General features: G+C 73.0%; 64 protein-coding genes and 1 riboswitch (2 of these 65 cut by a window edge). Of the genes, 44 read left to right on the top strand and 20 right to left on the bottom strand.

The features are described from left to right. The 3 genes in view from CCO04_RS20675 to CCO04_RS20665 are tightly spaced (at most 14 nt apart) and all read left to right on the top strand, a layout consistent with a single transcriptional unit that may run on beyond the window. Positions 1-1,074 carry the 3' portion of an NAD(P)/FAD-dependent oxidoreductase gene (locus tag CCO04_RS20675; protein WP_215816034.1) on the top strand. The gene continues 873 nt to the left of window position 1, outside the view, so 1,074 of the gene's 1,947 nt are visible here — the last part of the coding sequence; its start codon lies off the left edge, out of view; it ends in the stop codon at positions 1,072-1,074. 14 nt (positions 1,075-1,088) lie between these two features. Further along, positions 1,089-2,537, top strand: a complete 1,449-nt coding sequence (locus tag CCO04_RS20670) for an MFS transporter (RefSeq protein ID WP_215816033.1) — start codon at positions 1,089-1,091, stop codon at positions 2,535-2,537. Continuing rightward, positions 2,534-3,517 (top strand): alpha/beta fold hydrolase, encoded by a 984-nt coding sequence (locus CCO04_RS20665; RefSeq protein ID WP_215816032.1) that lies wholly within the window; start codon positions 2,534-2,536, stop codon positions 3,515-3,517. Before CCO04_RS20670 ends, CCO04_RS20665 begins: the two co-directional genes overlap by 4 nt. A gap of 2 nt (positions 3,518-3,519) precedes the next feature. Here the strand turns inward: CCO04_RS20665 and CCO04_RS20660 are convergent, their stop codons facing one another. Continuing rightward, positions 3,520-4,125, bottom strand: a complete 606-nt coding sequence (locus CCO04_RS20660) for a TetR/AcrR family transcriptional regulator (RefSeq protein ID WP_215816031.1) — start codon at positions 4,123-4,125, stop codon at positions 3,520-3,522. Positions 4,126-4,240: 115 nt separating this feature from the next. On the opposite strand from CCO04_RS20660, the gene CCO04_RS20655 reads away from it, so the two are divergent. Both CCO04_RS20655 and CCO04_RS20650 read left to right on the top strand, forming a co-directional pair. After that, positions 4,241-5,026 (top strand): SDR family NAD(P)-dependent oxidoreductase, encoded by a 786-nt coding sequence (locus tag CCO04_RS20655; RefSeq protein ID WP_215816030.1) that lies wholly within the window; start codon positions 4,241-4,243, stop codon positions 5,024-5,026. A 54-nt stretch (positions 5,027-5,080) separates the two neighbouring features. After that, complete coding sequence (locus CCO04_RS20650) at positions 5,081-6,064, top strand: diiron oxygenase (RefSeq protein ID WP_215816029.1); 984 nt, start codon at positions 5,081-5,083, stop codon at positions 6,062-6,064. A 161-nt stretch (positions 6,065-6,225) separates the two neighbouring features. Here the strand turns inward: CCO04_RS20650 and CCO04_RS20645 are convergent, their stop codons facing one another. Together CCO04_RS20645 and CCO04_RS20640 are read right to left on the bottom strand one after the other, a co-directional pair. Further along, a complete protein-coding gene (locus tag CCO04_RS20645; protein WP_215816028.1) occupies positions 6,226-7,227 on the bottom strand; it encodes a cation diffusion facilitator family transporter in 1,002 nt (333 codons plus the stop codon). After that, a complete protein-coding gene (locus CCO04_RS20640) occupies positions 7,224-7,952 on the bottom strand; it encodes a PaaX family transcriptional regulator C-terminal domain-containing protein (protein ID WP_215816027.1) in 729 nt (242 codons plus the stop codon). The genes CCO04_RS20645 and CCO04_RS20640 overlap by 4 nt, the downstream gene beginning before the upstream one ends. Before the next feature lie 102 nt (positions 7,953-8,054). Between CCO04_RS20640 and CCO04_RS20635 the strand changes: the two genes are divergently transcribed. Together CCO04_RS20635 and CCO04_RS20630 are read left to right on the top strand one after the other, a co-directional pair. Then, positions 8,055-8,888 carry an NAD(P)-dependent oxidoreductase gene (locus tag CCO04_RS20635; RefSeq protein WP_215816026.1) on the top strand — a complete coding sequence of 278 codons (834 nt, stop codon included), beginning with the start codon at positions 8,055-8,057 and terminating at the stop codon, positions 8,886-8,888. Next, complete coding sequence (locus tag CCO04_RS20630; RefSeq protein WP_215816025.1) at positions 8,885-9,259, top strand: hotdog fold thioesterase; 375 nt, start codon at positions 8,885-8,887, stop codon at positions 9,257-9,259. Before CCO04_RS20635 ends, CCO04_RS20630 begins: the two co-directional genes overlap by 4 nt. Before the next feature lie 18 nt (positions 9,260-9,277). Here the strand turns inward: CCO04_RS20630 and CCO04_RS20625 are convergent, their stop codons facing one another. Both CCO04_RS20625 and CCO04_RS20620 read right to left on the bottom strand, forming a co-directional pair. After that, a complete protein-coding gene (locus CCO04_RS20625; RefSeq protein ID WP_215816024.1) occupies positions 9,278-9,886 on the bottom strand; it encodes a hypothetical protein in 609 nt (202 codons plus the stop codon). A gap of 28 nt (positions 9,887-9,914) precedes the next feature. Further along, positions 9,915-11,120, bottom strand: a complete 1,206-nt coding sequence (locus CCO04_RS20620) for a cytochrome P450 (protein WP_215816023.1) — start codon at positions 11,118-11,120, stop codon at positions 9,915-9,917. A gap of 131 nt (positions 11,121-11,251) precedes the next feature. Between CCO04_RS20620 and CCO04_RS20615 the strand changes: the two genes are divergently transcribed. After that, positions 11,252-11,803, top strand: a complete 552-nt coding sequence (locus tag CCO04_RS20615; protein WP_215816022.1) for a TetR/AcrR family transcriptional regulator — start codon at positions 11,252-11,254, stop codon at positions 11,801-11,803. A 29-nt stretch (positions 11,804-11,832) separates the two neighbouring features. On the opposite strand, the gene CCO04_RS20610 is transcribed toward CCO04_RS20615, so the two are convergent. Further along, positions 11,833-13,173, bottom strand: a complete 1,341-nt coding sequence (locus tag CCO04_RS20610; RefSeq protein WP_215816021.1) for a TIGR04338 family metallohydrolase — start codon at positions 13,171-13,173, stop codon at positions 11,833-11,835. A gap of 120 nt (positions 13,174-13,293) precedes the next feature. Here CCO04_RS20610 and CCO04_RS20605 point away from each other — a divergent pair, with 120 nt between their 5' ends. Beyond that, positions 13,294-14,013, top strand: coding sequence for a hypothetical protein (locus CCO04_RS20605; RefSeq protein WP_215816020.1), 720 nt, complete (start codon positions 13,294-13,296; stop codon positions 14,011-14,013). A 36-nt stretch (positions 14,014-14,049) separates the two neighbouring features. On the opposite strand, the gene CCO04_RS29900 is transcribed toward CCO04_RS20605, so the two are convergent. Beyond that, a complete protein-coding gene (locus CCO04_RS29900; RefSeq protein ID WP_215816019.1) occupies positions 14,050-15,192 on the bottom strand; it encodes a CDP-glycerol glycerophosphotransferase family protein in 1,143 nt (380 codons plus the stop codon). A gap of 80 nt (positions 15,193-15,272) precedes the next feature. Between CCO04_RS29900 and CCO04_RS20595 the strand changes: the two genes are divergently transcribed. The 15 genes from CCO04_RS20595 to CCO04_RS20525 all read left to right on the top strand — a co-directional run bounded on the left by CCO04_RS20595 (position 15,273) and on the right by CCO04_RS20525 (position 29,239). Beyond that, positions 15,273-15,935, top strand: coding sequence for a DapH/DapD/GlmU-related protein (locus tag CCO04_RS20595; protein ID WP_257750788.1), 663 nt, complete (start codon positions 15,273-15,275; stop codon positions 15,933-15,935). A gap of 56 nt (positions 15,936-15,991) precedes the next feature. Further along, complete coding sequence (locus CCO04_RS20590) at positions 15,992-17,347, top strand: hemolysin family protein (RefSeq protein WP_215816018.1); 1,356 nt, start codon at positions 15,992-15,994, stop codon at positions 17,345-17,347. Beyond that, on the top strand, positions 17,340-18,395 hold the full coding sequence (locus CCO04_RS20585; RefSeq protein WP_215816017.1) for a hemolysin family protein: 1,056 nt from the start codon (positions 17,340-17,342) through the stop codon (positions 18,393-18,395). The genes CCO04_RS20590 and CCO04_RS20585 overlap by 8 nt, the downstream gene beginning before the upstream one ends. Before the next feature lie 22 nt (positions 18,396-18,417). Continuing rightward, positions 18,418-19,035: a CDP-alcohol phosphatidyltransferase family protein gene (locus tag CCO04_RS20580; protein WP_215816016.1), complete on the top strand. Its 618-nt coding sequence runs from the start codon at positions 18,418-18,420 to the stop codon at positions 19,033-19,035. Further along, positions 19,028-19,891, top strand: a complete 864-nt coding sequence (locus CCO04_RS20575) for a DUF881 domain-containing protein (RefSeq protein ID WP_215816015.1) — start codon at positions 19,028-19,030, stop codon at positions 19,889-19,891. Before CCO04_RS20580 ends, CCO04_RS20575 begins: the two co-directional genes overlap by 8 nt. Then, positions 19,888-20,220 carry a small basic family protein gene (locus CCO04_RS20570; RefSeq protein WP_038678772.1) on the top strand — a complete coding sequence of 111 codons (333 nt, stop codon included), beginning with the start codon at positions 19,888-19,890 and terminating at the stop codon, positions 20,218-20,220. The genes CCO04_RS20575 and CCO04_RS20570 overlap by 4 nt, the downstream gene beginning before the upstream one ends. 10 nt (positions 20,221-20,230) lie before the next feature. Continuing rightward, on the top strand, positions 20,231-21,061 hold the full coding sequence (locus CCO04_RS20565; RefSeq protein WP_215816014.1) for a DUF881 domain-containing protein: 831 nt from the start codon (positions 20,231-20,233) through the stop codon (positions 21,059-21,061). 10 nt (positions 21,062-21,071) lie between these two features. After that, on the top strand, positions 21,072-21,461 hold the full coding sequence (gcvH, locus tag CCO04_RS20560; RefSeq protein ID WP_215816013.1) for a glycine cleavage system protein GcvH: 390 nt from the start codon (positions 21,072-21,074) through the stop codon (positions 21,459-21,461). 76 nt (positions 21,462-21,537) lie between these two features. Then, a complete protein-coding gene (locus CCO04_RS20555) occupies positions 21,538-22,050 on the top strand; it encodes an FHA domain-containing protein (RefSeq protein ID WP_215816012.1) in 513 nt (170 codons plus the stop codon). 2 nt (positions 22,051-22,052) lie between these two features. Beyond that, the gene (locus tag CCO04_RS20550) at positions 22,053-22,784 is read left to right on the top strand and encodes a MerR family transcriptional regulator (protein ID WP_215816011.1); all 732 of its coding nucleotides are present in this window, start codon (positions 22,053-22,055) and stop codon (positions 22,782-22,784) included. Between the two features lie 43 nt (positions 22,785-22,827). Next, the gene (locus tag CCO04_RS20545; protein ID WP_215816010.1) at positions 22,828-23,301 is read left to right on the top strand and encodes a bifunctional nuclease family protein; all 474 of its coding nucleotides are present in this window, start codon (positions 22,828-22,830) and stop codon (positions 23,299-23,301) included. Between the two features lie 160 nt (positions 23,302-23,461). Then, a complete protein-coding gene (locus CCO04_RS20540; RefSeq protein WP_215816009.1) occupies positions 23,462-24,067 on the top strand; it encodes a MerR family transcriptional regulator in 606 nt (201 codons plus the stop codon). 16 nt (positions 24,068-24,083) lie between these two features. Continuing rightward, positions 24,084-24,181, top strand: a riboswitch (glycine riboswitch). Positions 24,182-24,257: 76 nt separating this feature from the next. Continuing rightward, positions 24,258-27,080, top strand: a complete 2,823-nt coding sequence (gene gcvP, locus CCO04_RS20535; RefSeq protein WP_215816008.1) for an aminomethyl-transferring glycine dehydrogenase — start codon at positions 24,258-24,260, stop codon at positions 27,078-27,080. A gap of 4 nt (positions 27,081-27,084) precedes the next feature. Beyond that, on the top strand, positions 27,085-28,389 hold the full coding sequence (locus CCO04_RS20530; RefSeq protein ID WP_215816007.1) for a serine hydrolase: 1,305 nt from the start codon (positions 27,085-27,087) through the stop codon (positions 28,387-28,389). A 7-nt stretch (positions 28,390-28,396) separates the two neighbouring features. Further along, positions 28,397-29,239: an acyl-CoA thioesterase domain-containing protein gene (locus tag CCO04_RS20525; protein WP_308281404.1), complete on the top strand. Its 843-nt coding sequence runs from the start codon at positions 28,397-28,399 to the stop codon at positions 29,237-29,239. Between the two features lie 3 nt (positions 29,240-29,242). Here CCO04_RS20525 and CCO04_RS20520 read toward each other — a convergent pair whose 3' ends face one another. Further along, entirely contained in the window at positions 29,243-29,452 is a 210-nt protein-coding gene (locus CCO04_RS20520; protein WP_215816006.1) for an acetone carboxylase, read from the bottom strand. Continuing rightward, positions 29,445-29,777, bottom strand: a complete 333-nt coding sequence (locus tag CCO04_RS20515) for a DUF3099 domain-containing protein (protein ID WP_215816005.1) — start codon at positions 29,775-29,777, stop codon at positions 29,445-29,447. The genes CCO04_RS20520 and CCO04_RS20515 overlap by 8 nt, the downstream gene beginning before the upstream one ends. 38 nt (positions 29,778-29,815) lie before the next feature. On the opposite strand from CCO04_RS20515, the gene CCO04_RS20510 reads away from it, so the two are divergent. From CCO04_RS20510 to fabI, 3 genes are all read left to right on the top strand, one after another. After that, positions 29,816-30,031, top strand: coding sequence for a dodecin (locus CCO04_RS20510; RefSeq protein ID WP_215816004.1), 216 nt, complete (start codon positions 29,816-29,818; stop codon positions 30,029-30,031). Positions 30,032-30,284: 253 nt separating this feature from the next. Beyond that, the gene (locus CCO04_RS20505; RefSeq protein ID WP_215816003.1) at positions 30,285-30,995 is read left to right on the top strand and encodes a beta-ketoacyl-ACP reductase; all 711 of its coding nucleotides are present in this window, start codon (positions 30,285-30,287) and stop codon (positions 30,993-30,995) included. A gap of 2 nt (positions 30,996-30,997) precedes the next feature. Next, on the top strand, positions 30,998-31,780 hold the full coding sequence (gene fabI, locus CCO04_RS20500) for an enoyl-ACP reductase FabI (RefSeq protein ID WP_215816002.1): 783 nt from the start codon (positions 30,998-31,000) through the stop codon (positions 31,778-31,780). Between the two features lies 1 nt (position 31,781). Here the strand turns inward: fabI and CCO04_RS20495 are convergent, their stop codons facing one another. Continuing rightward, positions 31,782-32,456 (bottom strand): TIGR02206 family membrane protein, encoded by a 675-nt coding sequence (locus tag CCO04_RS20495; RefSeq protein WP_215816001.1) that lies wholly within the window; start codon positions 32,454-32,456, stop codon positions 31,782-31,784. 17 nt (positions 32,457-32,473) lie between these two features. Between CCO04_RS20495 and CCO04_RS20490 the strand changes: the two genes are divergently transcribed. After that, complete coding sequence (locus CCO04_RS20490; protein WP_215816000.1) at positions 32,474-32,992, top strand: histidine phosphatase family protein; 519 nt, start codon at positions 32,474-32,476, stop codon at positions 32,990-32,992. A gap of 12 nt (positions 32,993-33,004) precedes the next feature. Here CCO04_RS20490 and serB read toward each other — a convergent pair whose 3' ends face one another. Continuing rightward, entirely contained in the window at positions 33,005-34,231 is a 1,227-nt protein-coding gene (gene serB, locus CCO04_RS20485) for a phosphoserine phosphatase SerB (protein ID WP_215815999.1), read from the bottom strand. A 12-nt stretch (positions 34,232-34,243) separates the two neighbouring features. Continuing rightward, a complete protein-coding gene (locus CCO04_RS20480) occupies positions 34,244-34,987 on the bottom strand; it encodes a hypothetical protein (protein ID WP_308281401.1) in 744 nt (247 codons plus the stop codon). Positions 34,988-35,018: 31 nt separating this feature from the next. Between CCO04_RS20480 and CCO04_RS20475 the strand changes: the two genes are divergently transcribed. The 5 genes from CCO04_RS20475 to CCO04_RS20455 are packed head-to-tail and all read left to right on the top strand — an operon-like array spanning position 35,019 to position 38,819. Next, positions 35,019-35,816, top strand: coding sequence for an ABC transporter ATP-binding protein (locus CCO04_RS20475; protein ID WP_215815997.1), 798 nt, complete (start codon positions 35,019-35,021; stop codon positions 35,814-35,816). 45 nt (positions 35,817-35,861) lie between these two features. Next, a complete protein-coding gene (locus CCO04_RS20470; protein WP_215815996.1) occupies positions 35,862-36,335 on the top strand; it encodes an NfeD family protein in 474 nt (157 codons plus the stop codon). Beyond that, a complete protein-coding gene (locus CCO04_RS20465; RefSeq protein ID WP_215815995.1) occupies positions 36,332-37,471 on the top strand; it encodes an SPFH domain-containing protein in 1,140 nt (379 codons plus the stop codon). The genes CCO04_RS20470 and CCO04_RS20465 overlap by 4 nt, the downstream gene beginning before the upstream one ends. Then, positions 37,468-38,268, top strand: coding sequence for a sulfite exporter TauE/SafE family protein (locus tag CCO04_RS20460; RefSeq protein ID WP_215815994.1), 801 nt, complete (start codon positions 37,468-37,470; stop codon positions 38,266-38,268). Before CCO04_RS20465 ends, CCO04_RS20460 begins: the two co-directional genes overlap by 4 nt. Before the next feature lie 17 nt (positions 38,269-38,285). Further along, the gene (locus tag CCO04_RS20455) at positions 38,286-38,819 is read left to right on the top strand and encodes a DUF4190 domain-containing protein (protein WP_215815993.1); all 534 of its coding nucleotides are present in this window, start codon (positions 38,286-38,288) and stop codon (positions 38,817-38,819) included. 9 nt (positions 38,820-38,828) lie between these two features. On the opposite strand, the gene CCO04_RS20450 is transcribed toward CCO04_RS20455, so the two are convergent. Beyond that, the gene (locus CCO04_RS20450; protein WP_215815992.1) at positions 38,829-39,224 is read right to left on the bottom strand and encodes a hypothetical protein; all 396 of its coding nucleotides are present in this window, start codon (positions 39,222-39,224) and stop codon (positions 38,829-38,831) included. 76 nt (positions 39,225-39,300) lie between these two features. Between CCO04_RS20450 and CCO04_RS20445 the strand changes: the two genes are divergently transcribed. Continuing rightward, the gene (locus CCO04_RS20445; protein ID WP_215815991.1) at positions 39,301-39,717 is read left to right on the top strand and encodes a DUF4190 domain-containing protein; all 417 of its coding nucleotides are present in this window, start codon (positions 39,301-39,303) and stop codon (positions 39,715-39,717) included. Here the strand turns inward: CCO04_RS20445 and CCO04_RS20440 are convergent. Beyond that, positions 39,704-40,675, bottom strand: coding sequence for an alpha/beta hydrolase (locus CCO04_RS20440; protein ID WP_215815990.1), 972 nt, complete (start codon positions 40,673-40,675; stop codon positions 39,704-39,706). The genes CCO04_RS20445 and CCO04_RS20440 overlap by 14 nt on opposite strands. Positions 40,676-40,793: 118 nt before the next feature. Between CCO04_RS20440 and CCO04_RS20435 the strand changes: the two genes are divergently transcribed. Continuing rightward, on the top strand, positions 40,794-41,519 hold the full coding sequence (locus tag CCO04_RS20435) for a PP2C family protein-serine/threonine phosphatase (protein ID WP_215815989.1): 726 nt from the start codon (positions 40,794-40,796) through the stop codon (positions 41,517-41,519). Positions 41,520-41,529: 10 nt separating this feature from the next. Here the strand turns inward: CCO04_RS20435 and CCO04_RS20430 are convergent, their stop codons facing one another. From CCO04_RS20430 to CCO04_RS20420, 3 genes are read right to left on the bottom strand one after another with little or no spacing between them, the layout of a single operon-like run. Beyond that, positions 41,530-42,099 carry a hypothetical protein gene (locus CCO04_RS20430; RefSeq protein ID WP_215815988.1) on the bottom strand — a complete coding sequence of 190 codons (570 nt, stop codon included), beginning with the start codon at positions 42,097-42,099 and terminating at the stop codon, positions 41,530-41,532. After that, the gene (locus CCO04_RS20425) at positions 42,096-42,707 is read right to left on the bottom strand and encodes a hypothetical protein (RefSeq protein WP_215815987.1); all 612 of its coding nucleotides are present in this window, start codon (positions 42,705-42,707) and stop codon (positions 42,096-42,098) included. Before CCO04_RS20425 ends, CCO04_RS20430 begins: the two co-directional genes overlap by 4 nt. After that, positions 42,704-43,888: a hypothetical protein gene (locus tag CCO04_RS20420; protein WP_215815986.1), complete on the bottom strand. Its 1,185-nt coding sequence runs from the start codon at positions 43,886-43,888 to the stop codon at positions 42,704-42,706. The genes CCO04_RS20425 and CCO04_RS20420 overlap by 4 nt, the downstream gene beginning before the upstream one ends. 405 nt (positions 43,889-44,293) lie before the next feature. Here CCO04_RS20420 and CCO04_RS20415 point away from each other — a divergent pair, with 405 nt between their 5' ends. From CCO04_RS20415 to CCO04_RS20405, 3 genes are read left to right on the top strand one after another with little or no spacing between them, the layout of a single operon-like run. Beyond that, on the top strand, positions 44,294-45,436 hold the full coding sequence (locus tag CCO04_RS20415; protein ID WP_215816106.1) for an LLM class flavin-dependent oxidoreductase: 1,143 nt from the start codon (positions 44,294-44,296) through the stop codon (positions 45,434-45,436). Beyond that, on the top strand, positions 45,433-46,092 hold the full coding sequence (locus CCO04_RS20410) for an FMN reductase (protein WP_215815985.1): 660 nt from the start codon (positions 45,433-45,435) through the stop codon (positions 46,090-46,092). Before CCO04_RS20415 ends, CCO04_RS20410 begins: the two co-directional genes overlap by 4 nt. 21 nt (positions 46,093-46,113) lie before the next feature. Next, on the top strand, positions 46,114-47,265 hold the full coding sequence (locus CCO04_RS20405; protein WP_215815984.1) for an acyl-CoA dehydrogenase family protein: 1,152 nt from the start codon (positions 46,114-46,116) through the stop codon (positions 47,263-47,265). 79 nt (positions 47,266-47,344) lie between these two features. On the opposite strand, the gene CCO04_RS20400 is transcribed toward CCO04_RS20405, so the two are convergent. Further along, complete coding sequence (locus CCO04_RS20400; protein ID WP_215815983.1) at positions 47,345-47,872, bottom strand: YbhB/YbcL family Raf kinase inhibitor-like protein; 528 nt, start codon at positions 47,870-47,872, stop codon at positions 47,345-47,347. 70 nt (positions 47,873-47,942) lie between these two features. On the opposite strand from CCO04_RS20400, the gene cobA reads away from it, so the two are divergent. The 5 genes from cobA (at position 47,943) to CCO04_RS20375 (ending at position 52,084) form a co-directional block, all read left to right on the top strand. Further along, the gene (gene cobA, locus CCO04_RS20395) at positions 47,943-49,163 is read left to right on the top strand and encodes a uroporphyrinogen-III C-methyltransferase (RefSeq protein ID WP_308281400.1); all 1,221 of its coding nucleotides are present in this window, start codon (positions 47,943-47,945) and stop codon (positions 49,161-49,163) included. Positions 49,164-49,170: 7 nt separating this feature from the next. Further along, positions 49,171-49,974, top strand: coding sequence for an RNA methyltransferase (locus CCO04_RS20390; RefSeq protein ID WP_215815981.1), 804 nt, complete (start codon positions 49,171-49,173; stop codon positions 49,972-49,974). 215 nt (positions 49,975-50,189) lie between these two features. Next, positions 50,190-50,402 carry a hypothetical protein gene (locus tag CCO04_RS20385; RefSeq protein WP_215815980.1) on the top strand — a complete coding sequence of 71 codons (213 nt, stop codon included), beginning with the start codon at positions 50,190-50,192 and terminating at the stop codon, positions 50,400-50,402. A 69-nt stretch (positions 50,403-50,471) separates the two neighbouring features. Continuing rightward, the gene (locus CCO04_RS20380; protein WP_215815979.1) at positions 50,472-51,590 is read left to right on the top strand and encodes a dihydrodipicolinate reductase; all 1,119 of its coding nucleotides are present in this window, start codon (positions 50,472-50,474) and stop codon (positions 51,588-51,590) included. A gap of 2 nt (positions 51,591-51,592) precedes the next feature. Beyond that, positions 51,593-52,084: a carboxymuconolactone decarboxylase family protein gene (locus CCO04_RS20375; RefSeq protein ID WP_215815978.1), complete on the top strand. Its 492-nt coding sequence runs from the start codon at positions 51,593-51,595 to the stop codon at positions 52,082-52,084. Positions 52,085-52,088: 4 nt separating this feature from the next. Here the strand turns inward: CCO04_RS20375 and CCO04_RS20370 are convergent, their stop codons facing one another. Both CCO04_RS20370 and def read right to left on the bottom strand, forming a co-directional pair. Then, positions 52,089-53,006, bottom strand: a complete 918-nt coding sequence (locus CCO04_RS20370) for an alpha/beta hydrolase (RefSeq protein WP_215815977.1) — start codon at positions 53,004-53,006, stop codon at positions 52,089-52,091. A gap of 26 nt (positions 53,007-53,032) precedes the next feature. Then, positions 53,033-53,626 carry a peptide deformylase gene (gene def, locus CCO04_RS20365; protein ID WP_215816105.1) on the bottom strand — a complete coding sequence of 198 codons (594 nt, stop codon included), beginning with the start codon at positions 53,624-53,626 and terminating at the stop codon, positions 53,033-53,035. A 77-nt stretch (positions 53,627-53,703) separates the two neighbouring features. Here def and CCO04_RS20360 point away from each other — a divergent pair, with 77 nt between their 5' ends. After that, positions 53,704-53,719 carry the 5' end (the start) of an acyl-CoA dehydrogenase family protein gene (locus tag CCO04_RS20360; RefSeq protein WP_215815976.1) on the top strand. Its footprint extends 1,349 nt past the window's final position, so 16 of the gene's 1,365 nt are visible here — the first part of the coding sequence; the start codon lies at positions 53,704-53,706; its stop codon lies off the right edge, out of view.

Genomic DNA, 53,719 nt, shown 5'->3' with positions numbered 1-53,719 from the left:
GCTCCGGGCCGCGAGCGGTTCGCCGGCCTGAGCGTCCACTCCGGCGAGTGGGACCCCGCGCTCGACCTCACCGGCAAGCGCGTCGCCGTGGTCGGCGCCGGCTGCACGGCCGCCCAGATCGTCGACGCGATCCAGGACGACGTCGCGCACCTGACCCTCTTCCAGCGCCAGCCGCACTGGGTGGCGCCGCGCAAGCGCGACAGCGACGACGTCCCCGAGCACCACCGCTGGCTCGGCCGGCACGTGCCGTTCTACGCGAGCTGGCTGCGGCTCAAGGCGTTCTGGGGCTCGGCCGACAACGGCTACCCGGTCGTGCTGGTCGACGAGGAGTGGGCCGCCACGCACCAGTCGATCTCGCCGGCCAACGACATCCTGCTCCAGGACTGCCTGGCCTACATCGACCGGACGTTCGGGGCCGGCTCCGAGCTCGCCGCCAAGGTGACCCCCGACTTCGCGCCCTTCGGCAAGCGGATCATCCGCGACCCCGGGCGCTACTACTCGGCGCTCACCCGCGACCACGTCGACGTCGTGGCCGCTGAGCCCGCCGAGATCACCGAGCGCGGCATCCGCACGCCCGAGGGCGAGCTGGTCGAGGTCGACGTCATCGTCTACGCCACCGGCTTCCACCTCGACTTCCTCTCCGGGCTCGACATCCGCGGCCGCGACGGCGTCCGCCTCGTCGACGAGTGGGCCGGCAACGACCCGCGCGCCTACCGCGGCGGCACGGTGCCCGGCTTCCCCAACCTGTTCGTCGCGAACGCGCCCAACGCCAACCCCAGCCACGGCGCGGGCAACAACTTCGGCATCGAGGTGACGGTGCACTACCTCTTCGAGTGCCTGCACCTCCTGGCCGAGGAGGGGGCCCGCGCGCTCGAGCCGACCCGCGCCGCGTACGACGAGTACGTCGCCCGGATCGACGCCGACATGGAGCGCACCGTCTGGCGGCACACGCCGACTGCGCACACCTATTACCGCAACGCGCAGGGCCGGGTGATCCTCGCCTGCCCCTGGCGGCTGGTCGACGTCTGGACCGAGCACCGCGCCCCCGATCCCACCCACTTCACCCTCCGCTGAAAGCGAGCCCGCTCATGTCCGTCTCGACCTCCGACGGCGCCGGACGCGCGTCCGTCGCCGATCCCGGCCACCGCTCGACCCGCTCCTGGGTCGGGGTGCTCCTCGTCCTGCTGCTCCTGACCGAGCAGTCCGCGCTCGGCTTCTCCCTCATCGCTCCGGCGCTGCCGCAGGTCGCCGCGGAGTTCCCCGGCAGCCAGGTGGTCTGGGTGATGACCGCGTTCACCCTGTCCGGGGCGGTCGCCTCGCCGATCATCGGCAAGCTCGCGGACCGCTACGGCAAGAAGCGGATGCTCGTGGTCACCGCGGCCGTCGGTGCCGTCGGCGCCCTGGTCTCGGCGACCGCGCCGACCTTCGAGATCCTCGTCGCCGGGCGCTTCCTGTCGGGCATCGCCTTCGCCTGCATGGCGCTGGGCTACACGCTGATCCGCGACACCTTCCCGGTCCGGATGCAGTCGATCTCGATCAGCATCGCCAACACCGGTGTCGGCGCGGTCGGCGTCGGCTCGCTCCTCGTCGCCGGCGTCCTCATCGACCACCTCGGCATGCGCTCGGTCTTCTGGTTCGCCTTCGGGTTCTGCGCCGTCGGCGCGCTGCTCGCCGCGATCGTCGTGCCGGAGACGCCGATCCGCTCGCGCTCGCGGATCGACTGGCTCGGTGCGGCGCTGGTGACCGCGAGCATGTTCGTCGTCATGTTCGGCCTGTCCCGCGGCAAGGTGTGGGGGCTGTTCGACTCCCGCACGCTGACCTTCGTCGCGATCGGCCTGGTCGGCTTCGCCGTGTGGGTGTGGTGGGAGCGGCGCACGCCCGAGCCGCTCATCCGCCTCGACCTCTTCGCCAACCCGGCGCTGCGCTGGACCGTCATCGCCGGCGGCATCGCGTACGGCGCCACGACCCTCCTCGCCACGCTCATGCCGATGCTGCTCCAGGCGCCGGCCTCCACGTCGTACGGCTTCGGGCTGAGCGCGACCGCGATGGCCGGCTGGCTGCTGCCGGGTCAGCTCGCGATCGTGGCCAGCGGCTTCGTCGTCGGCGCCACCGCGCGCTCGCTCGGCTTCCGCAACCACCTCACGCTCGGGGCGGTCGCGATCGCCGTCGCCGCGCTCGTGCTCGCGACCGTGCCGACCGTTCCCGCGGTGATGGTGCTGGTCTGGGTGGTCTTCGGCCTCGGCTGCATGATCTACGCCGCCGTGCCCAACCTGACCCTGCTGACCCTGCCCGAGACCGAGCGCGCCGTCGGGTCGAGCTTCGTCGGCGTCGCGCAGACCATGGCCGGCACGTTCATCTCCACGATCGGCTTCACCGTGCTGGCCCACCACGTGCTCGCCGCCGGCCCGACCGGCGTGGTCTACGAGGAGTCCGGCTTCCAGGCCGCCTTCCTCGTTGCCGCGGCCGCCGCCGCGATCGGCGCCGTCGTCTCGCTCGCGGTCCCGCGCGGGCTCCAGCAGCGAGGCGCGCAGCGGTGAGCGCGCTGCTCCCCGAGCCCCGGTACGTCGACACCAACGGCGTCCGGCTGGCGGTCCACGAGGCCCGGCCCACCGGGCGGGCGCGGGACGTCTGTGTCGTGCTGTGCCACGGCTTCCCCGAGCTGGCGCTCTCGTGGCGCCACCAGATGCAGCCGCTGGCCGACGCGGGCTTCCACGTGCTGGCGCCCGACCTGCGCGGGTACGGCGGCTCGACCGGGCCGGCCGAGCCCACGTCGTACAGCATCCGGGAGACGACGGCCGATGTCGCCGGGCTCGTCGCGGAGGCGGGCTACGAGCGGGCGGTGGTCGTCGGCCACGACTTCGGCGGCATGGTGTCGTGGTGGATGCCGCACCTGCACCCGGAGCGGGTGGCGGGCGTGGTCACGCTCAACACGCCCTTCGGCTACTCCCGGGATCACCCCCTGGAGGCCAACCTGGCGGCGTTCGGGCCGGACAACTACATCGCGCACTTCCAGACGCCCGAGCTCCAGGCGCTGCTGGAGAAGGACCCGGCGCGGACCTTCCGGTTCTTCTTCCGCCGCGACACCGGCGCCGGGACGACGCTCTCGGCGACCGGGCGCCACGACGCCGACGCGATGGCCTACAGCCACCGGCTCGCCGACGACGAGGACACCTGGCCGGGCGAGGTGCTGCTGGACGACGCCGAGCTCGCGGCCTACGCCGAGGTCTTCGGGCGCACCGGCTTCGGCGGGCCGCTCGGGTGGTACCGCAGCATCGAGGAGACCTGGCGGGTGCAGAACGAGCTCTACCCGGACGGCGTGATCCCCAGGCTGACGGTGCCGGCGCTGATGATCGCCGCGCGCCGGGACCCGATCTGCCACCCTGACCGCACCGACGACCTGCTGCTGCGGGTCGAGGACCTCGAGCGGCGGATGGTCGACACCGGCCACTGGACCCAGCAGGAGGACCCCGAGGGGGTCACCGCGATCCTGCTCGCGTGGCTGGACCGGCACTTCTGAGGTCAGACCAGGCCCGCGGTGAGGGCGCGCAGGCACCGGACGGCGAGCTCGACCGGTGCCTGCGGCTCGTCGCTCTCGGCCCAGGTCTCGAAGGCGAGCCGGATGGCGTCGGTGGCCGCGGCGGCGACCAGGGCCAGGTCGACCGGGTCGGTGTCCGGAGCGAGCCGGGCGAGGATCGGGCGCAGCTGCCGCTCCGAGTCGAGGTTGACCCGGTACCAGACGGCGGCCAGCGCGGCGTCGTCCGCCGCGGCCCGCAGCAGGCCGCGGACCCAGGGGAGGCCGGGGTCGTCGTCCCCGCTGGCCACGGACGCCCGCACCGCGGCCTCGACCGCCGCGAGCAGGGGAGTGCCGGGCGCGGTCGCCGCCAGCCCGGCCCGCCAGGCGTCGCCGCCGACGCTGAGCAGCGGGGCGACGGCGTCCTCCTTGGTCCGGCTGTAGCGGTAGAAGGTGCGCAGCGCGATCCCGGACGCCTCGGCGATCGCCTCGGCCGTCGTCCCGGCCGCGCCGCGCTCGGTGAACAGCCGGGCCGCCGTCCGGGCGATCTCCAGCTGGGTGGCGGCCTTGCGGCGCTCGGTCAGCGAGCCCGACGTCCCCGGTGTCTCGGTCACGGAAAGAGCCTAGCGTTCTCGTGCCGGATGGGCATATTGTGCAGAACTGGCACGTTGTGCCAGATGGAGCGATGACGACGAGCGCCACCGCGACGACAGCGAAGGAGATGCAGTGATGAACCGATACGAGGGACGTCGGGTCCTGGTCACCGGTGGCGGTTCGGGCATCGGCCAGGCGACCGTGCTGCGGATGCTGGCCGAGGGCGGCCGGGTCGTGGCCGCCGACGTGAGCGAGGCCGGTCTCGCCGACACGACCACCCGGGCGGGCGAGGCGGCCGACCGGCTGACGACCGTCGTGATCGACGTGGCCGACGAGGCCTCGGTCCGGGCGGGTGTCGCGCAGGCCGTCGAGGCGCTGGGCGGGCTGGACGCCGTCGTCAACGCCGCGGGCATCCTGCGCTCCGCGCACACCCACGAGATGAGCGTCGACGCCTTCGAGAAGGTGCTGCGGGTCAACCTGGTCGGCACCTTCCTGGTCATCCGCGAGGCCGTCCCGGCCCTGCTGGAGGGCAACGGCGCCGCGGTCGTCAACTTCAGCTCGACCTCCGCGCAGTTCGCCCACCCCTACATGGCGGCGTACGCCGCGAGCAAGGGCGGCATCCAGTCGATGACCCACGCGCTGGCCTCCGAGTACGCCCAGGCCGGCATCCGGTTCACTGCCGTCCAGCCCGGCTCGATCTCCTCGGGGATGACCGACGGCAGCGGCCAGAGCAAGCAGAGCGCGGGCCCCGGCCTGCCCGAGGACGCCGACATGAGCCTGTTCATGAAGCTCGCCCCGGCCCTGGGTCAGGGCTTCGCCGGTCCGGAGACCGTGGCCGGCGTCGTGGCGATGCTCGCCAGCGACGACGGCGCCTTCATCACCGGTACCGAGGTCCGTATCGACGGCGGCACCCACTTCTGATCCGGTACGGCGGGGTGGGTTGCGTTAGGTGTTACCAGCGGTAGCATCAAGTCCATGAGTGGTGTCGCGGTCAAGCAGGGCGTCAACCAGGGTGCGTACGAGGCGATGCTCCGGACGTTGTCCGAGGCATCGGTGGAGCACCACTTCGACGCCTTCACCGACATCGCCTGGGACGACCCCGAGCACGCGATCGACCCCGCCGACCCGCGCTGGATCCTGCCCGACGTCGACCCGCTGGGGCGTACCCAGTGGTACCGCTCGCTCCCGCGGGAGCGGCAGATCGAGGTCGGCTTCTACCGCCAGACCAACGTGGTCAAGGTGGGCCTGCAGTTCGAGCAGGTCCTCATCGCGGGCCTGATGATGTACTGCCTCGACCTCCCCAACGGCCGGGCCGAGTTCCGCTACTCCACGCACGAGGCGACGGAGGAGTGCCACCACACCCAGATGTTCCAGGAGTTCGTCAACCGGACCGGCCTGGACGTCCCCGGTGCGCACAGCCTGTTCCGGACGCTCGGCCCCTTCCTGCCGCTCGCCGCCAAGCACCTGCCCTTCATCTTCTTCATCGGCGTGCTCGGCGGCGAGGAGCCGATCGACTACGTCCAGAAGGTCATGCTCCGCTCGGGTGCCGAGATGCACCCGCTGCTGCACCGGATCAGCCAGATCCACGTGGCCGAGGAGGCGCGCCACATCGGCTTCGCCCACCAGTACCTCGAGCACCGCGCGCCGCACCTCAACCGCTTCCAGCGCGGGTTCGCCTCGGTGCTGACGCCGGTCCTGATGCGGGTGCTGTGCGACGCCATCGTGGTGCCGGGGCCCAAGGCCGTGCGCGACATGGGCATCCCCAAGGAGGTCGTCCGCGAGGTCTGGTGGGGGAGCCAGGAGTCGCGCAAGTTCCTGCGCGACATGTTCGGCGACGTCCGGATGCTCGCCGAGGAGACCGGGCTGATGAACCCGGTCGCACGCCGGATCTGGCGTGCGATGGGTATCGCCGGGCGGCCCAACCGCTTCCGCAGCGAGCCGGCGCCGGCCGCCGACTAGTAGGGCATGTCTCTCAAGTCCGCGCCTGCTGCGCGGTGTTTGCGACTCGATCTGGCGGCGTTGTCGCAGACTCGACGGGCCTCCGGCCCGCCTTCGCTGCTCCGCCTTGCCAGATCGGCCGCAAACACCGCTCGCGACGGCGCGGACTTGAGAGACATGCCCTAGGTCGACGGGCTCTCCTGCGGGTCCTCGTACCAGTCGGGCAGCGCGGCGGGCCGCAGGTCGGTCTCGTCGTCCGGCCGGGTCAGCGTGAGCACGGCGCGCACGATCTCGGGCCGCTCGTGCAGGTCGTCGGCGATGGCGGCCAGGCGCGCGGCGACGTCCGACTCGGGGGCGTCGCCGACCACGTCGACGGCGGCGACGAGGAAGATCCGGTCCGCGCCGACCCACTCCATGTGCAGGTAGCTGACCCGCGCGATGTCGCGGTGCTCCAGCAGCCCGTGCAGGACGACATTGCGGGCCAGCGGGGTGACCGCTTCGCCGGTCAGGAAGTCCATGTTGCGCCGGATCAGGAACAGCGCGACCAGGCCCAGCAGGACGCCGACCACGATCGAGCCGAGCGCGTCCCAGATCGCGTCGCCGGTCAGCTGGTGGAGCAGGATGCCGGTGAACGCGACGACCAGGCCGACCAGTGCCGCGGAGTCCTCGGCGACCACGGCGCGCAGCATCGGGTTCGACGTGACGTGCAGGTAGCGCATCGGCCGCAGCCGGCGCGGGGCTGCCGCGGCGCGCGCCTGACGCAGGGCCTGCAGGAACGAGGTGCCCTCGAGCACGAACGCGATCGCGAGCACCACGTACGCCCACGTGTACGACGGCGTCTCGGCCTCGGCGCCCAGCGACTGGACGCCGTGCCACACCGACACGGCCGCGCCCACCGTGAACAGCCCGAACGCCGCGAACATCGACCAGACGTAGCCGGCCCGCCCGTACCCGAGCGTGTGCTCGTCGTCCGGCGGCCGGGCGCTCTGTCGCTCACCGACCAGCAGGAACACCTCGTTGCCGGCATCGGCCCACGAGTGCGCCGCCTCGGCGACCATCGACGCCGACCCGGTGACCACCGCGGCGACGGTCTTGGCGATCGCGATGAGGGCGTTGGCGGTCAGGGCGACGAGGACGGTGAGCAGGCTCTCGTTCGGCTGCGCGGGAGCCTCGGGCGTGGTCACCCCACCATTGTGCGGCGCATGTCGACCACCCACTGCTTGTAGGCGACGTGGGAGGCCCGCAGCGCGTCGCCCGGCCAGTCGGCGGGCAGCAGGTCGGCGGGCAGCACGGGGTCGGTGAGCAGGTGCCGTCCCGAGGTGGCGCACGCGGTGAACCGGAGCACCGGGTCGTCGGTCGCGGTGGCGTCGAGGAGCGCGCGGGCGGTGCGGGCCCAGGCGTCGAGGTCCCAGAGCCGGGCGGCCAGCGCAGCCGGGTCGGTGACGGGGGCGCCGGTGAAGCGGTCGCACACCTCCTCGACGGCGTCGGGCCAGGCCAGGTCGAGGTTGGCGGGCCGGGTCCACAGGCCCTCGCGGAGCTCGGCGAGGCGCAGCTCGGCCAGCGTCGTGCGCAGGTCGGCGCGCTCGCTCGCGGTGCGCCCGGCGGTGGTGACGGCGACCAGCTCCCAGGCGCCGTCCCACGGGCGGAGCGAGGGGTGCGCGGCCTGCTCCTGGCGGCGCTGCCGGACGACGAGCCGCTCGGAGAGCCGGTAGCCCCCGTCGTCGTCGCGGACGAGGTCCCCGGCGGCGCTCATCCGCGACAGCGCGACCCGCACGGTCGGCTCCGCGAAGCCCACGACCGAGGCGGCCGCGACCAGCTCGCGGGTGGAGAGCCGGGGCACCTCGGCGCCGAGCAGCAGGGTGAGCAGCGCGGAGCGGGTGGAGACGGGCTTGAGGTCGGAGGCAGCCATGACCCGGCCGATATTACAAGCCGCCGACGGCTGTGCGGGATCTGTTGTGATCTATGTCTAACACTCTTGGCGCGGTTGTCGAGGGTGTGTAACGGTGCCGCCATGAGCGAGAAGCGACTTGCGGGGCGGACCCTGATGATGTCCGGCGGCAGCCGGGGGATCGGGCTGGCGATCGGGCTGGCGGCGGCGCGCGAGGGGGCGAACGTCGTCCTCCTGGCCAAGACCGACGTGCCGGACCCGCGGCTGCCCGGCACCGTGCACACGGCGGCGGCCGAGATCGAGGCGGCCGGCGGCCAGGCGCTGGCCGTGGTCGGCGACGTGCGCGACGAGGCCTCGGTCGAGAACGCCGTGGCCCGCGCGGTGGAGCGCTTCGGCGGGATCGACATCTGCCTCAACAACGCCTCGGCCATCGCGCTCGACGGCACCGAGGCGCTGCCGGTCAAGAGGTTCGACCTGATGACCCAGATCCAGCTGCGCGGCACCTACCTGCTCACCCGGGCGTGCCTGCCGCACCTGCGGGCCGGTACCAACCCGCACGTCCTCTCGCTGAGCCCGCCGCTCAACATGTCCCCGGAGTGGCTCGGCAAGCACCCCGCCTACACGCTCGCCAAGTACGGCATGTCGCTGCTGACCCTCGGCTGGGCGGCCGAGTACGCCGAGGCCGGGATCGCCGCCAACTGCCTGTGGCCCGAGACGCTCATCGCGACCGCGGCGGTGCAGAACCTGCTCGGCGGTGACGACGCGATCGCCAAGGCCCGCACGCCCGCGGTCGTCGCCGACGCCGCGATCGAGATCCTGACCCGTCCCTCGCGCGAGTTCACCGGCCACGCCGTGCTCGACGTCGAGGTGCTCCGCGAGACGGGCGTCACCGACTTCTCGGGGTACGGCGGCACCGGCGAGCTGGAGTACGACATCTTCGTGGACGGCCCCCGATGAGCGCCCCCCGCGACGCGTACGCCGCCACGCTCGGCGTCGACGTCACCGGCCACGGCGGCGGGCGCGCCGAGGCCCGCGTCGTCGTCACCGGCGACCACCTCAACCCGCACGGGACCGCGCACGGCTCGTTCCTGTTCTCGCTGGCCGGCATCGCCCTGGCCGCGGCGGCCAACGACGCCGAGCACTCCGGCGTGGTCAGCGCGGTGCAGATCGACTACGTCCGCCCGGCGCGACCCGGGGACGCGCTCGTGGCGACCGCCGAGGTCGCCGAGCGGCTGGCCAAGGAGGACATCTTCGTGATCCGGGTGACCCACGGCGACGAGCTCGTCGCCCGGGCGACCGGGCGGGCGAACCGGCGGGTGCGCGCCTAGGGCGTGCTCCCCAGCCGCTCAGCGGCGGTGCCGGCGGACCTTGGCCCGCACCTTGTGCCGCGCCTGCTGGGTGGCCTGGGCCGTCGCGACGTCGATGAGGCTCTGCGGGACCGGGTCGGTGAGTGCGGCCGCGGTCGCGGCGGCCTGGGCCTGGTCCGCGGCGGTCTGGGCGGCGACGGGAGTGGCCTGCTCGACGGCGACCTCGCCCGCGATCTGCGTGGCGAGCGCGTCGGCGGCGGCCTGGGCCTTGCGCTCCGCGCAGGCGCGGGCCTTGGCCCGGGTGGCGCGGGTGCAGCTGCGCTCGGCGGTCTGGGTGGCCCGGCCGGTAGAGCTCGCGGTCGCCGTGCTCGACCGGGTGGCGCTCAGGTAGACGTAGCCGCGGCCCTTGGCCCGGTGCCAGTGGCCGTGGTGGCGCTTGCGCACCTTCACGACGACGGTCTGCCGGTAGGCCCGCGCGCTGCGGGTCGCGGTGACGGTCGCGCTCCGGGTGACGCTGACCGTCGCGCTGCGCGTCGCCGTGACCTTGACGTCGGCGGCGGCGGCCTCGGCGGGGGTGGCCAGGGACGGCGACGCGAGCAGGGCGAGGCTCGTGGCGAGCACGGTCAGGGCACGACGAGGAGAGGGCACCGCGGCAGCGTGCCCGCCCCGCCGCGGGTCAAACCAGCCGCAGCCGCAGCCGCGCGTGCCGGCGCACGAAGATGCTCGGCACCCAGGCCGCAGCCTCCTCCTCGGGACCGTCGAGGGTGAACGACGTGGTCCGGGTGAGCAGCGCGTGGATCGCCACGGTCGCCTCGAGCCGGGCGAGCGCGGAGCCCACGCAGAAGTGCGTCCCGCGCCCGAAGGCGAGGTGCCGGCGGACGCCGGCGCGGCCCAGGTCGAGGGCGCCGGGCTCCTCGAAGCGGGCCGGGTCGCGGTTGGCCGCACCCCACAGGAGCAGCAGGCTGCTGCCGGCCGGGAGGTCGACGCCGCCCAGCGTGGTGTCGGCGAGGACGTGCCGGTAGTGCCCGCGGAAGGGCGACTCCAGGCGCAGGCACTCGTCGAGGAACGGGTCGATCAGGTCGGGCTGGGCGCGCAGCAGGCGCTGCAGGCAGGAGTCCGTCGCCAGCCGCCGGGCGGCCGTGGCGAGCAGGCCCGCGGTCGACTCGCCGCCGGCGCCGACGAGCTGCAGCAGGACCAGGACCGCCGTACCGGGTTCGAGGTCGCCGACCTGGCACGCGACGGCGAGCTCGCCCATGAGGTCGTCGCCGGGCCGGTCGAGCGCCTCGTCGAAGCGGGCGGCGAGGTAGGCGTGCAGCTCGAGCGAGGCGTTGATCGTGGCGTCGAGCCGGTCGCCGTCGACCCAGCCGCCGAGCATCTCGGTGCTGTCGTAGGCCCAGCGCAGCAGCGCGGGCACGTCCGCGGGCGCCAGCCCGATCAGCTCGGCGACGAGAGCGAGCGGCAGCCGGTCTGCGACGTCGCGCGCCCAGTCGACGGTGCCGCCCGCGCAGTACGCCGACCACAGCCCGTCGACCTGCTCCTGGACGGAGGTCTCCAGCGCCCGGATCCGGCGGCCGAGCGTGGCGAGCACGGCGGAGCGGTGCAGCCGGTGCGCGGGATCGTCGGCGGTGGCCAGGACCTGCTCGACGGTGCCGCCGCCGTCCATCGGCAGCGCCGCGGCCGACCCGTCGGCCCGGCGCAGGAGCACCGAGCGCAGGTGCGAGGAGTAGGTCTCGGGTGCGCCGAGCACCTCCTGGACCAGGTCCCACGACGAGACCAGGTGGAAGCCGGTCGCGCCGACCCGGTGCACCGGCGCCGCGGCCCGCAGCCGGTCGAGCGCCGGGTACGGGTCGTCGATGAGCGCGGGGTCGAAGACGTCGAACATGGCTCCAGCGTCGGGCCGGGTCCCGGCGCCGTCAACGGGAGCGGACAGGCCGGACCCGGAGGCCGGTGCCGGTGTCTCATCCGCCGCCTGGAGGTGGCGCGTGAGTGTCTCGTCACGAGATGCTTCGCCGCATGACGCAGGAGGACTGGCTGATCGACGGGCGACGCCGGGACGCCGCCGTCCGCCGGGTGCACCGGGCGGCGCGCGAGCTGTTCCTGGAGCGCGGCGTCGAGCGGACCACGGCGGACGCCGTCGCCCGGCGGGCCGGCTGCTCACGGGCGACCTTCTACCGCCTGGTCGGCAACCGGGCGGCTCTCGTCGACGCGCTGCTCACCGCCGGCGCCGCGAGCGTGGTCGCGCAGGTCGAGGCGGCGACGGCGGGTCTCACCGGCGCGGCCCGGGCGACCGAGGCGATCGTGACCGCGGCCGAGGCGATCCGGGCGGACGCCGTCGTCGCCGCCTGGCTGCGCGACCGGGCGAGCCTCGACGACGTCCTCGGCGGCCCCGAGGGCATCACCGCGCTGGCGCGCACGCTCACCGGTGCCGCCCGGCCGGGCACCGCCGACGGCGAGTGGATCGTGCGCTCGGTGCTGGCGCTGGTGGCGATGCCGGGCCGCGACGGTGCGGTCGAGCGCGAGCTCGTGGCGTCGTACGTCGTCCCGGGACTGGGACTGCCGGGCTAGAGCGTGCCGTCGACCGCGGTGGCGGCCGGCTACCGCGGCTGATCGATGGCCCGCTCGGTGCCCAGCCGGGCCCGAGCGGCGGCGCGCGTCCCGGCGTCCCGCGAGCCCGGCGCGGCCTGGGCCGCCGAGGCGGTGCCCTTCCAGGTGCCGCGGATGTCGTGCTCGCGCTGCATCCGGCCGAAGTAGTCGACCACCTCGACCTCCTTGGCCCGCAGCGCGAGCTCGGTCGAGGTCGGCCCCTCGGCGACCGGGGCGTCGGCCGCGACCGCGGCGGCCCGCTCCTGGGCCCGGGCGGCCGCCAGCCGCTCGCCGACGTGGTCGGCCCACGCCTCGTAGAACGCCGCCCGCGCCGTCGACCCGTGCACCGGCCGCACCTCCCAGCGCCGCCGCCGCGCGTCCCACACCTGGCGCTGGTCGGCCTTGTGGGCGCCCGAGCGCAGGTGAGCGTCGCCGTCGGCGACCATCTGGGTGACCAGCGAGGCGTAGAGCGCCTTGACCACCGCGAGGTCGGAGGGGAAGCCGTAGAGCGTCACCCGGGTGTTGCTCGTGTAGATCGCCACCCGCACGTCGTTGGCCCGCGCGATCTCGAGCACCAGCCGCACGTAGCGCGCCAGCGAGCGCTTGCCGGACTCACCGATGAGGACCGTCTCGTAGGCCGGGTCCTCGCGCTGCTCCTCGGCGCCCGCCGTCGCCCGCGCCACCGCCAGCGCGATCTGGTGCCGGGTCGCCAGCGCCTGCGCCTTGGCGAAGAAGGCGTCGCGCTCGGCCGTGTTGCTCGTCCGCTCGGCCTGACGCAGCAGCCGCCCGATGCGCAGCAGCGTGCGGTCCTCGCCGTCGACCCCCGTGTCGAGCCCGGTCAGCCGGTAGGCGGTGTGGAGCAGGTCGGCCTGGACCGGCTGCCCGATGTCCTCGAGCAGCCGCAGGTACGTCGTGCGGAACTCCCGCCCGTGCCCCTCGGCCGGGTTGAGGTGGTGGGCCAGCTCGTGCAGCACCACCGCCGCCCGCAGCGACCACGCGCCGCCGACCTCGCGCGGCGGGATCGCCATCACCCCGCGCAGCGGGAGCTCGTCGTACTCGTAGTGGGCGCGCGAGCGTCCGCGCCGGGCCCGGACCACGACCGGGATGCTCGCGCGGTCGAGGCCCGCGCCGTCGTCGTACCGGCTGGCGATGGCGGTCAGGTGGGCGAGCACCCGGTCGACGTACGCCTGGACGGCGGTGGGGTCGGAGAACCGCACCTCGACCTCGGGCTCGAACGCCTGCACGCTCGCCCCCACCCGGACCCGGACCGGCTCGCCCGGCGCCCGGCTCGCGTCGTCGAGCCAGCCGGCGAAGAGGTCCTCGGCGGCGTAGACGTCACGCGTGTCGGGCATGGTCGAAGCCTCTCAGGTCCCGCCGACATATTCCGGGACCGGTCGGGGTAGCCTCCGCTGGCGGCAAACGCCGCGAAGGTTCACCACAACTCAATTCCGGGGACTCCCATGAACATGAACATGAAAGCACTGCGCCGCGTCGTCCTGATGGTCGTCGCGCTCGTGGCGAGCTCGCTCTCGCTCGTCACCGTGTCGTCGGCGCCCGCGAGCGCCGACACCTACAACGGTGCCGTCGACGTCCGGGCGACCGTCGCGGTCCGCGAGGGCGGCACCGCCACCGTCGAGGCTCAGGTCTACTTCACCGCTCCCGACAACGAGGACTACCTCGTCTCGGCCGGCACCGCCCGCCTCGAGCAGCTCGCCTACGGCTCGTCGACCTGGGCCGCCGTGAGCACCCAGACGATCACCACGTCGACCAACAAGCTGACCTGGACGGTCCGCCCGGCCAAGACCACGAAGTACCGCGTCGTCTACTCCGGCGGCACCTACACCTACCCGAGCGAGACCGTCGTCTGGACGCCGGCCACCTCGGCGCCCGTGTCGGTCGGCGTCGCGCGCAACCTGCACGACAAGTACAAGAAGCGCACCAAGGTCTTCAGCGGCAAGGTCACCTCCTACGGCCGCAAGCCGGTCATGATCCAGAAGACGACCTGCGCCACCCCGAAGGCCGCGACCTGCAAGTGGACGAAGTTCCGCACGGTCAAGACCAACGCCAAGGGCGCCTGGTCCGTCAAGCTGCCGTTCAAGCGCACCAAGACGACCTTCCGGGCGGTCGTCAAGCCGGGTGCCGGCTACATCACCAGCTACTCCAACTGGGTCATCAGCACCCAGCTTCGCTGACCGTCTCAGCACAGCCAGCCGGAGCCGCCTGACCCGTCAGGCCGACTCCTCCAGACCGGCTTCGGGGCTCGCGCCCCGGAGCCGGTCGCGCTTTTCGACCAGCGCCGTGACCGCCTCGACGAAGCGGACGGTGCTGTCGCCCACCCCGTTGTCGTCGAAGTAGTGGTGCCGCATGGCCGCCCGCGCGATGCGGTGCTCGTCGTGGGCGAGGCGGTCGGTGAGCAGTGCGGTGAGGCCGGGGAGGTCGGCGGTGTCGATGACGTCGGCGCAGCGGCTGACGGGGACCTCCTGGCGCAGGCGCTCGGCGTCGTGGTGGCGGTCGGTGATGAGGATCGGCTTGTCGGTCTGGAGGTAGAGCCAGTCGAGGCCGACCGAGGAGACGTCGGTGATCATCGCGTCGCAGCCGGGGAAGACGGCGAGGATGTCGCCCTGCCAGATCGCGGCGTGGCCGGCCTCGGGCTCGGCCTCGGCGGCGCGCTCGACGAGCTCGAGGATGGCCTGGTGGGCCTCGCGGATGGCGGGGGTCTGGCTCGTGGTGACCTTGGGGTGCGGCTTGTAGACCAGCCGTACGTCGGGCACCGCGAGGACCGAGCGGGCGATCTCGACGCCGAAGACGTCGACCGAGGTGTAGTCGTTGTAGTCCGCGTCGCCCTCCCAGGTCGGCGCGTAGAGCACCGTACGACGCTCGCTCGGCGGCACCAGCGGAGCCGGGCGCAGGTCGAGCTGGGGGCGGCCGATGCGGACCAGGCGCGACTCGTCGAGCTCCATCAGGGCCGCGCGGTGGCGCAGCACGGCGGCCTCGCCGGCGACGAAGACGCGGTCGTAGGCCTTGGCGTTGTTGGACACCATGCTCTGCTTGTCGCTCTCGCCGTGGTTGATGTGCACGTGCAGCATCCGGCCGTCGAGCAGCGAGTTGAAGTTGAGCATCGAGTTGTTGCAGTAGAGGACGACCTTGGCGTCGAGCTCGTCGTAGGTCGCGGCGAGGTCGGCGAAGCCCAGGGCGAGGTGCAGCGGCAGCGAGGTGCGCTCCTCGAGGAGCGCCCGGGTGTCGGCGTCGCGCACCAGGAGCGCGACGGGATGGGTGTCATCGAGCCGTTCGAGCACGGGCAGCCACTGGAGGAGCTGGTAGACCCGGGTCGGGTCGTCGGCGAAGTAGGCGATGACGTGGGGCTTCTGCACTCCCGGATTTTACGGCCCCGAACGGGGTGCGAACGAACCGGAGAACCCCCGCCAAGGTTGCATTTCGGTAACCTCCACCGGTGCCCGATCTCCGGCGTCCGCTCCACCGCCTGCTCAACCGCTCGATCCATGCTGCCTGGCGCTGGGCCGAGCACGTGGGCGACGTCTCGCCGGGCACCGACCTGGCCGACCGGTTCGGGACGTTCGGGCCCGGCGCGTGCCTGGCCTTCCCGCTCTCCGACGTGGTCAACGCGAGCGCGATCCACATCGGGCGGGACACCCTGATCGGCAAGTACGCGACGCTCTCGGTCGGCTACGGGCCGACCCAGGAGGTGCTCCCCGAGCGCGGCCTGGTGGTCGGCGAGCGCTGCGTCCTCGGGGCGCGCATCTGCATCACCGCGCACGAGTCGATCGAGATCGGCGACGACGTGTGGTTCGGGCAGGACGTCTTCGTCTCCGACGCCAGCCACGGCTACCAGGACCCCGAGGTCCCGGTGGGCCGCCAGTTCGGCGCGCACCAGCCCGTCTCCATCGGTGCCGGCACGTGGATCGGGCACGGCGCCATGATCCTGCCGGGTACGACGATCGGCCGGAACGTCGTCGTCGCGGCGGGCTCCGTGGTGCGCGGCGACGTACCGGACCACAGCGTCGTCGGGGGAGTGCCGGCCAAGCTGATCCGACGCCTCGAGCCGGGGGCCGGCTGGGTCCGGGTGCGCGAGGACGCCCCCGCCGTCAGCGGGTGAGTCCGGCCCGGCCGGTAAGGTGGTGCACTCCTGACCCGCCCTGTTGAAGGACACCGATGACCGCCTGGCTGTTGCTGGGACTCGCCATCCTCTTGATCCTCGCCTGCGGACTGTTCGTCGCCGCCGAGTTCGCCTTCGTCACCGTCGACCGTGGTCAGGTCGACCGCGCCGCGGCCGACGGCGACCCCGCGGCGATCGGCCTCCAGAAGGCGCTGCGCACGCTGTCGACCCAGCTCTCCGGAGCCCAGGTCGGCATCACGATCACCAACCTCGCGATCGGCTTCCTGGCCGAACCGGCGATCGCCGAGCTGTTGCGCGGGCCCCTGCTCGACGCCGGCGTCTCCGACAGTGCCGTCCGCCCGATCGGCGTCGCGCTCGGCCTGACGCTGAGCACGCTGCTGACGATGCTCATCGGCGAGCTGGTGCCCAAGAACGTCGCGATCGCGCTCCCGCTGACGACCGCGCGCCTGACCCAGCGCCCCATGCGGGCCTTCACCGCGGTGTGCCGCGGGCCGATCAAGGTGCTCAACGGCAGCGCCAACGCGATCGTGCGCCGCCTCGGCGTCGAGCCCCAGGAGGAGCTGCGCTCCGCGCGCAGCTCGACCGAGCTGGCCTCGCTGATCCAGCACTCCGCCGACGAGGGCACCCTCGACGCCGACACCGCCGAGCTGATGGAGCGCTCGGTGGAGTTCGGGACGCGCACCGCCGGCGAGATCATGACCCCGCGCGTGCGCACCCGCAGCCTCGAGACCAACGACCGCGCCAGTGCGGTGATCGCGCTGGCCCGCGAGTCCGGCAACTCCCGGTTCCCGGTGCTCGACGAGTCCGACGCGGTCGTCGGCACCGTGCACGTCAAGAACGCCGTGGCGCTGCCGCTCCACGAGCGCGCCACGACCAAGGTCAAGCACCTGATGGCCAAGCCGATCGTGGTGCCCGACTCGCTGCGGCTCGACCCGCTGCTCGCGCTGCTGCGCGCCGAGAGCTTCCAGATGGCCGTCGTCCTCGACGAGTACGGCGACCACGCCGGCATCGTCACCCTCGAGGACGTGATCGAGGAGATCGTCGGCGACATCGCCGACGAGCACGACCGCCTCGGCAGCCGCGGCCGGCTGCGCCGCGACGGCACCTGGTCGCTGTCCGGACTGTTGCGCCCCGACGAGGTCGAGGACCTGACCGGCGTCGAGCTGCCCGAGAACGAGGACTACGACACCGTCGCCGGCCTCGTGCTCAAGGTGCTCGGCCGGATCCCCGCCAACGGCGACACGGCCGTCGTACCGCTGGCGGTGCCGGCGAGCGCCGAGGACGACGACGAGCCGCTGCGCCAGGCGGTGCTCACCGTTGACCACATGGACGGGCTGCGCATCGACCGGCTCTCGCTGCGCGTCGAGGAGGTGAACCCGTCCGATGGGTGACTTCGCCGGCGTCCTGCTCGCCGTGTTCCTGCTGGCGGCCAACGCCTTCTTCGTCGGCGCGGAGTTCGCGCTGATCTCCGCCCGCCGCAGCCAGATCGAGCCGCAGGCCCAGGCCGGGTCGCGGATGGCCCGGATCACGCTGACCGCGATGGAGCGCGTCTCGGAGATGATGGCGGGCGCCCAGCTCGGCATCACCATCTGCTCGCTCGGCCTCGGTGCCGTCGGCGAGCCCGCGCTGGCCCACCTCATCGAGCCGGTCTTCCACGAGCTCCACGTCCCCGAGGCGTGGCTGCACCCGGTCGCCTTCGTGATCGCGATGACGATCGTGGTGTTCCTGCACGTCGTCCTCGGCGAGATGGTGCCCAAGAACATCGCCATCGCCGGACCCGACCGCGCCGCGCTGATCCTCGGCCCGCCGATGCTCGGCATCGTCACGGTGCTGCGCCCGATCATCGCGTCGATCAACGCCATCGCCAACGGCATCCTGCGGCTGCTGCGGATCGAGCCCAAGGACGAGATCGGCAGCACCTTCACCCGTGAGGAGGTGGCCGCGCTCGTCGAGGAGTCCCACGGCGAGGGGCTCCTGGCCGAGGACGAGTACGACCGGCTCTCCGGCGCCCTGGGCTTCACCGAGAAGACCGTGGCCGAGGTGATGATGCGGCCCGAGTCGCTGGCGACCGTCGTGCGCGGCTCCACGGGCGCCGACGTCGAGGCGCTCTGCGCGAGCACCGGCTTCAGCCGCTTCCCCGTGGTGGGGGAGCAGGGCGACCTGGTCGGCTACCTGCACATCAAGGACGTGCTCGAGCCCGACGAGGAGCGCCGCGAGCGCCCCGTCGCCGACCGCTGGATCCGCCCGTTCGCGACGGTCACCCCCGAGATGCTGCTCCACGACGCGCTCGAGGTGCTCCAGCGCCGGGGCTCGCACATGGCGCGCGTCGTCGACACCAGCGGTACGACGCAGGGCGTGGCCGCGCTCGAGGACGTCATCGAGGAGCTCGTCGGCGAGATCCGCGACGCGGCGCACTCCGACGAGACGCCGATCGCGTAGGGCATCCCCTAGGGTGTCGTCCGTGGCTGGATCGAGGACGCGTGCCGACCGTCCCGAGGGGACCGGCCGCGGTCGCGTGCTGACCGTGCCCAACGCGATCAGCCTGCTACGGCTGCTCGGCGTCCCGCTCTTCCTGTACCTGGTGCTCGGGCCCGAGGCCGACGTCCTGGCGCTGGTCGTGCTGATGCTCTCGGGCGTCACCGACTTCCTCGACGGCTGGCTCGCGCGCAAGCTCGACCAGCAGTCCGAGCTCGGCCGGCTGCTCGACCCGATCGCCGACCGCCTCTACATCCTCGCGGTCGTGGTCGGCCTGGCGATGCGCGACATCATCCCGTGGTGGCTGGCGCTCTCGCTGCCGCTGCGCGACCTGCTCCTGTGGGGCCTGGTGCCGCTGCTGCGCACCCGCGGCTACAGCGCGCTGCCGGTGCACTTCCTCGGCAAGGCCGCGACGTTCAACCTGCTCTACGCCTTCCCCCTGCTGCTCCTCGGCGACGGGGACGGCACCGTCGCGACGCTGGCCCAGGTGTTCGGCTGGGCGTTCGCGCTGTGGGGCGTCGGGCTCTACTGGTGGGCCGGCGTCCTCTACGCCTGGCAGGTCCGCAAGCTGCTCGCCACGACCGAGCGGCGCCGCCGTGACTGAGCAGCCGCCGACCCAGCTCGACCGGGCCCGGACGCCGCTGCTGACGCTCATCACGCAGGAGGCGCTCGACCGCGACTACCAGGTCGCGGCCTCGCGGCGCGGTGCGGACGTGGACCCGGCGCGCGGCCGGCGCTACCGCGGCGGCGTGATCGCGGTGATCGGCGTCTTCGCGATGCTCGTCACCGTGGCCGCCGTGCAGACCTCCCAGAACGCCGACGTCGACGACGCCAGCCGGGCCAGCCTGATCAGCCGGGCCGAGGCGCGCCGCGACCTGCTGCGCGCCCAGCAGGACCGGATCGCCGACCTGCGCCGCGACAACGCCGTCGCCGAGGACGCGCTGAGCTCGCTCAACCGGCGCTTCGCCGACGCCCGGGCCCGGGTCGCCGACACCGGAGCGCTCACCGGCTTCGCGCCCGTCCGGGGCCCCGGGGTGCGCGTCGTGGTCGACAACCCCGACTACGCCGGGCCCAACGAGGTCATCCGCGACTCCGACCTCGCGCTGCTCGTCAACGGCCTGTGGGAGGCCGGCGCCGAGGCGGTCTCGATCAACGGCCAGCGGCTCTCGGCGGTCAGCGCGATCCGCAACTCCGGCGAGCCGATCGAGGTCAACAGCGTGGGCATCGCACCGCCCTACACGGTGGTCGCCATCGGCGACCCGCGCTCGCTCAGCGCCGACCTGGTCGAGACCCGGGGGTGGTCGCGGTTCGTCGTCCTGGCCGACCAGTACGGTTTCAGCCACGACATCGACCGGGTCGACGACCTGCGCCTCGGATCCGCGCCCAGCGGCTTCCAGCGACTACGGTCGGCGAAGTACGCCCAGCCCAACCCGAAGCACAAGGGAGGTGACGCGCCGTGATCGCGGTGCTCGGACTCGTCGTCGGCGTCGTCCTCGGACTGGTGTTCCAGCCCGATGTCCCCGCCGGACTCGAGCTCTACCTCCCGATCGCGGTCGTGGCCGCGCTCGACGCGGTGTTCGGCGCCCTGCGCGCCTACCTCGACGGCATCTTCGACGACAAGGTCTTCGTCGTCTCGTTCGTCAGCAACGTCATCATCGCCGCGGGCATCGTCTACCTCGGCGACCGGCTCGGCGTCGGCGGTCAGCTCTCGACCGGCGTCATCGTCGTGCTCGGGATCCGGATCTTCACCAACGTGGCCGCCATCCGCCGCCACCTCTTCCACGCGTGAGCCCAACGCCATGACCGAGCCGACCGACCAGCCCGACCAGCCCGAGCAGCCGGCGCCGCCGGAGGACCAGGCGCCGGCCGACGCCGCGCCGGCCGCGTCCCCGGAGTCGTCCCCGGAGCCGTCCACCGCCTCCGAGCGCCTGCGCCGGGCCCTGTTCCGTCCCTCGCCCAAGCAGGTCGTGGCCGGCGTGCTGCTGGCCGCGCTCGGCTTCGCCGCGGTCACCCAGGTCCGGCTCACCGGGACCGACGACACCTACTCGGGCCTGCGCCAGCAGGACCTCATCGACCTCCTCGACGGGCTCAACGGCACCCGCCAGCGCACCGAGGGCGAGATCACCCGCCTCGAAGGTGTCGCCGAGGGCCTGCGCGACGACTCCACCAAGCGCCAGACCGCGCTGGAGCAGGCCGATGCCGAGGTCGACCAGCTCAACATCCTGGCCGGCCTGGTGCCGGTCACCGGGCCGGGCATCCGGCTCACCATCACCGAGGACGACGGCCGCGTCGAGCTCGCCTCGCTGCTCGACACCATCGAGGAGCTGCGCACGGTGCGGGCCGAGGCGATCGCGATCAACGGCAAGGTCCGGGTCATCGCGCAGACCTCGTTCACCGAGACCGACGGCGGGTTCCTCGTCGACGGCGAGCGGATCGAGGCGCCGTACGTCATCGACGTGATCGGCGAGCCCGGCGTCCTCAGCGGCGCCATCGACTTCGCGCTCGGGCCCAAGAAGCAGCTCGAGGACGACGGCGCCCGGGTCCAGGTGCGCGAGCTGCGCACCGTCGACATCGAGGTCGTGGCACGCCGCGACGAGCCGCGCTACGCCGTACCGGACGAAGGGCAGTAACCTTCCGGCCATGACGAACCCCGGGGACCTCAAGTACACCGCCGAGCACGAGTGGATCCGCCAGCCCGGCGAGGCCGCCGGCTCGGTACGGGTCGGCATCACCGACTTCGCCCAGGACGCGCTCGGCGACATCGTCTACGTCTCCCTGCCCGAGACCGGTGCCGCGGTGACCGCGGGCGCCTCGTGCGGCGAGCTCGAGTCGACCAAGTCGGTCAGCGACGTCTACGCCCCGGTCACCGGCGAGGTGGTCGCGGTCAACGAGGCGCTCGACGCCACGCCCGAGCTGGTCAACACCGACCCCTACGGCGCGGGCTGGCTGTTCGAGATCGTCCCGGCCGACGTCGCGGACCTCGACGGTCTGCTCGACGCGGCGGGATATGAGGCCCAGCTCGACACCTGATCCGGTAGGTTCGTGAGTGAGCCGGCCGGCCCCCGCACGGTCGCCGATTCGATCCGTCCAGACGAGGAGTCCACTGATGCCGTTCTGCACCGCCTGTGGTCGGCAGAACCCCGATGACGCGCGTTTCTGCTCCCAGTGCGGCACGCGCCTGGTCGCCCCCGAGCCGGCGGCGCCCCCGGTCACCGATGCCACCGCGACGATCCAGTTCGGCGGCGGCGACAAGGTCGAGACCTCCGACCGCGCGCTGAGCGCGGTCGACGCGGCCGCCGTCGACGCCCTGCCGACCGGGCACGCGCTCCTGGTCGTGCAGAAGGGTCCGGGTGCGGGCAGCCGCTTCCTGCTCGACGCCGACGAGGTCACCGCCGGCCGGCACCCCGAGAGCGGCATCTTCCTCGACGACGTCACCGTCTCCCGGCGCCACGCGGTCTTCCGCCGCGAGGGCGAGGGCTTCACGGTCGAGGACGCGGGCAGCCTCAACGGCACCTACGTCAACCGCGACCGGATCGAGAAGACCACCCTCAAGGACAGCGACGAGGTGCAGGTCGGCAAGTACCGCCTGGTCTTCTTCGCCGGGCACGAGAGCGTCTGAGCATGCCCGCTGCGGTCGCTCGGGGCGAGCGCGAACCGCTGCTCAACATCGGGCAGGTCCTCGATCGGCTGCGTGCCGACTTCGAGGACATCAGCATCCCCAAGATCCGGTTCCTCGAGTCCGAGGGCCTGGTCAAGCCGGAGCGCACGCCCGCCGGCTACCGGAAGTTCTCCGAGGCCGACATCGCCCGGCTGCGCTACATCCTGCGGATGCAGCGCGACCACTACCTGCCGCTCAAGGTGATCGGCGAGCACCTCGACGCCCTCGACCGCGGGCTCGAGCCGCCCGCCCCCGAGCCCGTCGTCCCGACGGTGCCCAAGGTCGCCCTGGGCTCCGACGGCCTGCCCGCCCCCGAGTCGTTCCGTCGTACCGACCGGTTGCGGCTCTCGCGCAAGGAGCTGATCAAGGTGGCCGAGATCGACGAGGACCTCCTCGGGCAGCTCGAGGCCTACGCCCTGATCGCCCCGTCCGCGACGGGGCACTACGACACCGACGCCCTGGTCATCGCCGAGACCGCCCGCGAGCTCGCCGACTTCGGCATCGAGCCGCGCCACCTGCGCGCCTTCCGCACCGCCGCGGACCGCGAGATCGGCCTCATCCAGCAGGTCGTCGCTCCGCGCCGTGGTCGCGACGCCGGCGCCGCCGCGCGCGCCGAGGAGGCGGTCAGCGAGATCGCCGCGCTCTCGGTCCGCCTGCACGCCACGCTGGTCAAGGCCGGTCTGCGCCAGCTCTGAGCCGGTCGTCCCCGGCGTTCGGCCCGAGCAGTAGGCTGGACGCATGCGCGAGGTCGACGTCATGGGTGTGCGGGTGGAGATGCCGTCCAACCAGCCGATCGTGCTGCTGCGCGAGGTGGCCGGCGATCGCTACCTGCCGATCTGGATCGGCGCCGTCGAGGCGACCGCGATCGCCTTCGCCCAGCAGGGCGTCACGCCGCCGCGGCCGCTGACCCACGACCTGATGAAGGACATCCTCTCCGCCACCGGCAACGAGCTCAGCGAGGTCCGGATCACCGACGTGCGTGACGGCGTCTTCTTCGCCACGCTCGTCTTCGCCTCCGGCGCCGAGGTCAGTGCCCGGCCCTCCGACTCGATCGCCCTGGCGCTGCGCACCGGGACGACGATCTACTGCGACGACGCGGTCCTGGCCGAGGCCGGGCTCTCCGCGCCGGCCGAGGAGGAGGACGAGGTCGAGGCCTTCCGGGAGTTCCTCGACCACGTCTCGCCCGAGGACTTCGAGTCCGGTCAAGGGTGAGCCCGACCTGCTGCGGACCGGGTGCAGGTCCTCAACCTCAGCCTTAACTTGAGGGTTTTCGCGACACGCCCAGCGACGTCTTTGACCGGCCTGATGCCGCGGCCGTACCTTGAAGAGTCGAAACGACAGCAGTGCAACGCCGCGCCCAGTGGAGGACCCCGTGAACGAGCAGCAGCCCGAGAAGGTCGGTCAGGACACGGCTGCGGCGACCGCTGTCGCGGAGGAGCAGGGTCTGCTCTTCACCGATGACGTCTCCCCGCTTCCCAGCGACCAGGGCTACCGCGGCCCGACCGCGTGCAACGCCGCGGGGATCACCTACCGCCAGCTCGACTACTGGGCCCGTACCGGCCTGATCGAGCCCAGCGTGCGCGGGGCCAAGGGCTCCGGCTCGCAGCGCCTCTACAGCTTCCGCGACATCCTGATCCTCAAGATCATCAAGCGGCTCCTCGACGCGGGCATCTCGCTCCAGCAGATCCGCACCGCCGTGGGCCACCTGCGCGAGCGCGGCACCGACGACCTCACCCAGGTCACCCTGATGAGCGACGGCGCCTCGGTCTACGAGTGCACCAGCAACGACGAGGTCATCGACCTGCTCCAGGGCGGTCAGGGTGTCTTCGGCATCGCCATCGGTGGCGTGTGGCGCGAGATCGAGGGCACGCTGGCGCAGCTGCCGAGTGAGTCCGCCGCCGAGGCCGGTACGCCGGACGAGGCCGGCCACGCCGGTGACGAGCTCGCCGCGCGGCGCGCTGCCCGCAACGTGGGGTAACCTGTCTTTCGCTGATCGATGCTGCACGGGAGAGTCCAGTCTCCACCGTGAGGCTGGCGCCGAAGGGGCAATCCCTCCCCGGAACCTCTCAGGCGCCAGGACCGTGCAGAGCAGGCAACTCTGAAGGTGCACCGCTGCGCTGACAGAGGGGGAGGCTGTCCTGTTGTTCCTCGAGGAAGCCACCCCGCACATGAGCGCACCCTTCGTCCACCGTCACATCGGCCCCGACGACGCCCAGGTCGAGGCGATGCTCGACCGCCTCGGCTACGCCTCGCTCGAGGCCCTGATGGAAGCCGCCGTCCCGAAGTCGATCCGCTCCACCGACCCGCTCGGCCTGCCCGACGCGGTCGACGAGGAGACCGCCGCGGCCGAGCTCCGCGCCCTGGCCGGGGCCAACGTGCCCGGTGAGGCGATGATCGGCCTGGGCTACCACGCGACCGTGACGCCGGCGGTGATCCGCCGCAACGTGCTCGAGGACCCGAGCTGGTACACCGCCTACACGCCGTACCAGCCGGAGATCTCGCAGGGCCGGCTCGAGGCCCTCATCAACTTCCAGACCATGGTCGCGGACCTGGCCGGCCTGCACACCGCGGGCTCCTCGCTCCTCGACGAGGGCACCGCCGCCGCCGAGGCGGTCGCGCTGGCCTTCCGTGCCAACCGCAAGGCGAGCGGCCCGTTCGTGGTCGACGCCGACGCGCTGCCCCAGACCATCGACGTCGTGCGCACCCGCGCCGAGGGCATCGGCATCGAGATCCTCGTGGCCGACCTCAGCGAGGGCCTGCCCGAGGGCGAGGTCTCCGGCGTGCTCGTGCAGTACCCCGGCGCCTCCGGCCGGATCGGCGACATCAAGCCGGTCATCGACGCGGTCCACGAGCGCGGCGGCCTGGCCGTCGTCGCTGCCGACCTGCTCGCGCTCACCCTGCTCGAGGCGCCCGGCGCGCTCGGCGCCGACGTCGTGGTCGGCTCGGCCCAGCGCTTCGGCGTCCCGCTGTTCTACGGCGGCCCGCACGCCGGCTTCATGGCCGTGCGCGAGGGCCTCGAGCGCCAGCTCCCCGGTCGCCTCGTGGGCGTCTCGGTCGACGCCGAGGGCCGCCCGGCCTACCGGCTCGCGCTCCAGACCCGCGAGCAGCACATCCGCCGCGACAAGGCGACGTCCAACATCTGCACCGCGCAGGTGCTGCTCGCCGTCACTGCCGGCATGTACGCCGTCTACCACGGTCCCGCCGGCCTCAAGGACATCGCGGCCGGCATCCACGCCCTGACCCGCCGCGCCGCCGCGTCCCTCGGCGCGGCCGGCATCGAGGTCGTCAACGAGAGCTTCTTCGACACCCTCACCGTCCGGGTCCCCGGGCGCGCGGACGAGGTCGTCGCCGCGGCCCGTGCCGCCGGGCTGCACCTGCGCCCGGTCGACGCCGACACCGTCGCCATCGCGTTCGGCGAGACCGCCGGCGAGGGCGTGCTGAGCGCGGTGCTGGCCGCGTTCGGTGTCACCGAGGTCTCCGCCGCGGGCGAGGCCGGCCTGCCCGAGGACCTCGAGCGCACCACCGACTACCTGACCCACCCGGTCTTCAACACCCACCACAACGAGACCTCGATGCTGCGCTACGTCACGCGGCTCGCGAACCGTGACTACGCGCTCGACCGCGGCATGATCCCGCTCGGCTCGTGCACGATGAAGCTCAACGCCACCACCGAGATGGAGCCCATCTCGCTGGCCGGCTTCGCGAACCTGCACCCGTTCGTGCCGGGCGCCGACGCCGACGGCTACCGCCGGCTGATCGAGCAGCTCGAGGGCTGGCTGGCCGAGGTCACCGGCTATGACCGGGTCTCGATCCAGCCCAACGCGGGTGCCCAGGGCGAGTTCGCGGGCATGCTCGCGATCCGCAACTACCACCGGGCCAACGGCCAGGACCAGCGCGACGTCTGCCTGATCCCGTCCTCGGCCCACGGCACCAACCCGGCCTCCGCGGTGATGGCCGGCATGCGCGTGGTCGTCGTCAAGGCCGAGGACGACGGCACCGTCGACCTCGCCGACCTGCGCGCCAAGTGCGAGCAGCACGCCGACACGCTCGCCGCGATCATGGTCACCTACCCCTCGACGCACGGCGTCTACGAGGAGACCATCACCGACCTGTGCGACATCGTCCACGAGCACGGCGGCCAGGTGTACGTCGACGGCGCCAACTTCAACGCCCTGCTCGGGTTCGCCCAGCCCGGCAAGTTCGGCGGCGACGTCTCGCACCTCAACCTGCACAAGACGTTCTGCATCCCGCACGGCGGCGGCGGTCCGGGCGTGGGCCCGGTCGCGGTGCGCGCCCACCTGGCGCCGTACCTGCCCACGCACCCGCTGCACCCCGACGCCGAGCGTCGCGAGGGCACCGGCGCGATCAGCGCGGCGCCGTTCGGCTCCGCCGGCATCCTGCCGATCTCGTGGGCCTACATCCGGATGATGGGCGGCGCGGGCCTGACCCGGGCCACCGCCGTCGCGGTGCTCTCGGCCAACTACGTCGCGACCCGCCTCGGCGAGCACTACCCGGTGCTCTACCGCGGCGAGTCCGGGCTGGTTGCCCACGAGTGCATCCTCGACCTGCGCGAGATCACCAAGGACACGGGCGTCTCGGTCGACGACGTCGCCAAGCGGCTCATCGACTACGGCTTCCACGCCCCGACCATGTCGTTCCCGGTCGCCGGCACGCTCATGGTCGAGCCGACCGAGTCCGAGGACCTCGCCGAGATCGACCGGTTCTGCGACGCGATGATCGCGATCAAGGGCGAGATCGACCAGGTCGGTGCGGGGGAGTGGGCCGTCGACGCCTCGCCGCTCCACCACGCCCCGCACACCACCCGCGCGCTCGTCGGCGAGTGGGACCGTGCCTACTCGCGCGAGGTCGCGGTCTTCCCGGCCGGCCACTCCGTCGACAAGTACTGGCCGCCGGTGGCCCGCATCGACCAGGCCTACGGTGACCGCAACCTGGTCTGCGCGTGCCCGCCGATGGACGCCTACGCCGAGTGACCCCATGACCACGCCGTACGACGACCGGCTGGCCGCGCTCCAACGAGCCGGCCGGCTGGCGTCGGTCAGCGCCGCGGTCGCCCGCGCCGGTGACCCGGTGTGGCACGGCAGCCTGGTCGCCGACCCGGCCACGCCGGACCTCGGCCCGGCGACCGCCTACCGGATCGGGTCGATCACCAAGACCCTGACTGCGGTGCTGGTCCTCCAGCTGCGCGACGAGGGCCGGCTCGACCTGGCCGACCCGGTGGGCCGGTTCGTCCCCGGGGCCGGCTACGCCGAGGCCACCCTGCGCGACCTGCTCGCCCATACCGCCGGCCTGCAGAGCGAGCCGGCCGGGTCCTGGTGGGAGCGCTCGCCCGGGGTCGGCATCGACGCCCTGCTCGCGGCCAACGACGGCGCGGGCCGGGTGGCGGGCGCGGGGGAGTACTTCCACTACTCCAACCTCGGCTTCGCGCTGCTCGGCGAGGTCGTCGCCCGGCTGCACGGGGCGCCGTGGTGGGAGGTGGTGCGCGCGCGGCTGCTCGACCCGCTCGGCATGGGCGCGACGACGTACCTGCCGCCGGAGGACCACGCGCCCGGGCGCAGCGTCGACCACTTCGCCCACACGCTGAGCCCCGAGCCGCTCACCGACACCGGCGCGATGGCGCCGGCCGGGCAGCTCTGGAGCACCCCGGCCGACCTGCTGCGCTGGGCCGACTTCCTCGTCACCGGGCACCCCGGCGTGCTGAGCGCCGCGACCCTGGCCGAGATGGCCACGCCGACCGCACTGGGCGGCGACTACGGCCTCGGCCTGCGGGTGCTCGCGGTCGAGGGCCGGACGCTGGTCGGGCACACCGGCTCGATGCCCGGCTTCCAGGCCTCGCTGTTCGCCGACCGCGCGAGCCGCGACGCCGTCGCCGTCCTGGCCAACGCCACGACCGGGCTCGACACCGACGCCGCGCCGGGCGTGCTGCTGGGCCTCACCCCGGCGCCCGCCGGCGGCGCGCCCTGGCGCCCGTCGGCCGTACCCGTGCCGGACCCGGTGGCCGCGGTGCTGGGCGTGTGGTTCTGGGGCAACACCGCGTTCGGCTTCGAGTGGACCGGCGGTGAGCTCGTCGTGCGTGACCTGCGCAGCGGCGAGGTCGAGGACCGGTTCGGCCTGCGGCCCGGGGGCGAGGCCTTCACCGGGACCGAGGGCTACCACCGCGGCGAGACCCTGCGCGCCGTACGCCGTCCGGGCGGCGAGGTGAGCCACCTGGAGTGCGCGACCTTCGTGTGGACCCGGACGCCGTACGACCCGCGGGCGCCGATCCCCGGTGGCCTGGCATGATGTCCGGGTGAACGAGAACACGTTCCAGTTTTCCTGGTTCCGTCAGTCCGCCGCCGGCTTCGACCCGCTGCCGTTCGCGCAGAGCCTGTGGCGCAGCGACCAGATGCACGGCGTGGCCGTCAGCGGCCTGCTCGCGCGGGCGCTGGAGCACGCCGTGCGCGACGCCGGCCGGACCGGACTGGTCCCGGCGCGCTACCACGTCGACCTGTTCCGCCCGGCCCGGATGATCACCACGACGGCCTCCGCGCGGATCGTGCGCGAGGGGACGCGCCTGCTCCTGCTCGACGCCGTGGTCGAGCAGGAGGGCGAGGTGGTCGCCCGCGCCGGCGCGACCTTCCTGGCGCCCTCGGCCGCCGCGCCCGGCGAGGTCTGGGCCTCCTCGGCCGAGAGGCCGACCCCACCGCCGGCCGAGCTGCTGCCGCCCGCCGGTGAGCACCACGTCCCGTTCTTCGCGAGCGCGCAGCCCTGGTCGGACGACTTCGGCGACCACCAGAACGCCGGACGGCACCAGACCTGGCAGACCGCCGTCCCGATCGTCGAGGGCGAGGAGTGCACGCCCTTCCAGGCCGTCGCCTCGATCGCCGACGCGACGAGCATGGTGACCAACTGGGGCGCGGCCGGCGTCGAGCACATCAACACCGACATCGACCTCGCGCTCTGCCGGATGCCCGACAGCAGCCGGCTCGGCCTGCGTGCGCTGGACCACCTCGGCTCCGACGGGATCGTCGTCGGCACGGCCGAGGTCTTCGACAGCGCCGGCGTCGTCGGCACCGCGACCGTCACCGCCCTGGCCAACACCCGTCGTACGGTCGACCTGTCGGCCGGGGTGGAGTCGCACGGCTCCGCGTGAGGCTCAGGCCGCGACGTGCGGCACGGTCTCCTTGAGGAAGCCGCGCGCGCCGAGGAAGTTCTCGAGCGAGGCGCGGTGCTCGTCGCAGGCCAGCCAGGTCTTGCGGCGCTCGGGGGTGTGGATCTTGGGGTTGTTCCACAGCAGCTGCCACTGCGCCGCCGTACGGCAGCCCTTGGCCGAGCAGAGGTCAGGCCCGGCCTCGTCCTCAGTCATGCCCGCCGCCCTCGCCCAGCTGGCGCTGCGCGTCCCCGCCGCCGGTCAGCGGCAGCTCGGTGGAGCGGCTGTCCTCGGCGTTGGCCGCGACCACGGCGACGTACGGCAGGATGATGGCGCCCGCGATGAGCAGAGGCCACAGCCAGTGGATGCCCGCCGCGCCGGTGATCGCCGCGCCGATGAAGCACAGCGTGCGGATCGACATGGCGATGACGTACTTGCGCTGGCGGCGCGCGATGTCGGCCTGCGGGCTGGAACCGGCGGTCGTGATCCGGATCGCGTCGTCGTGGTGCCCGCGGGGGTGGAGCGGCCGCGAGGAGGACATGTCCCCACCCTACGCCCGGCCCTGAGTACGCTGCTCGCATGTCCAACCGCACCTACCGCGTCACCGAGATCGTCGGCACCTCCCCGGACGGCATCGACCAGGCCATCCGCAACGGCGTCGTTCGCGCCGGGCAGACCCTGCGCCACCTCGACTGGTTCGAGGTCGAGGGGGTGCGCGGCCAGATCAAGGACGGCCAGGTCGAGCACTTCCAGGTCACCATGAAGGTCGGGTTCCGCCTGGAGGACGACGAGTAGGACGGCTCCGGCGGGCGTCCTTCCGGGCACCGCGCCGCTTGTGGGGTCCGCCCCCGGCGGTGGTGTTGCGGGGTTGCGGTTTGGTCCCAAACCGCAATGCCGGGCACCGATCCGACGCGGTTTGGTCCCAAACCGCAACGCCGCGCACACGCCCAGATGCGGGGGATTTGTCGAGGTCCTACAACCCAGGGCCGCGATCTTGGTGCCCGCCGCCCACGAGCGGACGGGCCCTGCGCCACTAGCGTCACAGAGCGTGAACTCTCCACGCTCTGTGCTCGTCACCGGCGGCAACCGCGGCATCGGCCGCGCGATCGCCGAGGCCTTCGTCGCCGCAGGCGACAAGGTCGCCGTCACCACCCGGAGCGGGGGAGCGCCCGAGGGCGCCCTCGAGCTCAAGGCCGACATCACCGACCCGGCCGCGGTCGAGGCGGCGTTCGCCGCCGCCGAGGAGGCGCACGGGCCGGTCGAGATCCTCGTCGCCAACGCCGGCATCACCAAGGACACCCTGCTCCTGCGCATGTCCCAGGACGACTGGGACACGGTGATCGACACCAACCTGACCGGCTCCTTCCGCCTGGCCAAGCGTGCCTCCAAGAGCATGCTGCGCCAGAAGAAGGGCCGGATCATCTTCATCTCCAGCGTGGTGGGCCTGCTCGGCTCGCCGGGCCAGGTCAACTACGCCGCCTCCAAGGCGGGCCTGGTCGGCATGGCGCGCTCGCTGGCGCGTGAGCTCGGCCCGCGCTCGATCACGGCCAATGTCGTCGCCCCCGGGTACGTCGACACGGACATGACGGCCGTGCTCACCGACGAGCAGAAGGAAGGCATCCGCGCCCAGGTCCCCCTGGGCCGGTACGCCGACCCGGCCGAGGTGGCCGGAGCGGTCCTGTGGCTCGCGAGCCCGCAGGCGGCGTACGTGACCGGCGCCGTGATCCCGGTCGACGGCGGACTCGGAATGGGGCACTGAACATGAGCGGAATCCTCGACGGCAAGAACATCCTGGTCGCGGGCGTCACGCTCGACTCCTCGATCGGCTTCGCGGTGGCGAAGTTCGCCCAGGAGCAGGGCGCGACGGTGCTCGTGTCCAACTTCGGGCAGGCGCTGCGGATCACCCGCCGCATCGTCAAGCGGCTCCCCGAGCTGCCCGAGGTCATCGAGCTCGACGTCACCGACGCCGAGCACCTCGCGGCGCTCCCGGACGCGATCCGTGCGGCCCTGGGCCCGGACGCCGTGCTCGACGGCGTCGTGCACTCGATCGCCTACGGCAACCCCGAGACCCTGCTCGGCGGCAAGTTCCTCGAGGGCCCGTGGGAGGACGTCGCGCAGGCCGTGCAGGTCTCGGCGTACTCGCTGAAGTCGCTGGCCGTGGCCTGCCGCCCGCTGATGAGCAACGGCGGCTCCGTGGTCGGGCTGACCTTCGACGCGAGCGTGGCCTGGCCGGTCTACGACTGGATGGGCGTCGCCAAGGCGGGCCTGGAGTCGTGCGCCCGCTACCTGGCCCGCGACCTCGGCGGCGACAGGATCCGGGTCAACCTGGTCTCGGCCGGCCCGCTGCGCACGCTGGCCGCCAAGGCGATCCCCGGCTTCGAGGACCTCGAGTCGATGTGGACCACCAAGTCGCCGCTCGGCTGGGACAACACCGACCAGGAGCCCACCGCCAAGGCGGTCTGCGCGCTGCTGTCCGACCTGTTCCCGGCGACGACGGGCGAGATCGTCCACGTCGACGGCGGCTTCCACGCGATGGGCGCCTGACTCACTCCCGGGCCAGGCGCTGCGCACCGAGCGTGAGCAGCGCCCACACCACGACGACGATCCCGATCTCCTCGAGCACGTACCACGGCCACGGCCCGAGGAGGTCGAGGATCGACGTCGCCGGCTTGCGCACCAGGTAGCCGTAGTTGGTGTCGGCCACGACGTTGAAGACGTACGTCGCCACGGCCCACCCCAGCGTGGTCGCGACCGCCGCCCGGTAGTCGCGCCACCGCGGCGCCTTGCGCAGCCCCAGCACGAGGTAGACCGCCGCCCACACGATGAGCAGGTGCAGCGCCCAGAACGCGAAGTAGCGCGGGTGCGGCAGGTCCTCGTTGAGCGAGGGCGTCAGCACCCCCTGGATGGTCAGCGTCAGGCCCCAGAAGTAGGTCAGCGTCACCGGGAACGGGTGGTGCGTCCACAGCGCCCAGGTGGCCGCGATCCAGGCCAGGTCGCACAGGTGCAGCGGCAGCGTGACGTCGATGTCGAAGTTGGCGACGAGGTCGATCACCTGGAAAGGCACTGTCACCGCGGGGATCAGCAGCGCGCACGTCCGGCTGAACCGGCTCGGTCCCGGCAGGCCCGCGGCGGCCTCGCGCCGGCCGAGCAGGAACGCGCCGACCAGGCCGGCGGCGAAGATCGCCAGCGGCACCAGGTGGGTGGGCCCGTACTGCTCCACGGCACTACCATGCACGGGTGGACAACCAACGGCTGCTGGTCGTCGTGCGACACGCCAAGGCCGAACCGTTCGCCGCCTCCGACGTCGAGCGCGTCCTGACCGACCGGGGGCGTCACGACGGCGCCGCGCTGGGCGCGTGGCTGGCGGCCCAGGGGGTGCGCCCGGGCGTCGCCTACGTGTCGTACGCCGCCCGGACCCGCGAGACCTGGCACGTCATGGCCGGCGCCGCGGCGTGGGCGCTCGCGCCCCACATCGACGGCAACCTCTACGGCACCGACGAGGACGGCGTCCTCGAGCTCGTGCACACCACGCCCGAGGACGTCGCGACCGTGGTCGTGGTCGGCCACAACCCGACGATGGGCATGCTGGCCCAGCTGCTCGACGACGGCGAGGGAGCGGCCACCGGCGCGGTCGCGACCGAGGGCTTCCCGACGAGCGCGGCGGCCGTGTTCGCCGTACCGGGGCCGTGGGCCGAGGTCGAGCCGATGGCGGCCCGCCTCGTCGGCTTCCACGTCGGCCGCGCCGCCGACGCCTAGGGCGCTGGCGCGCTAGACCAGCGGCGGCGCGGGCGTCACGATGCCGGCCTCGGCGTCGGCGGCCTCGATCTCCTCGCGGGTGATCCCGAGCAGGTACATGATCGTGTCGAGGTAGGGCACGTTGAGCGAGGTGTCCGCCGCCTCCTGGACGACGGCCCGCGCGTTGTAGGCGATGCCGAGCCCGGCGGCGTCGAGCATGTCGAGGTCGTTGGCGCCGTCGCCGATCGCGATCGTGGCCGCCTCGGAGACGCCCAGGTCGGCGGCGAACTCGCGCAGCGCCCGCGCCTTGCCGGCCCGGTCGACGACCTCGCCGACGACCTCGCCGGTGAGCTTGCCGTCGACGATCTCGAGCGTGTTGGCCCGGGCCCGGTGGATGCCGAGGTCGGCGGCGAGCCGGTCGGTGATCTGGCTGAAGCCGCCCGAGACGATGGCGAAGCGGTAGCCGAGGCGGCGCAGCGTGCGCACCATCGTCCGGGCTCCGGGGTTGACCACGATGGCGGCGTAGACCTCGTCGAGGACCTTCTCGTCGAGCCCGGCGAGCAGCTTGACCCGCGCGCGCAGCGACTCCTCGAAGTCGAGCTCGCCGCGCATCGCGCGCTCGGTGACGTCGCCGACCTCGGCGCCGTAGCCGGCGTGCTGGGCGAGCATCTCGATGACCTCGCCCTGGATGAGGGTCGAGTCGACGTCCATCACGATCAGGCGCATGCCGTGGCGCAGCAGGTTGGCGGGCTGGACCGCCACGTCGATGCCGTACGACGCCGCGTCGCTCGCGAGCAGCATGCGGAGCCGGTCGGGGGCCGCGCCCGAGACGTCGAGCTCGATGGCGGTCACGGGGTAGCGGGCCATCCGCTCCATGCGGTCGATGTTGCCGCCGCAGTCGGCGATCCGGCCGGCGATGGCGGCCATCGCGGAGGCCTTGAGCGGCGCGCCGATGACGGTGACGTGGGCCCGGTCGGCCGGACGGGTCCGGTTGTCGCCCGAGCCGCGCTCGATCTCGACGCTCATGCCGAGCGCCTCCACGGTGCTGGTCACCGCGTGGCGCAGCTTCTTGCGGTCGCGCGGCGCGGTGACGAGGACGCCGAGCACGAGCCGGCCGCGCATCAGGATCTGCTCGATGTCGACGACCGCGACGCCGGAGCCGGCGAGGCTGTCGAGGACGGCGCTGGTCACACCGGGCCGGTCGGCACCGGTGACGGTGATCAGGAGGGTGTCGTCCGCGGCGGGATCGTGAGGGCTCATCGCGGGTGCAGGCTATCGCTGTCCGCGCTCGTCGTCGGCCGGTGGCCAGCCGTCGGGCGCGCACGCGGCCGTCAGCGCCAGGCGCGCGGCCCGCTCCAGCGGCTCCAGCGCGTCGCGCCGGGCGGCCGCCTCGCTCGCGGTGACCGCGCCGCCGTCGTCCTCGAGGGCCAGCGCCGCGACGTGCTCCAGGTGCAGGGCGCGCCCGGCCAGGTCGATGCAGCGCGACGGCGTGCCCGGCGGGGCCGTCAGCGGGACACCCGTGCGCAGGTCGTGCAGCTCGTCGGCGACCTCGGGCCGCCAGCGCGCCACGTCCAGCTCGGCCAACCGGTTCGCGGCGGCCAGCAGGGCCCCACGCAGGCCGCGGTCGGCCTCGCCCAGGTCCGGCGGCGGGCGCCGCTCGGCCGGCAGCAGCGCCCACTCGACCGCCCGGCCCACCTGGCGTGGCACCAGACCGGTGCCGGCGCCCAGCAGCAGGGCGACCTCGCCGGCCTCGATCGCGGCGCGGTTGAGCTCGCGCGGGCCGCGCAGCCCGGTGGGGTCACCCGGTGCCGGGAACACCGCGGCGACCGCGGTGGCGCCGTCGTTGCGGGCCGCGGCGAGCTCGAGGAGCAGGGGAGCGGGCTCGTCCGCACCGGTCACGACGTGGGCGACGTCCTCGCCGAGCACCGCGTCGAGGAAGTCGTCGGGCCCCACCCGGCCACGCAGCCACGCCGTACCCCACCAGGCGAGGCGGGCGGAGGCGGGGAGTGCGGTCACGGCCCGGAGAGTACTCGTTAAGGTGGCTCGCATGTCCGCCGTGCTGGAGCTCGCCGAGGTCACCGTGCGTCGTGGGCAGGCCACCCTGCTCGACCGGGTCAGCTGGGTGGTCCGCGAGGGCGAACGCTGGATCCTGCTCGGCGCCAACGGGGCCGGCAAGACCACGCTGCTCCAGATCGCCGCGGCCCAGCTGCACCCGACGTCCGGCGCGGTCGGGCTGCTGGGTGAGCTGCTCGGCACCGTCGACGTCTTCGAGCTGCGCCCGCGGATCGGGGTGTCCAGCGCGGCCGTCGCCGAGCGGATCCCGCGCAACGAGACGGTCCGCGACCTGGTGCTCTCCGCGTCGTACGCCGTGCTCGGGCGCTGGCGCGAGGAGTACGACGACGTCGACCACGCCCGCGCCGACGCGCTGCTGCGCGAGGTCGGCGTGATGAAGCTGGCCGACCGCACCTTCGGCACCCTCAGCGAGGGCGAGCGCAAGCGGGTCCAGATCGCCCGGGCCCTGATGACCGACCCCGAGCTGCTGCTCCTCGACGAGCCGGCCGCGGGCCTCGACCTCGGCGGCCGCGAGGACCTGGTCTCGACGCTGTCGGTCCTCGCCTACGACCCGTCGTCCCCGGCGACGGTGCTCGTCTCGCACCACGTCGAGGAGATCCCGCCCGGCTTCACCCACGTGATCATGCTGCGCGACGGGCGGGTCGTGGCCGAGGGACCGATCGACGACACCCTCAGCGCCGAGACGCTCTCGGCGACGTTCGGGATGCCCCTCGTGCTCGAGCGCCACGACGACGGCAGGTACGCCGCGCGCCGCCGGCTGCGACGCGGCTGAGGACCGCTGACCCCTTCCGTCGGGCCCACCGCCTAGGCTCTAGTCATGGACTGGTTGCGCGACCACCTCTGGGAGACCTGGCTCGGGGCCTCCATCCTGCTCGCGCTCGCCGAGCTGCTCAGCCTCGACCTCTTCCTGCTGATGCTCGCCGGTGGCGCGCTCGCGGGCGTCGGCACGGCGCTGGTCACCGACAGCGCGGTGGTCCAGGTGCTCGTCGCCTCGGCGACCGCCGTCCTGCTGCTCGGCCTGGTCCGCCCCACGCTCGTGCGCCGCCTGCACGGCGGCCCCGACCTCGTCCTCGGCCCGGCCAGCCTGGTCGGCAGCCGCGGCATCGTCACCGAGCCGGTCGCCGAGCACCGCCCTGGCCGGGTCAAGATCGGCGGCGAGTCCTGGCTCGCGGTCGGTGAGCCGCCCGTCGCGGCCATCCCGGTCGGCACCAGCGTCGAGGTCGTCTCGATCGCCGGCGCCACCGCCCACGTCCGTCCCGTGTCCGCACCCCAGATCGAGGAGCCCCGATGATCGTCCTGGTCCTGCTGATCCTGCTGATGCTGCTGGCGATCACCGTGGTGGCGAAGTCCATCCGGGTGGTCCCACAGGCCTACAACGGCATCGTCGAGCGCTTCGGCAAGTACAAGGAGACGCTGCCGGCCGGCCTCAACTTCGTCGTGCCCTTCGTCGACAAGGTCCGCTACATGATCGACCTGCGCGAGCAGGTCGTCAGCTTCCCGCCGCAGGCGGCGATCACCGAGGACAACCTGACCGTCGACGTCGACACGGTCATCTACTTCCAGGTGACCGACCCGATCGCGGCGACCTACGAGATCTCCAACTACATCCAGGCGATCGAGCAGCTGACCATGACCACGCTGCGCAACGTGGTCGGTGGCATGGACCTCGAGCAGACCCTGACCAGCCGCGAGTCGATCAACAGCGGCCTGTCCGCGGTGCTCGACGAGACCACCGGCCGGTGGGGGATCAAGGTCAAGCGCGTCGAGATCAAGGGCATCGACCCGCCGCCCTCGATCAAGGACGCGATGGAGAAGCAGATGCGCGCCGAGCGCGACAAGCGTGCCCTCGTCCTCACCGCCGAGGGTCAGCGCCAGTCCGCGATCCTCACCGCCGAGGGCAACAAGCAGTCGGCGATCCTCAACGCCGAGGGTCAGCGCGAGGCCCAGATCCTCAGCGCCCAGGCCGACCGCGAGGCCCAGATCCTGCGCGCCCAGGGTGAGGGCCAGGCCATCCAGACGGTCTTCCAGGCGATCCACGACGGGCGCCCGGACCAGTCGCTGCTGGCCTACCAGTACCTCCAGATGATGCCCAAGATCGCCGAGGGCGACGCCAACAAGCTGTGGGTCATCCCGTCCGAGATCACCAAGGCCCTCGAGGGCCTCGGCTCCTCGATCCACGAGATCGCCGGCATCCCGAAGCAGACCTCCGGCCCGCTCACCCGCGTCGACATGGGCCCGACCGAGCCCACGCTGGCCGTCGACAGCAGCGTCAGCGAGGCGGCCGCCGCCGTGCAGGAGGCGATCGCCGAGGCCGAGAGCGCCGCCCGCCCGGGCCGCTCGCTGAGCAGCGACGACGACGCCCCGGCCGCTCCTGCTGCGGAGCCGCCGCCGGCGCCCCCCGCGCCGCCGGCCCCTCCGGCGGAGTGAGTCCGCTCGAAGCAGCCGCGATCCTGACCGCCGGCGTCGGCGCCGGCACCATCAACACCGTCGTCGGGTCGGGAACGCTCATCACGTTCCCGACCCTGCTCGCCCTCGGCGTGCCCCCGGTGACGGCGAACATGTCCAACAGCCTCGGCCTCGTGCCGGGCGGGGTCGCGGGCGCGATCGGCTACCGCCGCGAGCTCACCGGCCAGCGCAGCCGGGTGCTGCGGCTCCTGGTGTTCTCCACCGCCGGTGGCGCGCTCGGCGCGATCCTGCTGCTCGTGCTGCCGCCCGGCGCCTTCGAGACGATCGTGCCGGTCCTCATCCTGCTGGGCATCGTGCTCGTGATCGTCCAGCCCCGCCTGTCCCGGCTGGTGGCCGAGCGTGCCGAACGCCGCGCGGCCGCGGGCGTCGTACCGGTGGAGCGGGCGTGGTGGGTGCCCCCGGCGGTCTTCGCGACCGGCCTCTACGGCGGCTACTTCGGCGCCGCCCAGGGCGTGCTCCTCATGGGCGTGCTCGGCATCGGCGTCGCCGAGACCCTCCAGCGCCTCAACGGCGTCAAGAACGTCCTCGTCGCCGTCGTCAACGGCGTCGCCGGCCTGATCTTCGTCGTCGTGGCCCAGCTCGGCCTCTTCGGTACCGAGGCCGAGGTGGACTGGCTCCTGGTCCTCCTCATCGGCACCGGCGCCATCGCCGGCGGCTTCCTCGGCGCCGCCGTCGGCCGCCGGCTGCCCCCGATCGTCCTGCGCACGGTGATCGTCGTGGTCGGCCTGGTCGCGGTCGCCGTACTCTTCGTGTCCTGAACTCCGGAAGGAACCCGATGTCGACACCGACGCCGCCGTGGGGCAGCGAGCCCGAGGGCCCGCAGCAGCCCGGCGCCGAGCCGACCCAGCCCTACCCGGGCTACGGCCAGCAGCAGCCGCCGCCGGCCTACGGCCAGCAGCCCGGCTACCCGCCCCCACCGCAGCAGCCCCAGCAGCCGATGCAGCCGCAGCAGCCCGGCTACGACCCCTACGGGCAGGGGCCCGCGCAGCAGCCGTACGGCTACTACGCCTACGGCTACGGCGCCCCCGCGCCGACCAACGGTCTGGCGATCGCCTCGCTCGTGGTCAGCATCCTGAGCGCGGTCGGCATCTGCCTGTGCCTGCTCCCGGGTCTGCTGGGCGCGGTCGGCGCGATCCTCGGCCACGTGGCGCGACGCCAGATCCGCACGCGTGGTGAGCAGGGCGGCCCGCTGGCGCTGTCCGGCATCATCGTCGGCTGGATCGCGTTCGGCCTCGCCCTGGCGATCGGGATCTTCTACGTCGTGGTGATCGTGGCGTCCGGCGACAGCTGGGACTACACGACCTACTGAGCTACCGAGCTACTGAGCCGCGGTGGCCGCCGCGGCCTTGGCGGCCCCGCGGTTGAGCACCAGCGCCACCAGCCCGGACCCGACCGCGCCGAGCGCCACGCCGGCGAGCATGCCGGCCGACGGCTTCGGGACGGCGTCGTCCTGGAGCTCGAGGACGCCGGTGACGGCGTCCGCACCGTCGACCGCGATCCCGACCAGCGTCAGGTTGCGGCGCAGCCGGCCCTTGGAGACCAGGGTGACCGCGCCGAGCGCGATCTCGCGGGCGCCGAACATCCGGCCGAAGCACGACAGCTGCGGGTTGCCGACCGGGTCGAGCCCGAACACCTTGGCGGTCGTCGTGGGAGCGGCGAGCGCACCGACGCCGAGGGCGATGCGGCCGAGGGAGAGTCCAGTCACGGGATCCATGGCCAGACCCTAGAGGAGCCGCGGCGGGCGCGGGGCGAGGTCCGCGGATCGCTCCCGGCGTGGGACGATGCGGCCCATGACGACGCCGCCGGGTCCGCCGCCGTACCAGCCCTACGGCGAGCAGCCGCCCTACGGCGGACAGCCGCCCTACGGTGGACAGCTGCCCTACGGCGGGCCGTCGCCGTACGGCTATCCCGCGCCGCGCCCGACCAACGGCCTGGCGATCGCCTCGCTGGTCGTCAGCATCCTCTCGCTCGTGGTCTGCGCGGGCGCGCCCGGCTTCATCGGCGCGATCCTCGGCCACGTGGCGCGCGGTCAGATCCGGCGTGAGCAGCAGGAGGGCGGTGGGCTCGCGATCGCCGGCGTGATCGTCGGCTGGCTCGGCTTCGCGCTGTTCGTCGGCCTGGTGGTCTTCTTCATCGCGATCGGCGTCTTCGTCGAGAACAGCGTCGACTGCACGACCGACTCGTCGGGGACCTTCAGCTGCGAGTGACGCCGTCGACGTAGGCCCCGAGCCAGCGCTCGATCTCGTCGTAGGCCCGGGCCCGCGGCTCGCTGCGCGAGAGCACGACGTCGTGCACCGCCCCTGGTACGGCGGCGTAGGTGACGTGCGCTCCGACCGAGGTCGACCAGCGCCGGATCTGGCGCACGTCGAGGACGATGTCGGTCGAGAAGACCTCCTCGTCCATCGCCTGGGGCCGCCCGGAGCGGTCCGAGGACAGCACCAGCACGGGCGCCGCCACCGACAGCCCGGCCTGGAGCCGGGCGTGACCGCGCCGGATCGCGCGCAGCCAGCCGAACCGGACCGGGAACGAGTTGACCGGCTTCCAGTCGAGGTCGAACTCCCACTCGCCCTCGTGGTCGCGGTGCAGGCTGCGCGCGTAGTAGCCGCTGACGTCGCGACCCAGCTCGCGCATCGGCTGGCGCCGGCCGACCTGGTCCACGACGAGGTTCGCCACGGGGGAGCGCAGCGCGGGCTTGCCCTGCAGGTCGAGCCAGGGCGAGTTGAGCAGCAGCCCGCTGAGCTCGGCCGGCTGGCGCGCGTCGGCCCACAGCGCGACGATCAGCCCGCCGGTGGAGTGCCCGGACAGCACGACGTCGCGGTGGCCGTCGCGCACGGTGATCCGCTCCCAGGCGGCGTCGAGCTCGGCGAAGTACTCCTCGAGGTCGCCGACATAGGTCGCCGACTGGTGGGGGCGCAGCGAGCGGCCGTACTTGCGCAGGTCCAGGCCGTACATGTCCCGGTCGCGCTCGAGCCACCAGGCGCCGTACTCGGTGTGGAAGAAGTAGTCCGAGAACCCGTGCACGTGCAGCGTGGCCCGGTCGGTCGGGGTGTCGCGGCGCCGGCTGACCAGCGTCGCCACGACCTCGCCCTCGAAGTCGTCGGTGAGGGGGATCGTCTCGCTGCGCCACGGTTCCCCGAGGACGTCGACCGCGCTCTGCTCGCTCACGTCACCCGAGTCTGCCAGCCCGGTGGAGGATGCGCCGAAAGAAAGGCGGACCCGGTCCGGCAAAGGGGGGTTTGCCGGACCGAGCCCGCACACAGGCTAGCGTCCGTACGCTGGCGGGGTGGAACCACCCGACCAGGAACGCGTGCTGGCCGATCTCCACGCCCGGCTCCAGGCTCGGGGCCGGGTCCCCGAGCTGCCCTCGGGGTGGCGCCGGCAGTCGGCCATGCTGCCCGCCTTCGGGGTGGCCTACGGCGGTGACTTCATCGTCGCCGACCTGCGGCCGGCCCGCGGCCTGCTCCAGATGGTCCTCGTCGACGTCTGCGGCGGCGGCGCGGCCGCCGTCCCGGCCGCCCTCGGGTTCGCGGGCGCGCTGGAGAGCCTGATCGCCGTCGTACCTCCGGACGACCTGCTGCCCGCCGCCAACGCCTACCTGCTGCGCCAGCCCTCCGACGAGAGCATGGCCACCGCCGTCCACGTCGAGGTCGACCTGGCCGACGGCCAGTACCGGATCCGCAGCGCCGGCCACCCACCCGCCCTGCACTGGCGCGAGGACGCCGCCGAGTGGCACGTCGACAACGCCCGCGGCACCGCCCTCGGCGTCACCGACCCCGTCGACATCACCGACAGCAAGGGCCAGCTCGCCCCCGGCGACGCACTGCTGTTCTACACCGACGGCATGGTCGAGTCACGGGGCAGCGACATCGACGAGGGCATCGCGTGGCTCCGTCGTACGGCGCGCGCGGCGCTGCGCGCCGGCTGGGACGGCGCCGCCGACCGAATCATCGACCAGGTCGCCCGCGGGGACGACGACCGCGCGGTGCTGCTGCTCCAGCGCGAGGGGTGAGCCGGGCGCCTCAGCGCAACGGGTCGCACTGGTCATCGGCGCGCGGGCAGACGAAGAAGCCGGTGCTGACCCGGACGGTGTAGTCCCCTCCGTCGGCCTCGTAGTCGAGCTGGGTCTGCGGCCAGCCCCAGTAGCCGGTCTCGAGGACCTCGACGACGAAGAGCAGCTCGACGCTGTCACCCGGTTCGACGCGGTAGCCCGCGAGGGGGACCGAGTCGTCGGCGTAGTCCTCGTAGGGCCACCGCGCCGCTCCGACGAGCTCGCGGCCGCCGGTGACGTCGCGAGCGCGGACCTCGACGATCCGGACGCCCTCGTCGGTGAAGCGGCCGCGGGTGCCGGTGAGGGTGGCGCTGGTCAGGACGGCGAGCTCGTCGCCCTGGTTCTCGGCGGCCAGGGCGCCGTAGACGACGGTCGCGCCGCCCTCGACGTGCATGCCGGCCGCCTGGCGCGCCTCGGGGTCGGCGAGCAGGGCGACGGGGCCCTCGATCCGCGTGCCGGGAGGCCGGTTCGGGGTGCAGGCCGTGAGGGCCACCGCCAGCGCCGCGACGCCCACGAGGCACCCGACGCCGCGGGCGATCACGGGAGCGGGTCGCAGTCGTCGGCCGCGCGGGGGCAGACGAAGTAGCCCGTGCTGACCCGGATGGTGTGCTCGTCGCCGTCGGCCTCGTAGTCGAGCTGGGTCTGCGGCCAGCCCCAGTAGCCGGTCTCGAGGACCTCGACGACGAAGAGCAGCTCGACGCTGTCGCCGGGGTCCAGGCGGTAGCCCGCGAGGGGGACCGAGTCGTCGGCGTAGTCCTCGTAGGGCCAGTGGTCGGCGCCGACCATCTCGCGGCCTCCGGTGACGTCGCGTGCGCGGACCTCGACGATCCGGACGCCCTCGTCGGTGTAGCGGCCCTGGGTGCCGGTGAGCGTCGCACTGATCAGGGTCGCCGGCTCGTGGCCCTTGTTCTCGGCGGCGAGAGCGCCGTAGACGACGGTCTTGCCGCCGTTGACCTGGGTGAAGGCCGCCTGGCGTGCCTCGGGGTCGGCGAGGAAGGAGACCGGTCCCTCGACGCGGGTGCCGTCAGGGTGGTCGGACGAGCACGCCGTAAGGGTCGCCGCCAGGGCCACGGCCAGGGCGGCGACGGCGACGCCGCCGCTCCGCACGAGGCGGAGGGCGGCGCCGAGGTGGAGAGCCCGTCGGATCACGTCATCGGCCGGTTCTGGGCGTGGATGACGCCCGCGGTCGGCGGAGCGCTGTAGGTGCCGCACAGCCAGATGCCGCGCCGCTCCTTGGCGGTCCACTTGACGGACACGTTGGAGGAGAAGCCGCTCTGGGTACCCACCTTGATCGGGCCGAGGTCGACGGCCGCGCCGATCTTGGCCGCCTTGTTCTCGTCGCGGGTGAAGCCCGACCCGATGCCGTAGCCGGCCCGGTGGTTCGACTGGGGTGCGTTGGCGCAGCCGATGAACTCCGAGCCGGCGCCGGTGTTGGCCGAGACCCCGCCGTACCAGGTCACGGGGTTCTTGACCTTGGTGTGGACCGGGATGGTCGTGTCGCGACACGACGAGCCCGCACCGTAGGGCTGGTAGTGCCCGTCGACGAACTCGAACTTGGTCGAGGCGAAGTGGTTGATCGCCTTGCCCGCCGGGTACGAGCGGAACACCTTGGCGCTGGTCTGGTTGCTGATGTGCCGGATCACTCCGACCTTCCAGCCGCCGTCACCGGAGTAGTCGATACCGCGCTCGATGTTGGAGTCGGCCGTGCGGCCGTAGCTCCACGAGGCCTCGCTCTTGGACGCGTTGTGGAACTCGACCACGTTGACCCAGCGCTGCGGACGGCCGTCGACGATGAAGCTGCAGTACGCCGACCCGGGGGCCGGCGCCTCTGCGAGCGTCGCGGCCGAGGTACCGCGCGCAGCAGCGGTGCCGCGCGCGGCCGTGGCGGCGTTCGCGGGGGAGATGTCGGGCGAGCTCGGCGTCAGCGCCAGGTCGACCGGGCCGGTCGCGACCGGGACCCGCTCGCCGGTGGTCCGGGCCAGGAGCGCGGGCTGGTCCTGCGGGGCCGTGTCCTGCCAACCGGTGCTGGTCAGGCGCCGGGGCACGCCGGCGGTGGCGAGCTTGCCGCTGGTGGTGTCGGCGACGCCCACGTCGAAGTTGAGCCAGCCGCCGTTGCGCTCTGCGGCGCTCTTCATGGCCGGGGTCGGCACGATGTCGATGGCGTAGGAGCCGTCGGCCGCGGTGCGGTCGGTGGCCAGCGCCTCGATCGGCAGCTCGTCGCCGGGCTGGGCGCTCTCGATGCCGGGGATCCACCAGACGGTGACCGTGGCGCCCGCGACCGCGACGGGTGCGGCGGCGCCGGTCGTCGCCTGGGTGACCTGGCCGACCACCAGCGCGTCGGCGAGGTCGGGGGCGCCGGGCCGCCGGGGGCGGCCGTGGCGGCCGGGGGAGCGCCGACCCGGGCCTGGATCGTGGCCGCGGCGGCGACCGCCGCGGCTGCGCTGATGAGTGCTGTGCGTGCCATCCGAGACTCCTCCTGGTTGCCGGCCTGGTAGCCGACCTGGCGGCCGACGTGGTTGCCGAGCAAGCCGTCAGCACAGCGCTTCAGATGACCATACGCAAGTGGTCAACCGGAGGTGGTGCGCAGATCGTCGATGACCGCCCGGCCGCGGTGCAGTGGAAGGCTGGTCGCGGTCCGCGTCCGGCGCCCGGGAATAGGGGCGAGCGGGGGAGAGTTGACGATAGATGACATGGCAACTAGATTGCCGGTGAACAAAGGAGCGGGAACCATGGGCATGCAGATCGGCATCTTCACCGTCGGCGACGTCACCACCGACCCCACCACCGGGCGGACCCCGACGGAGCACGAGCGGATCAAGGCGACCGTCGCGATCGCCAAGAAGGCCGAGGAGGTCGGCCTCGACGTCTTCGCGACCGGTGAGCACCACAACCCGCCGTTCATCGCGTCCAACCCGACGGCGACGCTCGCCTACATCGGCGCCCAGACCGAGAACATCATCCTCTCGACCGCGACCACGCTGATCACCACGACCGACCCGGTGCTCATCGCCGAGGACTACGCCAAGATCCAGCACCTCACCGACGGCCGCGTCGACCTCATGATGGGCCGCGGCAACACCGGCCCGGTCTACCCGTGGTTCGGCAAGGACATCCGCCAGGGCATCAACCTCGCGGTCGAGAACTACGCGCTGCTGCGCCGGCTGTGGACCGAGTCCGACGTCGACTGGGAGGGGCGCTTCCGCACCCCGCTCCAGGGCTACACCTCGACCCCGCGCCCGCTCGACGGCGTCGCGCCGTTCGTGTGGCACGGCTCGATCCGCAGCCCCGAGATCGCCGAGCAGGCGGCGTACTACGGCGACGGCTTCTTCCACAACCACATCTTCTGGCCGGCCTCGCACACCGAGCAGATGGTGCGCCTCTACCGCGAGCGGTTCGCGCACTACGGGCACGGCACCGCCGAGCAGGCGATCGTCGGCCTCGGTGGGCAGTTCTTCATGCGCAAGAACAGCCAGGACGCCGTACGCGAGTTCCGTCCGTACTTCGACAACGCGCCGGTCTACGGCCACGGCCCGTCGCTGGAGGACTTCACCCGCCAGACGCCGCTCACTGTCGGTTCGCCCCAGGAGGTCCTGGAGCGGACCCTGTCGTTCCGCGAGTACGCCGGCGACTACCAGCGCCAGCTGTTCCTCGTCGACCACGCGGGGCTGCCGCTCAAGACGGTCCTGGAGCAGCTCGACCTGCTGGGCGAGATCCTGCCCGAGATGCGCAAGGGCTTCGCCGAGGGCCGCGGCGCCGACGTGCCGGACGCCCCGACCCACGCCTCGCTCGTCGCGGCGGCGGGCGGCGCCCACGACACCACCGTGCACGCCGAGGACACCATGACCGGTACCACCGACCGCGAGGAGGTCGACGCATGACCACGCGCACCACCCGGATCGTCGTCGTCTCGGCGGGACTCTCGGTCCCGTCCTCGACCAGGCTGCTCGCCGACAAGCTCGGCGCGGCCGTCGAGCGGGCCGTGGGCGCCCGGGGGCACGAGGTCGAGGTCGAGCACGTCGAGCTGCGGCCGCTGGCGCACGCGCTGGCCGACCACCTGCTGACCGGGTTCCCCTCGGGCGACCTGGCCGAGGCGATCGAGGCGGTCCGTCACGCGGACGGCCTGGTCGTGGTGACGCCGGTGTTCTCGGCGTCGTACTCGGGGCTGTTCAAGACGTTCTTCGACGTCTTGGAGCCTGGTCTGCTCGACGCCAAGCCGGTCGTCGTGGCGGCCACCGCCGGGACCGCGCGGCACAGCCTCGTGCTCGACCACGCGCTGCGGCCGCTGTTCGCCTACCTGCGCGCGGTCGTCGTACCGACGGGGGTGTTCGCGGCGAGCGAGGACTTCGGAGCCACCGACGACGGCTCGCTGGACAAGCGGGTCGAGCGGGCGGCCGGCGAGCTGGCCGTGCTGCTCGGCGGCACCGCCGGCGAGGTGCCCGCGACCGCGCCCCGGCGCTCGGTCGCGGACGGGTTCTCCGCGCCGACCCCGTTCGAGCAGCTCCTCCGTGAGGCGGGCGGCAGCTCGGTCCGTTGACCTCGGTGGCAGCATGAGCCCATGCGCCGAACAGTGTTCAACGAGGACCACGAGGACTTCCGCCGCACCATCCGCTCCTTCCTGGAGTCGGAGGTCGTGCCCAACTACCAGGAGTGGTACGACGCGGGCCAGGTCTCGCGCGACCTCTACAAGAAGGTCGGGGACCTCGGTGTCTTCGGCATCGAGGTGCCCGAGGAGTACGGCGGCGCCGGCATCGAGTCGTTCAAGTTCTCCGCGGTCCTGACCGAGGAGTGCGCCCGCGCCGGGATCCACCTCGGCGGCTCCGGCGTCCACGTCGAGCTCTGCCTGCCGTACCTGCTCAAGCTCGGCACCCCCGAGCAGCTGCACCGCTGGATGCCCGGCTTCATCTCCGGCGAGGAGATGTGGGCCATCGCGATGACCGAGCCGGGCACCGGCTCGGACCTGGCCGGTATGCAGACCACCGCCAAGCGCGACGGTGACCACTACGTGCTCAACGGCGCCAAGACGTTCATCACCGGCGGCGTCCTCGCCGACCGCGTCATCGTCTGCGCCCGGACCTCCCCGCCGCTCGAGAGCAACCGCCGCTTCGGCATCTCGCTCTTCGCCGTCGACACCAAGTCCGAGGGCTGGGCGGTCGGGCGCAAGCTCGACAAGCTCGGCCTGCGCACCTCCGACACGGCCGAGCTGTCGTTCACCGACGTCATGGTTCCGGCGAGTGACCTGCTCGGCGAGGAGAACGAGGGCTTCACCTACCTCGGCCAGAACCTCCCGCAGGAGCGCCTCGGCATCGCCTACGGCGCCTACGCCCAGGCCGCCGCGGCGATCCGGTTCACCCAGGCGTACGTCGAGGAGCGCAAGGTCTTCGGCACCTCGGTCGCGTCCTTCCAGAACACCAAGTTCGAGCTCGCCGCCTGCCAGTCCGAGGTCGACGCCGCCCAGGCCGTGTGCGACCGCGCGCTCGAGGCGCACGACCTCGGCGAGCTCACCGCGGTCGACGCGGCCTCGGCCAAGCTGTTCTGCACCGAGGTCGCCGGCCGGGTCATCGACCGCTGCCTGCAGCTGCACGGCGGCTACGGCTACATGAACGAGTACCCGATCGCCCGCCTGTACGCCGACACCCGGGTCACCCGAATCTACGGCGGTACGTCGGAGGTCATGAAGCTGATCATCGCCAAGTCGATGGGCCTCTAGCCCGCCGAAGTGCGGGGGTTGCTGCACCGAGATCGGTATCTCGGACCAGCAACCCCCGCACTTCGTGGAGGGCTGAGGCTCAGTGCGCGTAGGTGCCGGTGAGGATGGCCCGGCCCAGCGTCTTGAACGCCAGGTTGAAGCCGACCACCGCAGGCGTCGCGGAGCCGTCGACGCCGAGCTGGGGCTCGCCGACCGCGTGGACCACGAAGAAGTAGCGGTGCACCTGGTCGCCCTCGGGGGGAGCGGCGCCGGCGAAGTCCGGCGTACCGAAGTCGTTGCGGACGTGGAAGGCGCCGGCCGGGAGGGTGGCGTCGGAGGCGCCCGCGCCGGTGTCGAGGCTGGTCACGTCGGCCGGGATGTCGACGGCGACCCAGTGCCAGAACCCGCTCGGGATGGGCGCGTCGGGGTCGAAGCAGGTCACGACATAGCTCTGGGTGCCCTCGGGGCCGGGCTCCCAGGTGAGCTGGGGCGAGGTGTTGCCGAGGGCGTAGACCTGCGCGTCGTCGAGCGGCCGGCCGTCGGTGACGTCGGCGCTGGTGACGGCGAAGGCGGCAGCGGCGGGGAGCAGCGGGTACGGGTCCGGGGTCACCGGGCGATCGAGACTCATGTCACCCGAAGGTAGTCCGGTGGTTGGCCCGGACCAACGGCTGTTCGCGAACTGTCGAGAGAATGTCCCGGTGAGCGACTTCCCGCCGTACCCCTCCGGCCTGCGCCTGGCCGGACGCCGCGTCCTCGTCGTGGGCGGGGGACACGTCGCGCAACGGCGCGTCCCGCAGCTGATCGCCGTCGGAGCCGACGTCCACGTCGTCTCGCCGGTGGTCACGCCGGCCATCGAGGGCCTGGTCGGCTCGGGCGAGATCACCTGGCACGAGCGGGCCTTCGCCGACGCCGACCTCGACGGCACCTGGTACGTCATCGCCGTCACCGACGACCGCGCGGTCAACGACCACGTCTCCTCGCTGTGCGAGGAGCAGCGGATCTTCTGCGTCCGCTCCGACGACGCCACCCTCGGTACGGCGTGGACGCCCGCGATCGGCCGCGAGGCCGGCATCACCGTGGCCGTGGTCGGCAACCGCGACCCGCGCCGCTCGGCATCGGTGCGCGACGAGATCGTCGCCGGCCTGCGCGACGGCACGATCGCCGCCCCGCACCACCGCGACCGCACCCCGGGCGTCACGCTCGTCGGCGGCGGCCCGGGCAACCCCGAGCTCATCTCGATCGCCGGGCGCAAGGCGCTCATGGCCGCCGACGTCGTCGTCGCCGACCGGCTCGCCCCGCGCGAGCTGCTGGGCGACCTGCCCGCCGACGTCGAGCTGGTCGACGTCGCCAAGCTCCCGCGCGGGCGCTCGGCGCAGCAGGAGGAGATCAACCGGGTCATCGTCGAGCGCGCGCTCGAGGGCAAGCGCGTGGTGCGGTTCAAGGGCGGCGACAACTTCGTCTTCGGCCGGGGCTACGAGGAGGTCATCGCGTGCCGCGCGGCCGGCGTACCGGTCACGGTGATCCCGGGCCTGACCTCGCCGGTCACCGTGCCGGGCGTGGCCGGCATCCCGGTCACCCACCGCGGCGTCGCCCACGAGTTCGCCGTCGTCTCGGGCCACCTGCCGCCCGGGCACCCCGAGGCGCTCACCGACTACGCCGCGCTCGCGCGCCTCAACGGCACCATCGTCGTGATGATGGGCGTCGAGAACGCCCCCGCCATCGCCGAGGCTCTGGTGGCCGGCGGTCGCCCGGCGTCGCTGCCCGTCGCCGTGGTCTGCGACGGCACCATGCCCACCGAGCGCACCGTGCTCGCCAGCCTCGGCACCCTGGCCGACCGGCTCGCCGAGGAGTCGGTGAAGCCGCCGGCGATCATCGTCATCGGCGAGGTCGTCCGGGTCGCGCACCCCGACGCCTTCTGAGGCGCTGATGGCCGAACTCGTCGAGATCGCCGACGCGGACGACCCGCGCCTCGCGGACTACCGCGACCTGCGCGACGTCGAGCTGCGCAAGCACCTGGAGGCCGAGCACGGCCTGTTCCTCGCCGAGGGCGAGAAGGTCGTGCGCCGCGCGGTCCTCGGCGGCTACACCCCGCGCTCGTTCCTGATGGCGCCGCGCTGGCTCGACGGGCTCGCCGACGTACTCGATCGGTCGGATGCACCCTGCTACGTGCTCTCGGAGGCGCTGGCCGAGGAGGTCACCGGCTTCCACGTCCACCGCGGCGCCCTCGCCTCGCTGGAGCGGCGGCCGCTGCCCAGCCTCGACGAGGTGCTCGACGGCGCCCGCTCGGTGCTCGTGCTCGAGGACATCGTCGACCACACCAACGTCGGCGCCATCCTGCGCTCGGGCGCGGCCCTCGGCTTCGACGCCGTCCTGCTCGCCCCGCGCTGCGCCGACCCGCTCTACCGCCGGGCGATCAAGGTCGCCATGGGAGCGGTGTTCTCGATGCCCTGGACCCGCCTGCCCGACTGGTACGACGCCCTGCCCGAGCTCAGCGGCCGCGGGTTCACCACGGTGGCGCTCACGCTGGCGCCGGACGCGGTACCGGTGGAGGAGGCGGTGGCCGGCCTCGACAAGGTCGCCCTGGTCCTCGGCTCCGAGGGCCACGGCCTGTCCCAGCGCTGGGAGCAGACGTCCGACCGGCGCGCGATCATCCCGATGGCCGCGGGCATCGACTCGCTCAACGTGGCGGCCGCGACGGCGGTCGCGTGCTACGTGACGGCGCGGCGCTGAGGCCGTCCCGGTGGGCCGCTGGGCCACCCGACCGACCTGCGGACCCAGCCGGAGGTGCTCGCACACGACGGCATCCGATTCCGGGACGGGCTCGCCGACCCGAACCAGCAGATCAGTGTCGCTGGGCTGGTTGCGGTCGCTGACCGGGAACCCGACCCGACGGACCTCCTCAGGATGACCCCGGTCCGCCGCGAGCAGCGGCGGCTCGGGAGGCCGTGTTCCCGGCGTGCGTGCTCGGGTGCGACGCCCTCTTCGAGCATGGCTACGTCGGCGTCGACGGGGCCGGCCGCGCCATCCGGCTCCGTACGGCGCCGAGCGCGGCCGTGGCGGCGGCTGTCGGCGCCCTGCACGGTCGTGAGGTCCCTGGTCTCACGCCCGGCCGGGCCCGGAGGTTCGCGGAGCACCGCACGCTCGGCGACACCCACTGACGAGCGATCACCAAAAAAGACACGCTGTCGCACTACCGCACCCCGCGCGACCCGCCTACGCTCCCGTGCATGGCGAACGAGAACACGTTCTACTCATCCGAGCCCGTCCCCGTCGTGGTCTGGGGCACCGGCAACATGGGCCGCGCGTCGATCCGCGCGGTCGCTGCTCATCCGGGTCTGACCCTGAGTGCGGTCATCGTCAGCGACGAGGCCAAGGCCGGCAAGGACGCGGGGGACCTCGCCGACCTGGGTCGTACCACCGGGGTGCAGGCGACGACCGACGTGGCGGTGGCGCTGGCGACGCTGGACGGCGGTGGCGCCGTGGCGTACGCCGCCTCGGGCGAGCTGCGGCCCGACGACGCGGTGGTCGACATCGCGCGGGCGCTGGGCGGGGGTGCGGTGGTGGTGACGCCGTCGGTGTACGCGCTCTACGACCACCGCAGCGCGCCGGCCGAGATGACCGACCCGCTCACCAAGGCGTGCGCCGAGGGCGGCAGCGCGCTGTTCGTCAGCGGTATCGACCCGGGCTGGGGCAACGACCTGCTGCCGGTGCTGGTCAGCGGGCTGGCCTCCGAGGTGGAGCAGGTCCGGTGCCAGGAGATCTTCGACTACTCGACGTACGACGCCGAGGACTCGGTCCGCTACATCGTCGGCATGGGCCAGCCGATGGACTACGAGCCGCCGATGGTGGCCGCGGGCATCCCGTCGATGGTGTGGGGCGGCCAGGTGCGGATGATCGCGCGGGCGCTCGGCGTCGAGCTCGACGAGCTGCGCGAGACGCTGGAGCGGCGTGAGCTGGACGCGACGGTCTCGACGGCGCTGGGGGAGTTCGAGGCGGGGACGCAGGGTGCGCTCCGGTTCGAGGTGCAGGGCATCGTGGGCGGTGAGCCCAAGATCGTCATCGAGCACGTCACCCGGATCAGCGCGGAGTGCGCGACCGACTGGCCGATGCCGGCCGACGGCGGCGACGGCGCGCACCGGGTGATCATCGAGGGGCGCCCGCGCATCGAGATCAACGTCGAGGCCACCGACGAGGGCGGCAACCGCGCGGCCGGCGGCAACGCCACCGCGGCCAACCGCCTCGTCAACGCGATCCCGTGGCTGCGCACCGCCACCCCCGGCCTGTACGACGGCCTGGACGTCCCGCTCCAGCCGACCACCTACCTGCGGACCACCGGGGAGGCCTGAGCATGTTCATCGAGATCCCCGAGGGCAAGGACCCGATCCTCTACGTCTGGGGCGAGATGGTCCCCGGCATCGGCCCGGCGGCGTCGGCGTTCGCGATGAGCGTCTACGAGCACAGCACGCTGGGGCTGCGCGAGTTCGAGGCGGCACGGCTGCGGATCGCGCAGATCAACGGCTGCATCTTCTGCCAGGACTGGCGCACCGAGCGCGACGGGCAGAAGGTCGAGGACACCTTCGACGCCGCGGTCCAGGAGTGGCGCACGACGCCCGACTTCGACGAGCGCACCCGCCTGGCCGCCGAGTACGCCGAGCGCTACGCGCTGGACCACCACGGCATCGACGACGGCTTCTGGCAGCGCATGCGCACGCACTACAGCGACCGCGAGATCGCCGAGCTGTCGATGTGCCTGGGCTCGTGGATCGCGTTCGGGCGGCTCAACCGCGTGCTCGGCCTGGACGCGGCGTGCGTCCTGCCGAGCCACGCGGCGAAGGCCTGAGGGCTCAGACCGAGCGCAGCAGCGCCGCGAACCGGGCGACCGTCTCGTCGACGGCGCGCTGGCAGGCGGGGGACCACGGCCCCATGTCGAAGAAGCCGTGGATGAGCCCCGGGTAGGTCTCGTGCTGGACCGGTACGCCGGCCGCGGCGAGGGCGTCGGCATAGGCCACGCCCTCGTCGCGCAGCGGGTCGAACTCGGCGGTGACCACGACGGCCGGCGGCTGCCCGGCCAGCGTGCCGTGCAGCGGCGAGATCCGCGGGTCGGTCAGGTCGGTGTCGGCGTCGGCGTAGTTGCCGACGAACCAGACCATCGTCGCCTCGTCGAGGAAGTAGCCCGAGGCGTTCTCCTTGCGCGAGGCGTAGTCGCCGAGCACGTCGGTGGCCGGGTAGACGAGCAGCTGGGCCGCGACGCCGGGCACGTGCTGGGCCGCGACCGCGGACAGGTTGCCGCCGGCGGAGTCGCCGGCCACGGCGAGGACCTCGCTGCCGCCGTACTCGGCGAGGCGGGCCTGGACGTCGCGCACCGCGGCGATCGCGTCCTCGGCGGCGGCCGGGAAGCGGGCCTCGGGTCCGAGCCGGTAGTCGACCGCGACGACGACGGCCCCGGCTCCGGCGCAGATCGCGCGGGCCATCGCGGCGTGGGTGTCGAGGTCGCCGATCACCCAGCCGCCGCCGTGGAGCAGGACGACGGTCGGGAACGGGCCGGTGCCCTCGGGGCGGTAGACCCGGGCGGCCAGCGGGCCGGCGCCGCCGGCGACCTGGTCGTCGGCGACCGAGCCCACCGGCGCGAGGGTCTCGGGCGGGCGGCCGTCGACCGTCAGGGCGCGGAAGACGGTACGCGCGTCGGCGGGGGAGAGCTCGGACATGGGGGTGCCGGCTTCGATGGCCTCGAGGAGGCCGGCCAGGGACGGGTCGACAGGCATGGGCCGACGCTAGCCCACGCCCACCCTCAGGTGGGCCACTCCGCGGGATAGTCGGCGACCGCCGCGTCGTGCTGCTTGCGCAGCTTCTTCATCGCCTTGGCCGAGAGCCGGTCGCCGAAGACGGTGCCGACGGTGTGGTCGGTCTCGTGCTGGAGGCACTTGGCGAGCAGGCCGTCGCCCTCGAAGCGGACCGGCCGTCCGTCGAGGCCGACGCCCTCGACGGTGGCGTAGTCGGGCCGGGCGCAGTCGACGAACGCGCCCGGGAACGACAGGCAGCCCTCGGGGCTGTCGTCGAGGCGCCGGTCGCGGCCCTCGGGCAGCACCAGGCGGGGGTTGCACACGACGCCGACCACGCGCTGGTCCTCGGCGTCGGGGCAGTCGAAGACGAACATCGCGACGTCCTCGCCGACCTGGCAGGCGGCCAGGCCGACCCCCTCGGCGGCGTACATCGTCGCGACCATGTCGGCGGCCAGCGCCCGCAGCGCCTCGTCGAACACGGTGACCTCGGCCTGCGGCCGGTGCATGACGGCGGTGCCCCAGCGCGTCATCGGGCGCACGCTCCCGCCCCGGGGCAGGGGTCCGTACGGCGCGAGCGGGGTCTGGTCGTCCATGGCGCGCATCGTATTGGCGAGGATCACACCGCGCCGATTCGGGCTACCTGTAGCGCGGTGTGTAACTCGCGGTTACAGTTAGTCGCATGTCCTTGATCAGCA

Source organism: Pimelobacter sp. 30-1, from assembly GCF_018831735.1.
Classification (GTDB): domain Bacteria; phylum Actinomycetota; class Actinomycetes; order Propionibacteriales; family Nocardioidaceae; genus Nocardioides.
This window is presented reverse-complemented; position numbering and strand designations above follow the sequence as displayed.

Bases quoted from the DNA above. Each gene is read 5' to 3' on its own strand.
- CCO04_RS20545 (WP_215816010.1), top strand. From the start codon at position 22,828: ATGCGCGAGGTCGACGTCATGGGTGTGCGGGTGGAGATGCCGTCCAAC.
- CCO04_RS20455 (WP_215815993.1), top strand. From the start codon at position 38,286: ATGTCGACACCGACGCCGCCGTGGGGCAGCGAGCCCGAGGGCCCGCAG.
- CCO04_RS20655 (WP_215816030.1), top strand. From the start codon at position 4,241: ATGAACCGATACGAGGGACGTCGGGTCCTGGTCACCGGTGGCGGTTCG.
- CCO04_RS20670 (WP_215816033.1), top strand. From the start codon at position 1,089: ATGTCCGTCTCGACCTCCGACGGCGCCGGACGCGCGTCCGTCGCCGAT.
- CCO04_RS20605 (WP_215816020.1), top strand. From the start codon at position 13,294: ATGAAAGCACTGCGCCGCGTCGTCCTGATGGTCGTCGCGCTCGTGGCG.
- CCO04_RS20550 (WP_215816011.1), top strand. From the start codon at position 22,053: ATGCCCGCTGCGGTCGCTCGGGGCGAGCGCGAACCGCTGCTCAACATC.
- CCO04_RS20615 (WP_215816022.1), top strand. From the start codon at position 11,252: ATGACGCAGGAGGACTGGCTGATCGACGGGCGACGCCGGGACGCCGCC.
- CCO04_RS20630 (WP_215816025.1), top strand. From the start codon at position 8,885: ATGAGCGCCCCCCGCGACGCGTACGCCGCCACGCTCGGCGTCGACGTC.
- CCO04_RS20520 (WP_215816006.1), bottom strand. From the start codon at position 29,452: ATGACTGAGGACGAGGCCGGGCCTGACCTCTGCTCGGCCAAGGGCTGC.
- CCO04_RS20405 (WP_215815984.1), top strand. From the start codon at position 46,114: ATGCGCCGAACAGTGTTCAACGAGGACCACGAGGACTTCCGCCGCACC.
- CCO04_RS20565 (WP_215816014.1), top strand. From the start codon at position 20,231: ATGACCGAGCCGACCGACCAGCCCGACCAGCCCGAGCAGCCGGCGCCG.
- CCO04_RS20555 (WP_215816012.1), top strand. From the start codon at position 21,538: ATGCCGTTCTGCACCGCCTGTGGTCGGCAGAACCCCGATGACGCGCGT.
- CCO04_RS20370 (WP_215815977.1), bottom strand. From the start codon at position 53,006: ATGCCTGTCGACCCGTCCCTGGCCGGCCTCCTCGAGGCCATCGAAGCC.
- CCO04_RS20635 (WP_215816026.1), top strand. From the start codon at position 8,055: ATGAGCGAGAAGCGACTTGCGGGGCGGACCCTGATGATGTCCGGCGGC.
- CCO04_RS20640 (WP_215816027.1), bottom strand. From the start codon at position 7,952: ATGGCTGCCTCCGACCTCAAGCCCGTCTCCACCCGCTCCGCGCTGCTC.
- CCO04_RS20610 (WP_215816021.1), bottom strand. From the start codon at position 13,173: ATGCCCGACACGCGTGACGTCTACGCCGCCGAGGACCTCTTCGCCGGC.
- CCO04_RS20390 (WP_215815981.1), top strand. From the start codon at position 49,171: ATGGCCGAACTCGTCGAGATCGCCGACGCGGACGACCCGCGCCTCGCG.
- CCO04_RS20470 (WP_215815996.1), top strand. From the start codon at position 35,862: ATGGACTGGTTGCGCGACCACCTCTGGGAGACCTGGCTCGGGGCCTCC.
- fabI (WP_215816002.1), top strand. From the start codon at position 30,998: ATGAGCGGAATCCTCGACGGCAAGAACATCCTGGTCGCGGGCGTCACG.
- CCO04_RS20450 (WP_215815992.1), bottom strand. From the start codon at position 39,224: ATGGATCCCGTGACTGGACTCTCCCTCGGCCGCATCGCCCTCGGCGTC.
- CCO04_RS20515 (WP_215816005.1), bottom strand. From the start codon at position 29,777: ATGTCCTCCTCGCGGCCGCTCCACCCCCGCGGGCACCACGACGACGCG.
- CCO04_RS20465 (WP_215815995.1), top strand. From the start codon at position 36,332: ATGATCGTCCTGGTCCTGCTGATCCTGCTGATGCTGCTGGCGATCACC.
- CCO04_RS20410 (WP_215815985.1), top strand. From the start codon at position 45,433: ATGACCACGCGCACCACCCGGATCGTCGTCGTCTCGGCGGGACTCTCG.
- CCO04_RS20510 (WP_215816004.1), top strand. From the start codon at position 29,816: ATGTCCAACCGCACCTACCGCGTCACCGAGATCGTCGGCACCTCCCCG.
- serB (WP_215815999.1), bottom strand. From the start codon at position 34,231: ATGAGCCCTCACGATCCCGCCGCGGACGACACCCTCCTGATCACCGTC.
- CCO04_RS20415 (WP_215816106.1), top strand. From the start codon at position 44,294: ATGCAGATCGGCATCTTCACCGTCGGCGACGTCACCACCGACCCCACC.
- CCO04_RS20530 (WP_215816007.1), top strand. From the start codon at position 27,085: ATGACCACGCCGTACGACGACCGGCTGGCCGCGCTCCAACGAGCCGGC.
- CCO04_RS20650 (WP_215816029.1), top strand. From the start codon at position 5,081: ATGAGTGGTGTCGCGGTCAAGCAGGGCGTCAACCAGGGTGCGTACGAG.
- gcvH (WP_215816013.1), top strand. From the start codon at position 21,072: ATGACGAACCCCGGGGACCTCAAGTACACCGCCGAGCACGAGTGGATC.
- CCO04_RS20380 (WP_215815979.1), top strand. From the start codon at position 50,472: ATGGCGAACGAGAACACGTTCTACTCATCCGAGCCCGTCCCCGTCGTG.
- CCO04_RS20585 (WP_215816017.1), top strand. From the start codon at position 17,340: ATGGGTGACTTCGCCGGCGTCCTGCTCGCCGTGTTCCTGCTGGCGGCC.
- CCO04_RS20620 (WP_215816023.1), bottom strand. From the start codon at position 11,120: ATGTTCGACGTCTTCGACCCCGCGCTCATCGACGACCCGTACCCGGCG.
- CCO04_RS20475 (WP_215815997.1), top strand. From the start codon at position 35,019: ATGTCCGCCGTGCTGGAGCTCGCCGAGGTCACCGTGCGTCGTGGGCAG.
- CCO04_RS20445 (WP_215815991.1), top strand. From the start codon at position 39,301: ATGACGACGCCGCCGGGTCCGCCGCCGTACCAGCCCTACGGCGAGCAG.
- def (WP_215816105.1), bottom strand. From the start codon at position 53,626: ATGCGCGCCATGGACGACCAGACCCCGCTCGCGCCGTACGGACCCCTG.
- CCO04_RS20400 (WP_215815983.1), bottom strand. From the start codon at position 47,872: ATGAGTCTCGATCGCCCGGTGACCCCGGACCCGTACCCGCTGCTCCCC.
- CCO04_RS20375 (WP_215815978.1), top strand. From the start codon at position 51,593: ATGTTCATCGAGATCCCCGAGGGCAAGGACCCGATCCTCTACGTCTGG.
- gcvP (WP_215816008.1), top strand. From the start codon at position 24,258: ATGAGCGCACCCTTCGTCCACCGTCACATCGGCCCCGACGACGCCCAG.
- CCO04_RS20590 (WP_215816018.1), top strand. From the start codon at position 15,992: ATGACCGCCTGGCTGTTGCTGGGACTCGCCATCCTCTTGATCCTCGCC.